The organism is Thalassotalea sp. Sam97 (assembly GCF_041379765.1).
GTDB classification, from domain to species: Bacteria; Pseudomonadota; Gammaproteobacteria; order Enterobacterales; family Alteromonadaceae; genus Thalassotalea_A; species Thalassotalea_A maritima.
In genome coordinates, this window is record NZ_CP166919.1 from 864,323 (window position 1) to 921,993 (window position 57,671).

Genomic DNA, 57,671 nt, shown 5'->3' on the forward strand with positions numbered 1-57,671 from the left:
GATCTGAGAGCTTACCAACCAAAAGCTCTTTTTTTAACTCAAGCCCGACTACAAAAAAGAAAATCGCCATAATACCGTCATTTATCCACAGCAATAACGGTTTGTTGATACTAAAGGCTTCTGCTCTGATTTCTATCTCAGCAAAAAGCAGAGCATTATAGGCTTCTGCTCCTCCCGTATTTTTAATGAGCATGGCAAGCACAGCCATTATTAATAGCAATATGCCAGACAAGCTTTCAATCGTAAAAAACTTACGGGTTGAGTTCAGGGTTCTCATGATTACTCCACTAGTCAATGTGTCGAACTTGCTTTTGCCTGCATAGTTTTAAAATCACATTATTTATTAAATAAGATGTTACGATATAAGTGTTTATTTATTCAACACATTTGTGGTATGTAACCTTCCCATAAAATCAGAATTGCCTTTATTGGGTTTATTGTTTGCTACTCGATATAGGCTTGTCACTCGGTATCTTGATCTTATTGCCACATTTATCACAGGTTATTGAATGTGTTTTTTGTGCTTTGCAGTCTTGAATAAGTAGCTCCACTTCTTTGCCTGATATGCCGAGTGATTCTGATAACTCATCAATGGCCTGTTGCTCTGAATAGCTGATTACGCCATCTTTTAGGGCGGTGACAATTTCGCGTTCCAGGCTTTGTTTTCTTGATCGCAATTCATCACCAAACTTTGCTGCCATCATTGCCGCTGGCAGGGCAACAATGGCAACGCCCAGTAGCATAATAAATATTGATATAAATTTGCCTAAAAAGGTGACCGGGGTGACGTCGCCATATCCGACTGTGGTCATGGTAACGACCGACCACCAAATGGCGCTTGGAATGCTGTCGAATACCTCGGGTTGTGCGGTGTGCTCAACGCTATACATCACGCCAGCAGCGAGAATAACAAGCACCGCCATAATGATAATTGCCGCGCCAACGCTTGGTAGCTCTTTTATCATCACATCAATAAACAATCGTAACCCTTTAAAGTAATGGGTGAGCTTAAGTAGCCGTAACATGCGCAGCATGCGTAAGTAGCGTAAATCGACGGTAAATAGGAAAGATAAATAAAATGGTGCTATGGCGATAAAATCGATTAATGATACTGGCGTTAGCATATAGCGAATTCTAGATTTGAGTGGAGCGTTTGCGTTTAAGTGCTCTGATTCAAGGCACACCCAAATTCTTGCGAGGTATTCGATAGTAAAAACAGCGACTGAGAATAGGTTAAATAAATAGAATTGTTGCTGGTATTTATCGCCGATAGGTTTGTAGGACTCAATAATAACCGCTAATACGTTGACAATTATCAGCACCACAATAAAGCTACTGAGCAATTTGCTGGCTTTTGAGCCATCAAAGCCGTGTTCTAAAACGTCATAGGCTTTTTGTCTGCTGCTTTGTTTTTCTTGGCGACAAATTCATTAAAAACTTTGATAATTAATACGCGCCAGTCAAATAATGACGTTTTATGGTAAAACGTGAAAAGGTAATAGGGCTCAAGCTAGTCAGAATGACTTTTTAAAGCACTGATTGTTAGAACTGGGTTGAGTGAGTATTTTGACTTAACGGCACAAGCAATCACTGCACAACAAGAGAGTTCATGTTGGATCACTCGGGTAACACGGGACAACTATAGATTTTCTGTAAAGAGAGAGGATTCAGCTACTACATATAATCTAACCGGCTATCAGAGTCAGTGGGTGAGTGATAAAGCGAGGTTGTTAACTGTGAATGTGCAAAGTTATGACAACAGCCAATTGACAAAATGGATTCGTTCAACAGAGGAGGCTAATTCAACTTTGTGTATTCCGTTAGCGTTGTGAAAGGTAACGGTATTTTTGTTTATAACAACATTTGAAATTGGTGAGTTTCGGTATTCATTACCCGAAGCACTTGTTAATAAAGACATATTTATCCTGATAAAATTTAATTAATTGGTTCTCCCAATAATGGTTAAGAGATAATAAGCCAAGCTTATACTTGGCTTAACACTATATCGTCAGCTTAGATAACAGTAACGTTAGCTGCTTGAGGACCTTTTGGACCTTGCTCAACGATAAACTCAACTTCTTGACCTTCAGTTAGGCTTCTGAAACCTTCTGAAGCGATTGCACGGTAATGAACGAAAACGTCCTTGCCACCGTCAGCTTGAGCAATAAAACCGAAACCTTTAGTTTCGTTAAACCATTTTACAGTACCTGTAGATTTAGACATAACTGTCTCCTAAATAAAATTTATTGATGTTGCATTGCAACGAGTATTGCTAAAGAGGAACTAACATAAGCGAATAGCTTGTAACAATTATTCAGGACAGAAACTAAAAGTGACGAACGAAGAACTAGTGCGTTGAAGCGATGATCGATATAGGGTAGAACAAATTTAACTCCGCTATAGTAACACGTTAATTTGGAAATGCCTAAACATTATTCAAATTATATTTTGGACGCCGATTAAAGCTTCTGCATTTGGCTTTGTTCCCTCTTTACAGTGGGGCTTGCAGCCAGACTAACGGCTACATTTGTGACCATGTTAGTGTTTTGTTAGCTGGTGTTTTTCTATAAGTTTTGAGCGTTTACTTGTTAAAATATTGAGTTCATCGATATTGCCGTGGGTAACCTCAATGAGTCGCTTATCCATTACCTTAAACCAAAGCCAAGGGATGTAGGCGAGCAAAAACATACCAAAGTAACCATTCGGTAATGTCGGTAAATGTTCAAAGTGCCTTAACGATTGATAACTGCGTGATGCGTTGGCGTGGTGATCTGAGTGGCGTTGCAGATTAAACAGCGCCCAGTTGGAAAATATATGATTGCTGTTCCAGCTGTGATGCGGTTGCGGTCTCTCGTAACGCCCTGAAGCCAATGTTTTTCGTTTTAGCCCATAATGTTCAACATAATTAGCCGAAGTAAGGTGCCACATCGACCAAAATGCGGCGATCAACAAATAAGGAATTACTTCTAATCCGAGCCATAATCCCATTGCGATATAAACGCAAAGCGTCATTAATATGGTTTGGATAAATTCATTTTTGATGGTCCAAGGGGAAAGCCCTTTACGCATAAATCGTTGCTTTTCGAGTTGATAGGCTCGGACAAAGCCACCAGGTAGTTCACGTAATACAAAGCGATAAATACTCTCGCCCATTTTCGCAGAGGCTGGATCTTCTGGAGTGGCAACCTGGGCATGATGGCCACGATTATGCTCTATAAAAAAGTGTCCATAAGCGGCAATCGCTAATACTAATTTCGCCATCCACTTATCTAATTTATGGCGTTTATGACCTAGCTCGTGACCAATGTTTAAACCATGACCGCCAATGTAGCCGGCAAGCAATGCCGTCGCCAAATAACCCTGGGGCGATAAATCAAAGTGCGCGACAAACCAGCCAAGAAAAATAAACGAACATATAACCACGGGGACATGAATTAGGGCGATAAGACGATAGTATGTATCGGCTTCTAATTGTGGAATAATCGATTCAGGTGGATTACTGGTATCTTCTCCTAAGATCACATCAAGTAATGGAAACAGACCATACCAAATAAGTAAAAAAGCCCATAAAAACAATTCATTGTTAAATTGGATGTACAGTAGCGGTCCTGTTATCGCAGTAACAGGAATAAGCAGTGACACAAGCCACATGTAGCGCTTGTTATCGGTATAGATGTCACCATTTGTAGCCACAAAGGTATTGCCAGTACTCATTGTTTGAGTCTCGAACTTTTTCGCTAGGTATCTACAAGTATAAGAAATTATTTACTTTTCTAAAGTTATGTAGCTAACTTTTTGCGACCCTCACAGCCAGTGCACACTATTTACATTTAGCTGTTTTTGTCTTACTCTCTGAGGGGCTTTTGACCTTTTCTGTATTTTTTTTGCAGTGGCTTAGTGAGCATTTATGCAAGGTTGCGCTTATGAATTGTGGTTATTCCACATGAGTAAGTAATAACGCGGCAAAAATGCTCATTAAACGCTGTCCAAAGGATTCGATTAAAAGTCATTTTATCATTGTTGCAGTTCGCTTATATGGAATAACCATACTTCTCTCACTGCGCCTCGATTAAATGCCTTTTAATTAGAACAAAATTAATACCACAAAGATCAACAGCCCCTAAGTTTTTCGCTATTGATAATACTATGTCTAAATCAATTACTACTTACATACTGCTGATGGTTACGATGATTGCCTTGATTGGGCAATCGTTTGCGTTCGCGACTACAAAGTGTGATATGGCGAGTCATGAGGCACACCATAAAGGCCATAGTAGCGAGCATAGTGCGACAAGCAAACGCAGCTCAGCAGAGCATGATTTTATGCCACATCGTGTAACACATAGCGCAACAGAACACAGCGAAATGAATCACCATGCGATGCACGAGCATATGCTAGGGGATAGTGACATAGCCAGTTATAGCGCAACCGTTGCCGAAAATTGCTGTGGCACCGAATGTACATGCCCTGATAACGCTTGTTCATCGACCAGTGCCGTCGCATCACACGCTTATTCCATAGCGTACCTGGTGAATTTACCTGCTCGCATCGTTACCGAGCAGCAGCATGCCATGCGCCTTTCTAGATCCTTATATCGCCCACCCATTTTTGCCTAATACGGGGTTAGTGCGCCTGTTTTTCGTTGAAAACACAGTGCTTGCACATATTCCGCGCGTTTTTTCATCTTTTCAACATTTTATTGTCACGATATAACCTGTTTACTTTGGGCATAATGAAACATTTTTTATTAATTTGGTCAGCGATGACGCTGTCAAAAGTCGATAACACCGGCACAATTAACGGCGCTAAAAAGAGCAATAAGGAGCTGCTTTAATGTCATTTTTTTCTAAGGCTAGATTTATTGCTGTACTCAGTTTGCTGTATTGCAGTGTAATGCATGGCACTATGGTGAATGCCGCAACCGAAAATAGCGATGCTATCACGCAATCGTTAACGCTTGAGCGGGCAGTAGCCATCGCACAACAAAACGATCCTTGGTTACGCAGCAGTAAATTACAACAACAATCACTTGAACAGCAAAGTATTGCCGCCGGCACATTACCGGATCCCACGGTATCGCTGAGTTTAATGAATATGCCAACCAATAGTTGGGATTTTTCGCAAGAAGGCATGACTCAATTAAAAGTTGGCGTAACGCAAAAGTTTGTTCGCGGCGATAGCCTTGCCATTAAACAGCAGCAACTGGCGATTGAAAGTAGTAAATATCCCTTACTCAGAGAAAATCGACAGGCTAAGGTACAGCGCACTGTTTCTGAGTTATGGTTAGATGCCTACTTAGCGCAACAAACCCTCGCCTTAATTGAGGCTGACCGTACTTTGTTTTTGCAAATGGCGGAGATAGCTACAGCGAACTATGCCAACGTGATTGGTAATACCAAGCAACAAGACGTTATTCGCGCTCAATTAGAGTTGATTCAACTTGATGATAGGATCACGGTTGAGCAACAAAAATTAGAAACGGCATTGGCGCGTTTGCATGAGTGGCTGTACGTATATGAAGCCAGCAATGCATCGTCAGCATATGACGTTAACAAACAACTAACGTCATTGACGGTCGATACTAATCTACCACCACTCGTGCTAAATAAGCCTTCGCTGTTAAAGTACGATGGTTACTCTCGTCATGCATTAGCAACGGAGCTTGCCGGTCACCCAGCGGTAATGGCGATTGATGTGCAGCAACAAGTAAAACAACAAGCCGTTAAACTGGCGAAACAACAATATAAGCCACAGTGGGCGGTCAATGCTAGCTATGGTTACCGTGCTGACACTCCAACAGGCGACGATAGAGCGGATTTGTTTTCGCTTGGGGTGAGTTTTGATGTGCCATTATTTACAGCCAATAAACAAGATAAAACTGTCGCCGCATCGGTGGCCGAAAGCGAAGCGGTAAAAACCGAAAAGTTATTGCTAATAAAGCAAATGGTCAGCGCCGTCGACGCCGAATTAAAACAACTTAACCGTTTAGCTGAACGCCAAGCGCTTTATCAGCAACAGCTATTAAAGCAAACGCATGATCACGCTGAAGCGGCGCTCACGGCTTACACCAATGATAATGGCAATTTTGCCGATGTGGTGCGGGCCAGAATTAGCGAATTAAATGCACGCATTTCTGCGCTACAAATCGATGTTAATGCCTTAAAAACCGTTGCTCGTATTAACTACTTTTTACCTCAATCTTCACATAGAAATATCAATATCGAGACGAAAACGGGTGAGCGCGTGTCGTCTGTATCTGCTCAAAACTCGGGAGAACAATAATGTCAACCAACAATAATACATCTGTGATGAAACTGCTTGTTGCGGTTGCTGTCGGTGCCGCCATTGGTGTAACTGGCTGGCAGCTTTTGTTCGCTGACAATACAGCAACAGATACCACTGCAGGTGAAGAAAAAGAGAAAAAGCCACTGTATTGGGTTGCACCAATGGATTCAAATTATCGCCGCGATAAACCAGGTAAATCGCCAATGGGTATGGATCTGATTCCGGTATATGAAGAAGACAACGCTGGTGATGATTTTGGTCCCGGTGCGGTAAAAATTGCCCCACATGTTATTAATAACTTGGGCGTGCGTACCGATAAGGTTGAGAAAAACTACATCGATAGAGAAATCACAACGGTTGGCTATGTAAAGTATGATCAAGACAGCATGATTCATGTCCATCCTCGTGTCGATGGCTGGATCGAAAAGCTCTATGTGAAAGCCGAAGGCGACCCGGTCAAAAAAGGTCAAGCCTTATATAGCTTATACTCACCGCAGTTGGTCAATGCCCAAGAAGAATTGCTGATCGCCATAAAACGTAACAACCGTACCTTAATTGAGGCCGCCAAAAGTCGTTTAGCAGCACTGCAATTATCGCCACAGTTTATTGAACGTTTACAGCGTTCTGGCAAAGCGCAGCAACATATCACCTTTTATGCACCACAAGCTGGTATCGTCGATGGTTTAAAGATCCGAGAAGGGTTTTATGTTACGCCAAGCAATACCCTGTTAAGTATCGCTAAGCTTGATCAAGTCTGGGTTGAAGCAGAAGTATTCGAACGTGACGCAGAGCTTATAGAGCCAGGGTTAAAAGTATCGATGACGCTTGATTATTTGCCTGGCAGGAGTTGGCAAGGGATGGTGGATTATATTTACCCCAGTTTAAACCGCGCCAATCGTACACTACGTTTACGATTAAAGTTTGCTAACCCGCAGTATTTATTAAAACCGAACATGTTTGCCCAAGTAACCATTGATGCCGGGTCAAACCGTGCCAGCTTGTTGGTGCCCAAGCAAGCGGTGATCCGCACAGGTAAACAAGACCGTGTCGTACTGGCGCTAGGCGATGGTCAATTTAAATCTGTTGCGGTAACCATTGGCCGCGTGAACTCTGAGCATATTGAAATTCTCGATGGCATCGAAGAAGGTGATGAAGTGGTTACCTCAGCGCAGTTTTTGATTGATTCTGAGTCCAGTAAAAACTCCGATTTTCAACGCATGAGTGTCACCGAGCAACCAGCATCGGTGTGGATGGCAGGTGAAGTGAATAATGTGATGGCCGATCACAATATGGTTAACATTACTCATGAAGCGGCAACAGAGTGGGATTGGCCTGAAATGACTATGGACTTTGCGGTGGCCGACAGTGTTGACATAGACAGCTTAAAAGCAGGGCAAACCTTACATTTTGAAGTAACCAAAAGCGGTGACGGCCAGTACCAAGTCACGGGCATTCACATTATGTCAGAGCCTTCTGACGAAGAAGAAACAGTATCAACGGCAACCGTAAAAGGGGTGATCAATGCTATTGATGGTCAATCTCGCGTGGTTAATATCAGTCGAGAGGCAATCGAAAAATGGGACCGACCAGCGGCGACCATGGACTTTGTTGTCAGCGACGCGATTGATTTAACGACATTTAAAGAAGGCGATGAAATCACCTTTACTTTTGAAGTGAGAGATGACTTTATCATTGTCGACATGAGCAACGTTGCAACGCAAGATGAGCATATGGACCATTCGGAACATATGGATCACAGCAAACATCACTAAAGCGAGAGACATAAATGATAGAACGTATTATTCATTGGTCGGTCTTTAACCGCTTTTTTGTGTTGTTATCGACAGCGATATTAGTCGGCGCTGGCGTTTTTGCGTTAAAGAACACCCCGGTTGATGCCATACCGGATTTATCGGATGTGCAGGTGATCATTAAAACCTCATACCCAGGGCAAGCACCACAGGTTGTTGAAGATCAAGTTACTTATCCATTGACCACCGCGATGTTGTCGGTGCCAGGCGCGCAAACCGTGCGTGGTTATTCATTTTTTGGCGACTCTTATGTGTATATCATTTTTGATGATGACACCGATTTGTACTGGGCACGTTCGCGCGTATTAGAGTACCTATCGCAAGTTGCGCCGCGTTTACCACAAACGGCTAAACCAGAGCTTGGTCCCGATGCCACTGGCGTTGGCTGGGTATACCTGTATGCCTTGGTTGATAAAACCGGTCAGCATGACATTAGCCAGTTACGAAGTATTCAAGATTGGTTTTTAAAGTATGAGCTGCAGACCGTCGACGGTGTATCTGAAGTAGCCGCGATTGGCGGTATGGTTAAGCAATATCAGGTGATGGTTAACCCTGAAAAACTACGCGCTTACGATATACCGCTTAGCCTTATTCAAACCGCCATCAAACAAGGTAACCAAGAAGTGGGGGCTTCGGTGGTGGAAATGGCCGAAGCCGAGTACATGGTCACCGCTTCAGGTTATATCCAATCAATAGCCGATTTAGAAGCCATCCCGTTAGGACTTAATGTTAATGGTACACCGCTGTTGCTGGGGGATGTTGCTGACATTAACCTTGGTCCGCAAATGCGTCGCGGTGTTGCTGAGCTTAATGGGGAAGGTGAAACGGTTGGCGGTGTGGTAGTCATGCGCTTTGGTGAAAATGCGCAGCAAACCATAGCTGGCGTTAAACAAAAGCTAGAAGAGCTTAAGCGCGGCTTACCTGACGGTGTTGAAATCGTCACGGTTTATGACCGATCAGGTTTAATTGAACGTGCGGTTGATAATCTTTGGTCAAAACTGCTCGAAGAGTTGGCGGTAGTCGCCCTTGTATGTGTGGTGTTCTTGTTCCACATCCGCTCATCGATCGTGGCCATTATCAGTTTGCCGCTCGGTATTCTAGTGGCGTTTATCATTATGTATTTTCAGGGCGTTAACGCCAACATCATGTCGTTAGGCGGTATTGCTATTGCCATAGGCGCTATGACTGATGGCGCCATAGTGATGATTGAAAATATGCATAAGCATATAGAAAAAACGCCATTAACAGAGCAAAACCGCTGGGAAATTGTCGCCAAGTCGGCATCGGAAGTAGGTCCTGCGCTGTTTTTTAGTTTGTTGATTATTACCGTCAGCTTTTTGCCGGTATTTATTTTAGAAGCGCAGGAAGGGCGCATGTTTGCGCCATTGGCGTACACCAAAACTTACGCGATGGCCGCCTCTGCGGGTTTAGCAATAACCTTAATTCCGGTACTGATGGGCTATTTTGTTCGTGGCAAAATTATTTCAGAGCATAGAAACCCAGTAAACCGTTTACTGATTGGCGGCTATAAACCGCTGTTAAAGCAAGTGCTAACGTACCCGAAAGCAACGATTATTGCAGCGGTTATCATCACTTGGTTTGGTTTTACGCCGCTTGATGATATTGGCAGTGAGTTTATCCCTGAGCTGGATGAAGGCGATTTGATGTATATGCCTACTACCTATCCAGGTATATCGATTGGTAAAGCGCGCGAGTTACTGCAACAAACTGATAAGCTAATCCGAACCGTACCAGAGGTTGAAAACGTGTTTGGTAAAGTCGGCCGCGCCGAAACCGCAACCGATCCAGCGCCGCTGACCATGATAGAAACCTTCATTCAGTTAAAGCCTCGTGAAGAGTGGCGTGAAGGCGTTACCACCGATAGCCTCAAGCAAGAGTTTGATAAGTTGGTTAAGTTTCCGGGCTTAACCAATGCCTGGGTTATGCCGATTAAAACCCGTATCGATATGTTAGCAACCGGTATTAAAACGCCTGTTGGTGTCAAGGTTGCTGGTGCAGACTTGGCGGTTATTCAAGATATCGGTCAACAAATTGAACAGGTACTAAAGGACTACCCGGGTACTGCCTCGGTTTATTCTGAACGGGTAGCTGGCGGTCGTTATATTAAGGTGGATATCGACCGGATTAAAGCTGCTCGCTATGGCTTAAACATCAGTGATGTGCAACAGGTAGTGGCAACCGCTATCGGTGGTATGAATGTTGCGCAAACGGTGGAAGGTCTCGAACGCTATCCGGTGAACCTGCGTTACCCGCAAGATTATCGTGACTCGCCTGAGCAGTTAAAAACGTTACCGATAGTAAGCGCCAACGGCCAACGTATTGCCTTAGCCGATGTCGCTAACGTGTATGTCGAAGATGGTCCGCCAGGCATTAAGAGTGAAAACGCACGAATCAACGGTTGGACCTTTATCGATATTGAAGGTGTTGATGTTGGTCGTTACGTCGAAGGCGCAAAAGCGAAAGTCGCCAGTGACATCGAGTTACCAGCGGGTTATTCCATTAGCTGGGCAGGGCAGTATGAATACATGCAACGTGCGCAGCAAAAGCTAAGTTATGTGGTGCCATTAACCTTAGCCATTATCGTTGTGTTGTTGTACCTCAACTTTCGAAGCGTCGCCGAAGTGGTCATCATTATGGCGACGCTACCGTTGGCGATGATCGGTGGTATTTGGCTGATGTATCTTGAGGGCTTTAACTTTTCAGTCGCTGTGGGGGTTGGCTTTATCGCGCTGGCTGGGGTGGCAGTAGAAATTGGCGTGATCATGTTGGTTTACCTAAACCAAGCGTATCAACAAGCCATCGAGCAGGCGAAAGCTGAACAACGCTCATTTACCCATAAGGACCTGATTGACGCGATTATGCAGGGTGCTGGCCTTCGTGTGCGTCCGGTGATGATGACGGTTGCAACGATTATTATTGGTTTATTGCCGATTTTATACGGTACCGGTACCGGCTCTGAGGTAATGAGTCGTATTGCTGCGCCTATGGTCGGTGGTATGGCGAGTGCGGTTATTCTCACCTTGTTGGTATTGCCTGCGGTGTATTTGTTGTGGAAAAGCAGATCCTTAGAGGACAATAATAAGCCACCTTTTAAATTGCTGCATAGCAGTCGCAAATACCATAAATGGTTAATGGCGTTTGTTGGCGCACAATTTATGATTTGGTCGGTTACCGGCGCCTATATGGTATTTTTTGATATTAACTATATTCATGGCAATACCTTAGTAGAAAACCACCAAACCAAAGTGAATCCAGAGCAAGTTCAGTTATCACTCAATGATTTACTTAGTCAATATGGGCAGGTACAAAACCTAAGTTTGGGCGTGTTGATTGATAAACCGGCATACCGTTTTCAACTTGGAGAAACAAAATACCTTGTTGATGCGACAACCGGCGAGCAGTTAGCGCCACTAGATAAACAACAAGCAATTGCTGTTGCACAACATGAATACACCGGTAGTGGTGCGGTATTATCGGTTGAGCTAATCGAAGACAATCCTCCGTTTGAATTAAGTGCGCGAAGATTACCAGCTTGGCGTGTTGATTTTGATGACTTTGGCGAACCGGCTATTTACGTATCGTCGTTAACTGGCGAGGTGGTGACGAAACGGCATGAGTGGTGGCGTTTATTTGACTGGATGTTCCGTTTCCATGTGATGGACTATCAAGACAGTGAAGTCGATAATAAGTTGCTATTCTGGAGTTCGGTGATTGCCATATTAGCGGCTATTGCTGGAACGATTTTAACCGTTCACTTATTTTTGGGGCGAAGGTTTAGACAAATGAGGGCGCGTTGAACTTTGTGGTATAAATTTTGTTTGCGTTAAAAGGTATTTAATCGAGGTGCAGCGAGAGAGGTATGGTTATTCCATACCAACGAACTGCAACAATGAGAAAATGACTTTTAAGCGAATCCTTTGGACAACGTTTAGTGAGCATTTTTACAGCGTTATTGCTTAATCATGTGGAATAACCACACATCATAAGCGCAGCCTTGTAAAAAAACTCACTAAACAGCTGCAAAAACATACAGCAAAGTTCAACATGCCCTCAACAAGCGATTTTGCAAAAAGTTGGTATTTAGGGCATGCTCAGATAAAGTAAGTTTTTGGGGTGGATGGAGAAGGAAAAACATCATGCAGTGGTTAAGGAAAGTTCATAAATGGGCGTCATTATTGGTTGGTGTTCAGCTACTGATTTGGTTGATATCGGGTATGTATTTTACCTTGATGGATCACCATAAAGCTGGTGGTCATCAATACCGCGCTCATGTTCAACAGCACCCGCCTGAAGTGAGTGATAACTTCATTGATATCAGCGAAATTATTGTTAAAACTAACCCCGTCACCTCAGTCAAATTAGTAGCGTTATTAGGGCAACCATACTATTTGCTCAACCACGAAAAAGGTTTGTATCCACATTTTACCAATCACTACAGTTTGTATCACGCCAAAACGGGTAACCGAACACACATAGACGCAGACTTTGCCCGTGAGCTGGCCTTGCAATCATACAATGGCCCGGGTGAGGTGACCTCGACTACCTTGCTCAAACACCATATTGAAGATATCCCCAAACAGCAAAACCCAAGTTGGCGAGTAAACTTTAGCGATGAGGTAAACACCAGTGTTTACATTGAAGCGGATACTGGCCGCATTGTAGGCCATAGCGATGATGATAAACGTTTTGCTGATATCTTTTTTATGCTGCACTTTATGGACTATAACCACCAAGGCAGCTTTAACAATTGGCAAATCATGTTTTTCGCGGTGTTGATGCTATGGTTGTCCATAACCGGTGTGATTTGGACCATTGATTTAGTGCGCCGTGGTCACTATAAACTTCCTTTGTGAATGTTATAGACATAAATATCAGCTCGACGTTTTTCTCTCTTGAAACTATTGCCGTTTGCCCATATAAAAAAATTAGCTCCACTTTTCAGGCTATTACGATGCTCGCCGCAATGCTTAGAGGTTATATCCAAGTATTGCTTAGTGCTTATTGACAATCGAATGTTGACGGTACAGTAACTAAGGAATAAATACTACTGAGAAACCACAAGGGGATGTTTATGTCAGGTAAATTGGATATCTTAAAACTTGTTCGCTTACTTATTTGGCTAGTCGCTGGAGTGTATTTAGTTAAACTTATTTTGCCGGTGGCCGAACGTTATTTTATCGCTAATGAACAGCAACCAAGGGCTGTGACCGCTCGTGGTGAGCTCGCGCCAAGTGAACAATCAACGATCGATATATTTCATCATGCCAGCCCTTCGGTTGTGTTTATCTCAACCAATAAAATCGTTCGCAGCTTTTGGACCCGTGATGTGCGCAAAGTCCCTCGTGGCACTGGATCTGGTTTTATTTGGGATGGCTATGGTCATATTGTTACCAATTATCATGTGATTGAAGGCGCTTCTGAAGCTTCTATTCGCTTGAATGACGGGCGCAGTTATCTAGCAAGTTTAGTTGGGGTAAGTCCTAATCACGATTTAGCCGTATTAAAAATTGATGTGCCCGTTGATTTGCCACCGGCGGTGCCTATTGGTACCAGTGGTGATTTGCAAGTAGGGCAATCGGTTTTCGCCATAGGTAACCCGTTTGGTTTGGATTACACCTTAACCAGCGGTATTGTCTCAGCGTTAAATCGAACCTTATCGGCGGACTCTGATTTAATCATTAATAATTTGATCCAAACTGATGCGGCAATAAACCCAGGAAACTCAGGTGGTCCACTGTTAGACAGTGCTGGACGGTTAATTGGTATCAATACCGCCATTTATAGCCCATCAGGCGCTTACGCCGGTATTGGTTTTGCGGTACCGGTTGATACCGTAAATCGTGTTATTCCACAACTCATTGCAACCGGGCGTTATACCCCGCCATCGTTAGGTATTGGCGTAGACGATGATATTAACCGACAAGTACGTCAGCAACTGGGCATTGACGGTGTGGTTATTTTAACTATTGAGTCTGGCTCGGCAGCAGAAAAAGCCTCGTTCCGTGCAGCTAAAGTGTCGCGCTATGGCATGGAACTCGGTGATGTGATTCAGTCGATAAATGGCCGTCGTATTGATGACGTTAAGGGGTTAATGTCTGAGTTAGACAAATATCAAGTCGGCGAAGAAGTGTTACTTGGCGTATTGCGAGATAACGAAACCATTGAGGTAAGTGCCACCTTGCAATAAGGAGTTAGCATAAATCAATATGCAGGGATATTTGCTTCACTCTGGTTGCGTTACTTTGTTTGAGAAACTTGTGGCGAAAAAATTGATCGCACCCTTGTTACGGGAAAATACGTTAGCAAGATTTTTAAAGCTTTAAAAAGCTTAAAATGTTGATATTATGTGGTTTTTATTTTGGCATGGATCGAATAATGTTGTTTCGTCATAGCTTTTTTATCATTACCTTATTTTTACTCAGTGCTTGTGGCGGCTCTGATCCAAATGACAGTAACGTCGTTATTGAACAATCAAATAGTTTGCCGATTTTAACGGGAACAGCCAGTGATGCCATTGCCGAGCAGCAATATTCCTATACACCCGTTATATCTGATGCCGATGACGATGCGGTTACTTTCTCGACTAATGAGATGCCGAGCTGGTTAGCAATTGATGGCGACAGTATTAGCGGTATACCAACAGAACAAGATGTTGGTTTGGTCAGTTTTTCTATTATTTTGTCCGATGGTAAAGGGGAAAACAGCTTTACGGTTTCATTTGAAGTAAAGCCTAAGCCTAACCAATTGCCTACTTTAATGACTGCGGTTGTCGAAGCTCGTGTGGACGAAGCCTTTGCTGTTACGTTACTGGCAAGTGATGCAGACGGTGATAGCGTCAGCTTTACTTTAGCCAACACCTCAGATTGGTTAACGCTTGATACGAGTACAGGGCAGCTGAGTGGCTTACCTCGCAAGGAACATCAAGGTACACAGCTGATTACTATTGAGCTAAGTGACGGTAAACAAACTCAGCAACAACAAATCGCGATCACGGTTGAACCGAGTTGGTTAGACGTCGCGATTAGCACTGGTAATGCCTTAGTCGTTAAAGCATCAGAAACGATTTTAGATGCAGCAATTCATGAAGTTGAGCAAATTGATGAGCGACATAAGGATATCAAGCGTCAGCTCTTTAAGTTTGATAGCGATGATGCATTAACCAGCATTGACTGGCAGCCAACGCATGATGCCGCTATGTATGGCTCAGATTTCCTATTCAATGACGCCGTGCTATATACCAATAACAACGAAACCAAACGTGCTATTGCCATTGCCGGCAGTAAACAAGAAAACATAGGGCGTTATTTGGTGCTAGGCGGTAACCCATTTCGTAATGACATCAATGAGCAAATGCAACAGTTTCTCGTTAATGCCTTTGACTGGTTGTCGCAAAAAAACACTAAATCGTTAGCTCAGTTTGATGTTGTGTTAGCTCAGCTTGATGAAAGCTATTATTTTAAAGACAGAAGCAAAACACGAGCGTGGCTCGATTCGAATTACGACAATGTTAATTACAATGATGTTGGCAGTTGTGATGGCCAGGCTCTAGCTGGCTGTATCGCTGAAAAACCTGATGTTATTATCGTCTCTCGCAAGCTCTATACAGATAATCACTCTAGCGATGTCATTGCGGCCATTGAGCAAGCACTAGCAGATGATATCCCAGTTGTTTATATACAACTCGATGGTGGTATAGGTGAGCACGGTCGAGCGTTATTGAATGTATTTAACGTTAAGCATGCGCACGATAATTACTGGTCGCGAGACTCGTTACAAGGTTTTAATCCTAATACCTTTAATAGCGAAGAGTTGATAAAACTAAGCGCACTAGCTAACCTCAAACGGTTATTGAATAACTTTGCAAATCACAGTTTTGATGTCGATTTAAGCGGGTGTGAAACGCGCAGTTGTCCGCAGCAATCCAATACCCAACTGCAATTTTTTGCCGCTGCCAATGTTGTTAAAACCCTATTTAATGATTTTGATAAACGCAAGCTCAATATTTTTACAACAGATACATATCGTCTACCCAAGTTGTTGATCTTATTAGCCGATCATTACCGTCAGTCGGTATCTTACCCAATGGATAAAATCACCTCTGATACGGTGATGTTTTTTAAATCATTGTACGCCGATTACGCCGTTTACAATGTTCGTTCAGTAAACCCTATACAACCCGATATGGGCAATTTTAGTCGCTCTGATTTCAGTCATGTCAGCCCTGAAACTAAAACAGTGACATTAATATCAAAGCCATCTTTTAAATCAGCTGGTGTTTACGCAATTCCAGGGCAAACCTTTAAAGTGACTCGCAACGATAGCGAGTCGGTAGCTACCTCGATTTTCATAAACACCTTACGTACCGGTGCGACACACATCTTTAATAACAATGGTTATAATCGCCCTTATCATTTGTGGTCACAGCAGGTTAGGGTAGAGCCAGGCGAAACGATTGAATTTACCTCAAGTTATGGCGGCCCGATACAAGTAGCCTTTGACGTAAAAGATATTGAGGTTAGCTTAACCTTTGAATATATTGGCCGTCACCCTCATTGGCGCTCGCCTGCAGACGATGCCGATTTTGCCGAGCGTATGCAGCGTGGTGATTACGATTGGGCTGAAATTGCCACGGCTGGTTTTGAAGTGCATTCAAAACATAGCAAAATGCAAGCCTCTTTGGATGCTAGCAAAGAGCTTTGGCCCAATGCCTCTGATTTTGCTAATGCCACTTCGCGTTATACACATAACATGGTTCACATGTTAGCTGGCTTTCAAGGTCCAGGTATTGATCAAGTCGCTGAAATTCATGACTTTGCAAAACAGCGCGGTTTGCTGATTGATACAATAGATATTGTTAAGCATATGAATGCCGATCAACCCACGTGTGGTTGGGGCTGCTCTGGTAACCCTTATGATGCAGGCTGGAATTTTTCGCCAACAGGGCATGGTGATTTACATGAGTTGGGTCATGGCATTGAGCGCAGCAGTATGCGCTTTGAAGGCTATGGCTTTCATTCAAATACCAATTTTTATTCTTACTTTGCTAAGTCGGTTTACGAGGATGACACTGGGCAAAATGCAAGTTGCCAAGCGTTACCATTTGAAGCGACCTTTAATGTGTTAAAGCAAAGTAAGTTACAAGCAGATCCTATCGCTTATGTGCAACAAAACCTCAGCAAAAGTTGGTCTGAACACCACGCGATATATGTGCAATTGATGATGGCAGCGCAAGCCAACAATAAAGTGAGCAATGGTTGGTACATTTATCCTCGTTTACATATTTGGGAGCGAGAATTTTATCGAGCAGATGATTCAGAGCAAAGCTGGCTAGAAAAAAGAGAAGCACTCGGGTTCGGTCTTTATAGCTACGATGAACTCACTGCGATAACCCGTAATGAATGGCTGTATATCTCGCTGTCTGAAATCATGCAAATGGACTTAGTGGATTGGTTTGCGATGTATGGCTTTGTTGTTAGCGATAAAGCGAAAGCTCAAGTTCAGTCGAAAGGTTATCAAAGATTAGCGCAAGTATTTTATGCCGCAAATGGCGCCGATTTTTGCTCATCATTAGAGCAACCAGCAGTGTTGGTTGATGGCGAGTCGACTTGGCCAGATAGCCCCTAAAATTGCTTTGCTGTGATAATAAGCGCGATATAGGTCGCGCTTATTAGTTTTACGTTAGGTACGTTAATTTACTGCGAGGTGTTATACCCCATAAGGTTATGCGAGCTCTTGGCTACCGCCACCTGATATCGTCAATATTTGCCCGCTGACCCAACGTGAAGCCGGTGCGCATAAGAACAATGCCGCATTTGCCATATCTTCGGTTTCCCCAAGCCGTTTTATTGGCGTTTCTCTTAGCATTTCTTTTTCGATTTCTGGGGTTAATACACTGTTTAAGGCATCGGTCTTGGTCGCCCCCGGAGCGATGGCGTTAACGCGAATATTTTTATCACCCAAATCAAAAGCGATATTGCGGGTAAGGTGATTGGCAGCAGCCTTTGAGGAAGCATAAGATGCCATGCGTTTATTTTTATTTTCACCCGCCATTGAGGTAATGGTCAGGATTGCGCCACCACCGGCTTTTTCCATATGCGGGGCGACTAACTGACATAAACGAAATACAGAAAACACATTAAGCTCAAACGCCCAATGCATGTCTTTCATTGGCATATCAAATGGTTTGGGTCCGCCACCGCCGGCGTTGTTTACCAAGGTTGTAAGCTCACCAAATGCGGCTATGGTATCTTGAACCACCTTCTCTAAATCATCGGCGTTGGTGATGTCGCACTTTAATGCAATGGCATCGCCGCCGTTATCGTTTATAGCTTGCGCTACATTTTCGGCATTTTCTTTATGTAAATCTGACACTGCAACTTTAGCACCAGCAGCGGCAAATGTTTCTGCTATCGCTCGGCCAATCCCAGCGCCTGCGCCGGTGATCAGGGCAACCGCGCCGTACATTTTAAAGTTGTCAGGATTATACATTGTAGCCTCAAACGGTGAACAGAAGTGTTCATTAAAATTTAGTTGTCAGAGGCTTGATTGACAAGCCGCTATCGTAAAACAACCTTGTCGCTGATAGCAATGATGAAAATAGTGTCGAATGGTGAGATAAAATTTCGATGCAGGGCACATAGCGGGTATTACTGGCCAAGCTCGTTGCGACGCATTGGCATGGTATTGATCAGCGCGGTTACCTCTTCAAGATTAAATTGGCTCAGCGCATAGGTGGCTTTTAAGGTGCCATCGAGGCCTATTAGCCAAACTCTTTCAGCTTGAGGGTACATATCAGTGACATGCCATTGTTCATCATTTGATAGTGGCTGTAATGTATGTTTATCGCTGATACGATAAGCATGAGCCTTGTTAATGACGATTATATCGAGGCGATACTCTTGTACAATTGCCGAGTCGATTTTAGGAATATGATTGATATGCTCACTGTTAAAGATAAGCAAACGTTTTTGCCAGCGCAGGGCGGATAATGGATCTGAACGTTGCTGACGTGCTTGCTCACTGATACCAAGCTGTTGTTGCTGAGCGTCGACATGGCTTATGACGCTAAAGCTAAAAATAAACAACAGGGCAATCGTCAGAGCTGGTATCAAGGTAGCGATCAGCCAAGGCAATGAAACTGAGATAAACATAGGCATCAAAAAGCCAGTCATGAACTTCCTCCTGCTGTATACGATGATACGTGCCTATCCTGTGATCAGATTATGTATGAGGAGATTAACGCTTTAATCACCTACAGCAAATACGTTAGCGTACCCGCATCAATTTAAAAAACTGCATGGGTGCGCTAATTGTTCGATGTTTAATTATGGCGCTTTTTTGATAATACTGGCGATAAGATTTTTAAAGGTATCGACCTCTTGAGCACCTGACAATGCATGGCTGTTATTAAATACAAATAAAGGCACGGCGTTAATGCCTTGATGGTGCCAGTTCTTTTCTATTTCACGCACTTGTGCAGATAGGGTTTGCTCTTCCAGTAGTTGTCGAGCTTCATTCGCTGCTAAGTCAGCCTCATTGGCAATTTTTACTAAGCTTGCTAGCTCAAACGTACCTTGGTCGCTAAAATAATGGCGAAAGAGCGCTTCGGCAAGCTCGGTTTGTAAGTCAGAACTTTCAGTGCACAGTAACAATTGATGACAATCATGGGTGTTGAAGATCCTCATCTCATCAAAAAAATTAAACTGAAAGCCAATTTTTTTACCTTCTTCGGTTAACATAGCCCGGGCGCGAATACTGTCCTCTTTGCTGGTGCCGTATTTTTTTGCTAAATGTTCGCGTAAATTCTCCCCATAGTCGGGCATATTTGGATTTAATTCGAATGGGTGCCATTGAATGTTCACATTGAGATCGTCACCAAAGTCCGTTAAAGCGCGCTTTAAACGACCATAACCTATGACACACCACGGACAAACAACATCCGAAATTATGTCGATTTTCAATGCTTTTGAGCTCATGCCTGGACTCTCCTAGTTAGCGAAACATCGGGTGAGGTAACATTGGTTAACCGCGAATGACCATGTTGTCGTTATCATAAACGGTGCATACCACGTATGGGGTAGTTGTTTTTTGGGTTTCGTATCCAAGCAAGACCTCGTACTAAGGCGCCTAGTTCCGGTCTAACAAAAGGGTTGTTTGAAATATCAACAACTTGGATGTTACCTTGGTCATTGACAACAAAAAGTCCTGGCTCGGCAAAGGGGTGATCAGTCTCTTGTGGTGAGCGGGGATCAGAAATATATAAGCCGAGTTGATTCATCTCGTTTGTCGTCAAGCCATAACCTAACGGGAAATCGACCTCAAGCTGCTCAATATGACTTTCCAGTTGTGCTTTGCTGTCCCCTGACGCGGCAACGATATCAACACCAATATCTAATAGAGCTTGCTTGTAGGTTTGTAGCTGATTTAAGTACTTTGTACATAACGGGCAATGACGTCCCCGATAAATTAATACCAATTGCCAGTCACAATTGTTTTTGGGTTGACCTAGAGTTACCTGTTCTTCATTGAGTAACGTGGTGGTGATACTAGGAAAGGAAACGCCTGGATGCAGCTTAATGGTGTAGTCTGAACTCATCTTGACCTCTATGTCATATTACTATTATAGGGATAGTGCTGGCTTGAAAGAAAGCGCTTAGGTGAGATGATAAGTTTGATGTTATTAGAGGTTTATCGGCTACAACGAACCAAGAGCCGTTGAGCTGTTTGTCGAGCGCTTTTTAATCAACACCTCAGTAAATAATAGTTGTTTAACAGCGGATTGGGTAATGGGATGATATAAATAGTCTTATTTAATAACAGGCAAAAAATGGAGATCTTAAGTTAAGATCTCCATAGGAGTTTTTATTATCCGTTATAACGTTGTCGCAAACATTATTGATCGTTCATAAATGGATAATCGGTGTAACCTTGCGCGCCGCCCATGTAGAAGGTGTTAGGATCGGCTTCGTTCAACTCAGCGTTAGCGGCTAAGCGTTCAACCAAATCAGGGTTAGCAATAAATGGTACACCGAAGGCAACAGCGTCCATTTGCTGGTTGATGATTGCTTGCTCGGCTTCGTCTGCGCTGTATCCCATGTTACCAACCAAATTACCTTGATAAATTTCTCGCGCTGGCGTCATTACATCACCTGTTTGCTGCTGTAAAAAATCAGCGCGCATTAAGTGCCAATAAGCAAGGTTATAGTCATTTAATCGCTCAGCAATGTAGCGGGTTAAGCCAACAGGGTCGCTATCGCTCATGCTGTTAAAACCGTTTAATGGTGATGTACGAATACCCACACGGCCAGCCCCCCATACCTCTACCACAGCGTCAAGTACTTCAAATAACAAGCGAGCACGATTTTCCATACTACCGCCGTACTCATCGTTGCGTTGGTTACTGCCATCACGTAAAAAGTTATCGAGTAGGTAACCGTTTGCTGCGTGAACCTCGACCCCATCGAAACCGGCTTGCTTGGCGTAAATGGCCGCTTGTTTGAAACCATCGATGATTGCTGGTAGCTCATCAAGCTCTAACGCTCGTGGCACTGTGTAGGCTTTTTTACCTTCAGGTGTGTGTACTTCATCATTGGTGATGGCTAACGGACTGGCGGCGACTGGGGTAATACCGTTATTTAAGTCAGGATGACAGGCGCGACCACCATGCCAGATTTGCAAAAAGATTTTTCCGCCTTTGTTATGTACAGCGTCAGTGACTTTTTTCCAGCCGTCGACATGAGCTTGTGAGTAAATGCCTGGGCCATTAAAGAATGCAACACCATTTTCTGTTACCGCGGTCGCTTCCGCAATCAGTAATCCTGCGCTGGCACGCTGAGCATAGTGTTCAGCCATTAATTCATTAGGAATGTCACCGCTTGCACGAGTGCGAGTTAATGGTGCCATAAGGACACGGTTGCTTAAGGTAATATCACCAAGCTGTATTTCATTAAGCAAGTGTGGAAAATGAGACATAAATTACTCCGAAAGTGAAAGAAACCTAGCAATAGGTTATTGATAGAGCTTGATATGGAGGTGAAAACTAAAGATACAACACTTGGTTAAAAATATTTTTGCGATCTGTTTTCTGATTTATCACCATTTGAATTGGCGACAAGTGATTAATATTGCTCGCTAAAATTCTGAAGATTTTTTAGTATAAGGTCGCTTTGGGTTTAAAATGAGAATAATAATGACAACCACGCGTTTTTCTGGTGCGATTCGTGCCATTTTTCCCGTATTTCTATTACTGTTGGTTGCTTGGTTTAGCATCACATCACAAAAACCAGCAGAGGATGCTTATGCATCGAATAAAGATAGTGAGTTTTCAACTGAACGAGCATTTGTGCATCTGCAACAGATAGCTCAAAAACCGCACTTTGTCGGTACCGATGAACACACTAAAGTGAGAGATTACTTACTGCTGGAGTTACGCAAACTTGGCTTGCAAGCCGAAGTTTTTAGCCATGTTGGTGGGCATTTTCGCCATAGTTACATGGCTGCCAATACGCATAATATTATTGCTAAGATCCCTGGTAAACAATCAGAACATGCTTTGGCGTTGGTGAGCCATTATGATTCTTCATTGCACTCATCACCCGGCGCTAGTGATGCCGGTAGTGGCGTGGTCACGATATTAGAAGGTATTCGGACGTTTTTAGCGAAACAGCAGCAACCAGATAATGACATTATTATCATCATTACCGATGCGGAAGAGCGTGGCTTACTTGGTGCTAAGGCGGTTGTTAATCACCACCCTTGGGCGAAAAACATTAAAGTTGCGCTTAATTTTGAAGCCAGAGGCTCAGGCGGCCCGAGCTATACCTTATTGGAAACCAATGCAGGTAATAAAAAGCTGGTAGAAGCCTTTGCTGCTGCGGATATTCAATACCCACTGGCTAATTCATTGATGTATAGCGTTTATAAAATGTTACCCAATGATACGGATTTAACCATATTTCGTGAAGATGGTGATATTCAAGGGTATAACTTCGCGTTTATCGATGATCATTTTGACTATCACACCGTTAATGATTCTATTGATAATTTAGATAAATCGAGTCTCAATCATCAAGCCGATTACTTACAAGCACTAGTTGCTTACTTTGCGGTCGCTGACTTAAGCGATTTTGCCTCAGAGCAGGATTTGGTGTTTTTTAACGTATTTAATTGGACGCTGATCAGCTATCCGTTTAGCTGGGTTGTGCCTATGTTATTGTTAGCTTGCGGACTATGGTTATGGTCTACCTTTGTTGCCGTAAGGCGAGGTAAGCTTTATATAGCTGATGTTGCCTTTGGCTTTACGGCATTGTTACTTAGTATCATCAGTGTTGCAGGCTTAGCTTTTGTCAGTTTATCGCTACTTCCTACGCTTTGGCCGGCTTACGCGGAAAGTCCCCATAATTTCACCTATAACGGACACTACATAATAGGGCTGTTTTTCAGTGTGAGCGTTATCTTGGTTATATCGATTTATCGCCTTTTTATTAACAAAGTGTCATTGGTCGCTCTGTTAATGGCATCTATTTTTGTTTGGCTTATCGTCAATGGGGCTCTGGCGCTTTATTTACCAGGGGCCGGCTTTTTAGTCATACCGGTGTTGTTTATGTTGCTACTGTATTTGGGCTTAGTGCATTGGCAACATACCCTTACCCAGTCGCAGATAGCCAGTATCGCTGTTGTATTAGCGCTACCATCGGTCGCCTTATTGTGGCCACTAATAACATCATTGGTGGTTGGTTTAGGCTTAAAATCTCTGGTGATTGCCTGTCTCTTGCTGGCTCTTATGATGAGCTTAGTACTGCCGGGCTTAATCATGGCCAAAAGCTTGGCACTGCTGCAATGGTTAATGGTCAGTGTAGCAGCTGTGACAGCGTCGATGGCAATACAGGCTGCAGACTATAATGTTAGGCAAACAAAGCCTTCAAGCATAAATTATTTGATCAATAGCGATTCTAATAAAGCTTATTGGTTTAGCAGCAGTAAACGACTAGATAGTTTTACTGAGCAGTTTTTTACCCAAGGCAGTCAACAAGACTGGCCTGAGCCTTTGTACCCTAGTTATCGTCGTACTAAAGTGACGTTTTTTGCTGAGGCTAAGCCCATAAACGTAGAGCCAGCCAAGGTCACTGTGTCACACGCTGAGCAAACATCAAGTACAATCACATACGATGTTCAAATTGAACCTCAGCGTGATACCAATATGTTCCAGCTTGCGAGTCTTAGTGCTATTGATATCGTATCGGTAACCATCAATGGTCAAGCAATAACTACCGGTGGTAATACTATTGCTAAAGCGCAGTTTATGAGTAAGCCTGCCGCGATGGGGATGATTATGCATTATACCTTGTCTGAACCTCGTGAGTCGGTGCAGTTGCAATTAACTATTGCCAAAGGTGGTGCAGGTGCAATGCCGGTTATGCCACAACTGGTCTTATTTTCAACCAGCTATGATCTTTATCAGCAATTTCCTTGGGTTAAGCCAAGAGGTGTTGGTTTGATGCCAGAGCCATTCCATGTCAATGATGCCGTTATCATTCGTCAAACGCTTGATGTGGCTCATCATTGATATGAAATGATTTAATGAGATGTGATTGCCATACTGATATATATGTAATTGAGCAGGGGGCCATTGTAACCCAGCTCAATATCTTGTTAGTGCGTACGAAACCGTTTATTTATAGATGTTTTTTATGCGTAGCATGGGGAGTGGATTGAGCGGGTTTCGAGTTAATTGTTTTAACGAAAAACGTAATAACGTTTTATGAAACCCTGCATTCGGTATTGTTTGTTTTACTTGCGTTACAAAGCTGGCGTCAACGCCGTTTTTGATCACCCCTAATGAAAAGTCGACGAGGTCGGCTTTGCGAAATAACTCAGCTAAGCGTTGATGTGGACCTTGATACTCTGTCAATAAATGGTGCATATCAATGATGATTTGCATCGCTGATATCCAGTCGTTTAATCCATGCTTTTCTAGGTAGCTTGTGCATTCTTGATATGAGGGAACAAGGTAGTCGACTCTGTCGTGTGTCCATAAGGCAATATCATGAAACGCCGCAGCAATTTGTAATTTTTTACTGTCTTCATCGCTGATATCGGCAGCTAAAAAGTGGCAAAAATTAAGCATGCGGGTAACGTGATTACGATACCCGTCAAAATCATCAGCAATTACCGATTTATCGTCGGCGAGAATTTTTTCTACCCACGGGTAGCTGGTTGTTACTTGCATTAATACTTCTAATGATAACTATATATGTTGTTGTAACGCTGCGGATAACTCTGCCGCGTCTTTACCGAGCATCAAGTGCAATACGTTATCGTTGATGGTGGCAATGCGCCTTACATTTAAGTTAGTTGCATCCAGCTCTTGTTGTGGTAATGATTTTACAATCAGTCGGACACGATTACCGGCGCATTGCTCGGCTTTACTGATGTTATTTTTACCGCCAAGTGCTTCAATGATTTTTTTCGCTTGTGCGTTGGTAAACTCGGAAACAGTTACCCTAGTATCACCAGTGTTTTCAGCGCTGTTTGCCGAGCTGTCATCGATATCGACAGTCGTATGAATATGTGCACCGCCGGCGGCGATAACCGCTTCCATTTCAGTGCGCAGACTTTCTGCTGCGGTGCCCATAATCGCTTGCACACCATTGCCCATAATCACAACGCCAGATGCGCCAAGTTGTTTGAGACGGTCTTTGTTTACTTTACTCACATCGTGAACTTGAATTCGTAATCGGGTAATGCAGCTATCAAGAACTTTTATATTGCCTGCACCACCATACGCAAGAATGATCTCTTTCGCTTTTTCTGAACCTTTATCGGCAAGGCTTTCGGTTTCGATCATGGCGTCTTCGCGCCCAGGCGTTTTCAGATCTAAGGCGACGATGACGACTCTAAAGACAATGTAATAAATAATGGCGTAGGCTGCGCCGAGAATAAAGAACATATAAATTTTGTCGGCATTGGCGGATAAAACGATAAAATCGATTAAGCCATGTGAAAACGAAGTACCATGGACTAAGCCTAAGGTATTACTTAAAAAGTATGCAGTAGCAGCTAAGCAAGCATGGATAACATATAAAAGTGGGGCTACAAATAAAAACGCAAATTCAATAGGCTCGGTAATGCCGGTTAAAAATGACGTTAAAGCGGCAGAAACCATAATGCCACCAATTTTGGCTTTATTTTCAGGTTTGGCAGTGTGCCAAATGGCAATCGCTGCTGCCGGTAAACCGAACATTTTAAACATATAGCCGCCGGCTAATTGACCAAAGCCATTACCTGCTTCGCGCGATGCCGAATCGGCTTGTAAGTAACAGTTTAATACCCCTGTCACTTCCTTCCCTGCCGAATCGATACAGCTGCCTGCTTCAAAGAAAAACGGTACATTCCAAATATGATGCAAACCAAATGGGATCATAGCGCGTTCAATTAAGCCATAAATTGAAAAGGCTAATTCGGGGTTTTGATTGGCTGACCAATGTGAGAACGAACTGATTGCTGAACCGATTGGTGGCCAAATAAACGAAAGCACAAGACCCAATACAATGGTACCAAAACCGGTGGCAATAGGGACAAATCGTTTGCCAGCAAAAAAGCCAAGATAGTCTGGCAACTGAATTTTGTAATAACGATTAAACATAAAGGCGGCAACACCACCAGCTAAAATGCCGCCAGCGACACCTGTTTGATAGGTCTTTTTAATATTTTCAATATCAACTGCGCTAAGGGCGGTTCCTGCAGCAATTAATGAGTCGACTTCGGCTTGTGCCATGAGAGCGACGGTAGCGGTCATAATGCCAAAACCAACAATTGCCGCCAAGGCGGCAACACCATCGTTATTGGTAAAACCAAGCGCCACACCAACGGCGAATAATAGCGCCATATTATCGAATACGGAGCCACCGGCCACTCGCATGATAGATGAAACAATCTCGGGGATAAAAGCAAAATCTGCAGAGCCAACCCCCAATAAAATACCTGCAATCGGTAGTACCGATACCGGTAACATTAGGGCTTTACCAATTTTTTGTAGCGATGCAAATAATGAATGCGCGATATTCATTAATGATTCCTCAATTATTTATCTAAACATCAAGCAGATTTGATTGTTGTATTAAGTGTTTTACCTGCTCTGGACCGTCACACAATAAGGCTTGCTCTGCCAGTTGCCGACAAACGTTACTGTCGAATGTGCGTACTCGATATTTGGTTTCGGCAATCGAAGATATACTCACCGATAGCTCATTAACACCAAGGCCAACCAAAATAGGCTGCGCACTGACTTGTTCAGCCATGCCACCACATACACCAACCCAGCGACCATACTTTTGTGCGCCTTTGACGGTGTGATCGATCATTCTTAACACCGCAGGGTGTAAATTGTCAGCCAGACTAGCAAGCCGTGCATTGCCACGATCAATGGCTAAGGTGTACTGAGTTAAATCGTTGGTTCCAATCGAAAAAAAGTCTGCTTCTTGGGCGAGTACATCGGCCATTAATGCCGCCGATGGCACTTCAATCATCACGCCTAGCTCGACGGCCTGAATGCCCAATTTATCGGCTTCTTCATGAAGTACTTGTTTGGCAATGGTCAATTCACGTAATGACGAGATCATGGGTAACATAATGCGTAATTTATAACCTGGAGAGGCACGTAACAGAGCACGGAATTGGGTTCGCAGTAAGTGTGGTCTATCAAGGCAAATACGAATACCACGTTCGCCAAGAAAAGGGTTTTCTTCAAAGGGGATTTTCACGTAAGGAAGTGGTTTATCACCACCAACATCTAAGGTCCGCACAATTGCTGAGCGCTCCCGACCAATCCCGTTAAGTAATGTGCTATACGCTTGAACTTGTTCGTCCTCGCTCGGTGCTGTTACTCGGTCTAAGAACAGAAACTCCGATCTGAGTAAGCCTATGCCTTCTGCGCCTTGCTCGGCGGCGGTTTGCGCCTTAGTAACATCACCAAGATTGGCAGCAACCTCTATATTTACACCATCAAGGGTAGTGGTTAACTCCATTGCGGACTGTTGAGCTTTGGCTTGTAATGCTTCGGCAGCTAATTTCTTTGCATTTAATTGAGCGACCTGGTCATCACTTGGCTCTAATAGTACGAAGTCTTCGTCTGCATTGACTAATAAATCGGTACCATTTACTGTGTTCATGATTGAGTCGTCTACTGCGGCGAGCATCGGAATGCTGCGAGAGCGAGCAATAATAGCAACATGAGAGGAAGCACTGCCGGTTACCGTTAATACGCCACTGACTAAATTCGCGTCAATTTTAGCTATTTGCGAAGGGGTCATCTCCTCGGTAGCTAATATACAGCCTGGAGGTAACTTACTTAAATCGGCTTCATCAATTCCTAATAATTGTCGCAACACTCTAAATCCGACATCGCGTAAATCTGCAGCCCGTTGTTGCATCAAAGGGTTGTTGAGTCCTTCAAGAATGGTTACTTGACTGTCTATAGCATTTTGCCATGCGGCCGGCGCGGAAAGTTTTTGTTCTATTTGGTTTAGGGTGTCGGTGGCAAGCGCAGGGTCGTCGAGCAACTCCATATGGGCCGCTAATATTTCAGCTTGCTCGTTATGCTCTTCAGCTTGTTGCTCTTGCAGCGCTTGTTGCAGCAGTTGTTTTGCATTCTTAAGAGCCATTTCAAACAGATTTGCTTCACTTTCAATATCTGAGCCATATTTCGGGTAGTCATAGGTCATTTTTTCTAATTTAAATAATGGACCATGGGCAAACCCTGGTGAAGCACAGATCCCAGTGAGTTCATTGGCATTGTCATTGTGGCTAAATAATAATGAAGGCTCTTGTTCAATGCTATCTTGCTGCTCTGTGTCTACGGCTTGGACATCTTCGCCTAAGCCAGAAATGACGGCTTGTTCCAATTGGCCAAGTATTTGTTCGGCATCAGCGCCTGATGTTTGAAACTGTATTTCATCGGCAAAGCCAATATTTAATCCCATGATGGCAACGACACTTTTCGCATTCGCTGAGCGTTGACCAGCAAGTAACGTAATGTTGGTAGGGTGTTGTTTGGCTATTTTTACTAAATAAGCTGCCGGTCGAGCGTGAATGCCGGTGGCATTAGCAACCGTTAACAATTTTGATTGAACAACGGGCCCAGCGTTATCGGCGGTGCTTTGACCTGTGTTTATATGAGCATCAAATAATGTATCGCCAGGCTCTAGCTGATTAGTCGCCTGAATGTCAAAGTGAGCGACTGCTTCTTGATCAGTGATAAGAATAGGGGTGATAAGGGAGGCTGCTTGTGACGCGACAGAATCGATATCAAAATCAATCAGTAAATCTCCGGCGCTAACCTGCTGGCCTTGTGCCACTTTTACATCAAAGCCTTCACCACGGATTTTTACCGTATCGATGCCTATGTGCATTAATACTTCGACACCCAATTGGGTTTTTAATGAAAGTGCGTGCTTTGCAGGGTGAATCATCACGACTTCACCATCACAAGGGGCAAATAATTTGCCTTCAACAGGATCGATGGCGACGCCGTCACCGACCATCTTTTCAGCAAATGCCGGATCGGGCACCGACTCCAATGGGATAAAATCACCTTTCATTGGTGCTGTTAAAGTTAATCTCGAAGCTGAGCTCATAACCTAAGTATCCTTTGCCTGTGTGCTATTTTTGAGCAAGAGTAATAACATTAAATAGTAGTCGTTTTTCAGATATTTAATAAATCAAATGACGTTTAAAGTGTGCAATCGAGCCTACGCTGCGAAAGGCATCCTTAAAGTTGTCGAATTCAATAGACATTCAGTTACAGGTAGAATGTATCTTGGACTCGTTCGATACGAAACAAAGGTGGTAGGGTTGAGCAAATAGCTGATCGCAATATCGTAGTACAGCGTACGATGTTGATAGTGAATTTAATTCAATTAATGATCTAGAGCAGGAAGATTTGAGCGATTTATGATTGATTTTTTCGCTAGCTAAACTGAAAAGCTCATTCATGTTTAAATGAAGAGCAAACAAAGCGCACTCTACGATATCTGTAACTATGACTTTAAAGGAGGACACAATGACTCAGCAATTGACCATATTTTATGATGGCCATTGTCCTCTTTGTGTTAAAGAAATGCGCTCATTAGCCGCGAGAGATGATCAACAACAACTGTTGCTTGTCGATATTCATCAGCCCGACTTCGAGCAACGTTATCCGCAAATAAGCAAGCAACAAGCAAGTCGAATTTTGCATGCGATAGATGCATCGGATGACATTATTTTGGGCTTAGATGTGACATATCAAGCTTGGGCGCTACTAGGACGCGGGCACTGGTTTGTTTGGTTACGTTGGCGCTGGCTAAAACCTGTCACCGATCTAGGGTACCGGGTATTTGCCCGCTATCGCTATCCTCTATCGTTAATGTTAACCGGAAAAAGTCGTTGCGACAGTAAACAATGTAACTTATCTGCGGGTGATAAAGATTAACGATGCTGCAGACTCCAATATAAAAAAGCTAGGTTGCATGTCGACATGATTATGCCTAGTGTATAGCTATAGTTTTTATCATTCACCCTTTGCGATTACCGTAACAAGCATGACACCTTGTTTGGAGCCTTATGTTTAAACGTTTTGAATCTTGGATTGATCCACTCGCCGAGCAAAAAGTCACTCGTCCTCCGTCCGGTTTGCTGGCATTTTGCCTGCACTACACTCGTGACTTTAAGTGGCCATTGCTGTTGATGTCACTGCTCACAGCGGCTTTGGCGGTGCTTGAAGTGTCTTTATTTGGTGTGATGGGGGAGCTCGTTGACACGTTGTCAAAACACACCCCTGAAACGCTTTGGCAAGAAGAAGGACATCGGCTTGTCAGCTACGCCGTTATCGTTTTGGTGGTGATCCCAGTTTTGGTGTTATTGCATGCATTAATCATCTATCAGGGATTGCTTGGTAACTACCCTATGGCCATACGCTGGTCGGCCCATCGCTATTTGCTAAATCAAAGCGTCGCTTTTTATCAAAATGATTTTGCCGGGCGAGTCGCAACGAAAGTTATGCAAACTGCGCTTGCAGTGCGAGAAACGGTAACCAAATTACTCGATGTACTGGTTTATATTGCCGTCTACGTGATAACTATGGTGGTAATGATTGCAGATGCCGATAGCCGCTTGTTGTGGCCAATGTTGGTTTGGATTATCGCTTATATCGGGCTACAAACTTACTTTTTGCCGAGATTAAAGCGTGTATCAACCGAACAGGCCGATGCTCGCTCATTAATGACTGGACGAATTGTTGATAGTTACACCAATATCACCACCGTAAAATTATTTGCCCATACCGAACAAGAGGCGCAATACGCCAAGCGTAGTATGCAAGGTTTCTTAGATACCGTTTATCGACAAATGCGTCTGGTTACAGGGATCAACTTCTCTGTTCAGCTGATTAATTATTTATTAATTTTCTCGATTACCGCTATCGCCATCTTCTTATGGATGGAGCAGGCTATTACTGCCGGCTCAATTGCTGTTGCCATTGCGTTGGTGTTGCGTTTATCAAGCATGAGTCAATGGATCATGTGGGAAGTGAGCAGTCTATTTGAAAACATTGGTACCGTGGCCGATGGTATGTCTACCCTTGCTAAGCCTGTTTTGGTTGAAGACAGGCACGATGCCGCCGATATTAAGGTTAGCCAAGGTGCAATAGACTTTGACAAAGTGAGTTTTCATTACGGTGAAAATATTGGTGTTATCAGTGATCTGAGCCTGCATATTAAGGCCGGCGAGAAGGTCGGTTTGGTAGGGCGTTCGGGCGCTGGTAAATCAACCTTAGTCAATTTATTAATGCGATTTTATGATGTTGAAAGCGGTCGAATCTGTATCGACCAGCAGGATATTAGTCGCGTTAAACAAGACTCGTTAAGAGCTCATATTGGTATGGTTACCCAAGATACCTCGTTATTGCATCGCTCAATTAGGGAAAACATTTTATATGGCAAACCGGATGCGAGCGAAGCCGACTTGATGGCGGCAATAGAACAGGCCCAGGCGTCTGATTTTATTCATCAACTGACCGACCCAGAAGGTAACGTCGGCCTAGATGCACAAGTTGGCGAGCGCGGTGTTAAACTCAGCGGCGGGCAACGTCAACGTATTGCGATTGCTCGTGTGTTATTAAAAAATGCACCGATTTTGTTACTCGATGAAGCAACCTCGGCACTTGACTCGGAAGTTGAAGCGGCGATTCAAGAAAGTTTATATCAATTGATGCAAGGTAAAACCGTTATTGCTATTGCTCATCGACTGTCAACCATCGCCGCTATGGACCGTCTCATTGTTCTTGATAAAGGTCGAATTGTCGAGCAGGGAAGTCATCAAGAATTAATTGCTCAAGGTGGCATTTATGCACAGCTATGGGCGCATCAAACCGGTGGTTTTCTTGGTATTGATTAACCTACTTATGACAGCGTTAGGGCTGTCTATGGTAGGTTAGCGCTACCGCTACCGCACTGGTTAAAGTACAAATGTCTATGTCGTTAAGGTATTCTATTAAAGGGAATGTTTTGCGCTAAAAATGCAAATATCGTTCTGAAAAATGGTTTGATAAGCTTGCGTTAACTAATACCAATTTACTTTAATTGGTAGCAATCAAGGAATATCAATTATGAAAATTATAGACATAACCAAAGCATCAGCGACTCAAGATGGCGCTGGCGTTAAAATTTCTCGAGTGGCTGATTTTAGCGGTAAAGGGTTAGATCCTTTTTTGATGATTGACGAGTTAAAATCTGACGATAAAAACGATTTTATCGGTGGTTTTCCAGCCCATCCGCATCGAGGTATAGAAACCTTTACTTATATGATCAAAGGTGGTTTTGAGCACCAAGATCAAATGGGTAACAAAAAGGCTATACTCGAAGGCGATGTGCAATGGATGAGCACCGGTTTTGGTGTGGTCCATTCAGAAATGCCGATAGCCAGCGACGACGGCATGCATGGTTTTCAAATTTGGGTCAATATGCCGGCTAAAGACAAGCTGCGCGACCCTATGTATAAGGATTCGGTAGCAACGCCATTACCCGTTATTCAACTTGGCCAAGGGAGCTATTTAAAAGCACTTGCTGGAACCTGGGCCATAGAGGATAGCGAGGTGCGCTCGCCATTGTCAGAGCTATCGGCAGATGCGGCGATTGCGGACTTACGTATTAAACAAGGACAAACGATACGCATTGACCGTAGCGCCTATGAACAGGCCTTTGTTTATATTCATAGTGGTGAGATTAATGACGTTAAGGCGGCACATTTGATTCGCGTTGATTCGAGTCAACCTTTGATTTTTACCGCCAAAGAGGATGCTGGCGCACTGATTTTTTCAGGTAATAAAATCCGTGAAAAAATCGCCCATATGGGACCGTTTGTCATGAATACACAAGCGGAGTTAAGACAAGCAGTCGAAGACTATCATGCCGGTCGAATGGGAACGATCGATTGATTTCCTGATTGACTTGAATTGTTTGCTGAGGTTCATTTAGTTATCTAGTTACTCACTTACCAGAGACGCCAAACAATCTTCGGTTGTTTGGCGTTTTTTCTATTGCAGATCATTAACTAAAGGGTTATCGGAAAAGAAACGATGAAAAGGCGGTATTCAAAGGTAGTAATAGAGGAGGCACAACAGTCTCTGTTTTAAGTATGTGCACTCTAGTCAGCGTATTTTTCCATAACAAAATTGTTTAATACCTGTCCACGTATCTCTACCTCCTGAGCTTTCACAACGTCAAAACCAAAGTGTTGATAAAACGGCTTGGCGGTAATACTCACTTGCGAGTAAAAACGTTTTAAACCGCGCACTTTTCCCGTTTCTAGAATATGCTTCATTAAAGCTTTACCGACACCTTGTCCTTGATATTCGTGGTGGCAAAAGAAGTGGTCGATGAGGCCATCAGTCTGCAGGTCGCTATAGCCAACAATAACTCCATCAATTTCAGCTATGAAAGGCGATAATCTTTGCATGCGAGTTTGCCAAAGTGAAAAATCTTTATTCTCTGGCGCCCAAGCTTCAACTTGAGCTTGAGAGTAATCACCAATGTTTATATGTTGAATGGTGTGAAAGTGGATATCCCATAATGCCTTCGCATCATGCTCAGCATACGGCCTAATTTTTATCATCGTATTTACTCCAATTAGTCGATAAATATCGCGCTAGCGATTTAGCGATCCTCGTTGCCAACGAATTTGTCTAATTTACGGGTAAAGCCAAGAAAGTCAAAGTAAATGCAAAGGCCGAAGCCTCTTATCAATAGAACGGGGTAATAGACTCTAATAGGTAATTCAAGTTTTCTTTTATACTCCCAGCAAAGATAAATTACCGCGATTATTGGTTGATATGGATCACTCAGCGTGCAGATTATGGTATAAAAGCCTCATCCAGATAGTCGACAAAGAATAGAGATAATTATGAGCCAAGTTAGACAATATGATATCGGTACACCAGGGCAAAAATGGCAAGATAATGAGCGTCAGCAATGGTTAGCAAGACAAATCATTAAACGCAGTTACCAACAAGACGTTGTCAGTCAAGTGCAAGCGCTGGCAGATAAATTTACGGTTGAGCAATATGGCGAGCTTAATTATCAGGCTGGAAATTATCCGTTGTTGGCATTAATTAGCCAAGACATCGACATTAACAAACCATGGGTATTGGTAACGGGTGGTGTGCATGGCTACGAAACCTCTGGTGTGCATGGTGCTTTGCGTTTTGCCCAGACTTCAGCTGAAGAATATCAAGCGTTCTTTAATTTTCTGATTTTGCCATGTATCAGTCCATGGGGATACGAAACCATTAATCGTTGGAATCAACACGCGATTGATCCAAATCGTTCATTTTACGCCGATTCACCAGCTACTGAGTCTGCGGCAGCGATGGCACTAGTTGATAAACTTGAGATAGAGTTTGTCATGCATATTGATTTACATGAAACAACTGATACAGATAACTCAGAGTTTCGCCCAGCGTTGGCGGCTCGCGATGGTATTTTCCAAACTAACTGGAATATACCAGACGGCTTTTATTTGGTTGGCGATAGCAGCAGTCCGCAAGCAGAATTTCAACAGGCTGTGATCACTGCCGTTAAGCAAGTAACACATATTGCCCCTGCCGATGATAACGGCCAGCTTATTGGTGTCGATTTGGCTCAACTTGGTGTTGTTAATTACGATGCCAGACCACTTGGCTTATGCATGGGAATGACCGACGCAACCTATAAAACGACAACTGAAGTTTATCCAGACAGTCCCAAAGTAGATGATGAAAACTGTATTGTGGCACAAGTGGCCGCCATTACCGGTGGTTTGGACTTTTTACTGCGCCGTTAATTAGTGGCTTTCTATGACGGTTATCGTGGTTGATAATCGTCTAATATCCTGCTTTGGCGAGCCACCTCTTCGCCACCAGTATGCGTTGTCCGGCGCTTATGTTATTGCTCGTAAATACATTACTAGGACCACACTATCAGGAATCGTCTGTGTCATCATTTACTCATTACCTCACATCACAACAAGCTGTTAAAGTAGAAGTTATTCAATCTCTTTGGAGTGGCTATGGTGAAATCGCTCGTTACCAAGTTGGCCATGATCGTTTTTTTGTCGCTAAGCAAATCTCCATTCCTGATTCGGTTTATCACCCTCGTGGCTGGCATAGTAATATTGCTCATCAACGCAAACTGACCTCGTACCAAGTTGAAGCGGATTTTTATCGCCAGTTAGCACCATTGCTCGATGACAATGCTCGGGTAGCTAAGTTACATGCCATTTTGGGAGCGGGTGCAGAGCAAGTAATTATTATGGAAGATCTCGCGGACAGTGGCTTTATGGTGTTGCCAGATGAGGTGACGGCTAAAGCGGCGGGGTTATGCGTGCGCTGGCTTGCCTATTTTCATGCCAATAGCCTTAAGGCAATTAAAGACGCGCCACAAATAGTCGATTCGTTATGGTCTACAGGCAGCTATTGGCATTTAGCTACACGCCCTGATGAATACCTGAGTATGGCTGATAGCCCGTTAAAACAGCAGGCGCAGCGGATTGACCAGAAGCTTAGTCGTGCGCGATATCAAACGGTAATCCATGGCGATGCGAAGCTTGCTAATTTTTGCTTTGATGTTGATGGCAAACAAGTGGCAGCGGTTGATTTTCAATACCCAGGACTTGGTGTCGGTATCAAAGATGTCATGTATTTGTTAACCAGTATTTTTGATAATGACCAATTACACCAGCATGCTAATGAGTATGTGGATCGTTATTTTGAGCATTTACGCCATGCATTTGCCTTGTATGGCATAACCGAAACGGTCGCAGATGTGGAACGCGAGTGGCGAGAGCTTTACGTCTATTGCTGGGCTGACTTTCATCGCTTTTTAGCTGGGTGGTGTGCTGATCACGTCAAAGTAAACGATTACATGCTGCAGCAAACCCGTCGTTGTTTGCTGCACCTTGATGAATGATAACTTAATCTTGCAGTGAATTGACTACTTGCTGCAGTTGATATTGTAAATCTTCGTCTTTTAAACAGTTGTTTTCAATATCAAAGTTATCGTAAAAGCTTGGGATAGACATGGTGCCTTGAACGTCACCATCAAAATATGGAGCTGAGTCTGTCGCTGTCGCTAATACACTAGCTGCACCGCCAGGGCCTGGTGAGGTCGATAACAATATCATAGGTTTGTTTTGATAAACCTTCATGTTGACTCGAGAAGTCCAATCAAATAAGTTTTTAAACGCTGCAGTGTAACTGCCATTGTGTTCAGCATAGGAAATCATAATGGCATCGCCACTCCCTAATTTATCGAAAAACTGCTGAGCTAATGCTGGCTTACCGAGTTCTACTTCTTTATCTTCACTAAATAAAGGCAGTTCATAATCGTTAATATCAACCACTTCAACATCTGCACCTGATACTAAGTTGGCGGCGTAAGTGACCAGAATTTTATTTATAGATTTTGAGCTTGAAGAGGCTGCAAAGGCGATAATTTTCACTATGTTTCTCCCTAAAATGACAGGTTTATATCGCGGTTAACTGTGTTGAATAGCGTAGCTGACACAGAGGTATTTGGCATTTCTGCATCGATATGCTGTATTGGTATAGTATGATGTATTAACATTTGTCGAATAAAAATGCTTTTATATCGATTCTTCTATTCGGTTAAAGCGAATTTTTGTTATTTGTCGTTTTATGGAATTTAAAAACAGCGTAAAGTGATCTTATCGCCTAGCTTTGCAGTTTAAGTAACATCTTATAAAAAATAATAACCTTATGATTAAAGAGATTTTTTCTACTCTCTCGCTTGCGGGATTGATGCTGACTAGCCAAGCCAGTTACGCCAACACAACAGGGCCATTATCGATAGATACTCAGGCGGGTAAACCGCTGTGGGAGCTAGGTGTGTTTTCTGCTGGATTTCGAGGTCCTATGTATCCTGCAGCGAAAGATTCTCAAAATAAATTTATTCCTGTGCCCTTGGTGATCTATCGTGGCAAAACAATACGCTTAGGTGATGATTCATTTGTAAAAGCCATTGCCGTTGAAAAAGAGCGTTTTAAATTGGATGTTAGTTTAAGCGGCGCATTTAATGCGGATTCAGAAGACTCGCGAGTACGCGAAGGGATGCCCGATTTAGATTTTATGTTTGAAATAGGCCCTGAAGCGAGCTTTTTATTGACTGATAACTTATTCCTAGAGCACAGTCACGAATTATGGTTGAAGCTGCCATTGCGCAGCGTATTTTCAACAGATTTTTCGGCTGTCGATCATCAAGGCTATGTATTCCAACCTGAACTGGCATTTACGGTAGATGATCTGTTTGCAGAACAATCTCGTTTTTTCGCCTCGGTTGCCCCCATTTTCACCACAGATAAGACTCAAGCGTATTTTTACGATGTAGAGTTGCCTTATGTCACTGCTGAGCGAGCTTTTTATCAGAGTAAAGGTGGTTATTTAGGCACAGAACTAAGCATCGCCAATAGCATTGAATTAAACAATGAATGGATGTTATTTACCGCCGCGCAAATAGGCTTTTGGCAGGGCGCTAAAAATGCGTCGAGCCCGTTGCATCAGCAAAATGTGACATACTCCATAGCACTCGGTGTTAAATGGACCTGGCTAGTTAGCGAAGAGCGTGTTCGCTAGTTAATGCTTTACTAACGCATTGTGTTTATTAGCGTTATTGTTCAATAAAATAGTTACAATAGCGCCTAATGCGATTAGACTCTCAGGTCAAACCAGTAGTAGTAAGGTTGAAATTATGCCTCAGCAGTCTTTGTATATTGACGTTGATAACGGACACCAACTTCATATACGCCATATTTACAGCGAACACGCGAACGACCAAACTAACGTCCCTATTTTGATGGTCCATGGGGCAATCGAAAATGGTCGTATTTTTTATTCCACATCAGGTAAAGGCTTGGGCCCATATTTAGCGGAAAATGGCTTTGATGTTTATGTTATGGATATGCGTGGTAGAGGTTTAAGTACGCCGAAAATCAACGCTGAATCTGATTTTGGTCAATATGAAACCATTAATATAGATCTGCCTGCTTGCATCGACTTTGTTTGGCAACGCTGTGGGCAACCAATGCAGCTTATTAGTCATTCTTGGGGCGGCGTATTGCTAGCAAGTTTACTTGCTCGTTACCCTAGTTACCTTGACCAAGTGCGTAGCAATATATGCTTTGGTACCAAACGCAGTATAACCCGACAAACGTTAGAAAAAGTATTGAAAGTAGACATTATGTGGAATCGCTTATTGCCGTTTGTTGCTAAGCAAGTTGGTTATTTTGATGCCAAAAAGTGGCGTGTTGGTGCCGATAGTGAAACACGTCAATCACTTGCTCACAGTGTCGCTTGGGTAAAGCGAGCACCATGGATAGATCCTCGAGATGGCTTTGATTACGGCCATGCAGCAGGTTTATTAAATTGGCCACCAACATGGCACTTAACCGGGGTTAATGATTCATTATTAGGTCATGCTCAAGACGTAAAGCACTTTATTGAAGAGAGTAATAACTTAACGGCGAAATTTAGTTTGCTAGGTACCACGCACGGTAATTTAGTGGATTATGATCATAACGATATTCTAACGCACCCAAAAGCACGAGCAGATCATTTCCCACAATTGGTAACTTGGCTAAAGCAACACTAATATGTATGCCAGTAGTATTGTTTATAGCGATGTGACGGTATTATGCTGTCGCATCGAGTCTCATAGCGAGCCAAAACTTAATTTATTGCCTTTACAGCCAGTTAACGGCTTTGGTATCAATGCAAAAATCCGTATAATAGCGGCTTTTGATATGCTCGCTCAGTGTATGGAGTAACTATGCGCTTTTTATCTCGACGTTTGGTGATGCCGAACGATTTAAACTATGCTCAATCGCTGTTTGGCGGTCGTGCATTGGAATGGATTGACGAAGAGGCTGCGATTTATGCCATCTGTCAATTGGAAACCAATTGCTTGGTTACTAAGCACATTGGCGAAATTAGCTTTCAATCACCGGCGATGCAAGGCGATATCGTTGAGTTTGGTTTGGCGACTAAAGCGGTAGGTCGTACGTCGATTACCGTTACATGTTTGGTGCGCAATAAGGTCACCAAGAAAACCATTTGTCTTGCCGATGATATTGTCTTTGTTCAAGTTGATCCACAAACACGTCAACCTATTGCACACGGTAAAACGGCAGAAGAGTTAATTGAGCAAACAGAAAAAGAGCTACGTGCACTTAATCTGCTCGATTCTAAGGCAAACAGCTAATTTAGATGGTTACTCTGAGTTGCTAATTTAGGTAATGTCGACACCAGTCGAGTTGTTGTTGCTTATTATGAAAGCTCCAAGCAATAAAGCGACTGGTTTTTTGTCCCTGGCGCATGGTGACTGTGCGCGTATCGACCACCTTAGCTTTTTTTAGTGCTAGCTTTAGCGGTCGTAAATGCTCTTTATTAGAAACAAGGCAGGTAAACCACAATACTTGCTTTGCATAATATTTGCTTTCCATAATCATTCGGCGTACAAATTTTAATTCCCCACCGTCACAAAACAATTCTGCTTTTTGGCCACCAAAATTTAACTTGCTAGACACAAGGTCTGGCATCGATTGCTTGTTGTGGTTGGCACGGTTTGAATTTTTTGCCAAATTTTGTCGCTTTGCTTGATTCGCTTTCAGGGCTGTGGCTAGGCTGTCATGGAATGGTGGGTTGCACAGAGTGACATCAAAACGATCGTTATCGCCGATGATATTAGCAAAACATTTACTCTCATCACTTTGTAATTGAACGCTTATCGCCCTGCTGAGATTATTGTCGTTAATAACCTTATTGCTATTGGCCACGGATAGTGGGTCGATATCTGCACCCGTCGCTCGCCACTTGTAAACTTGATGTGCTAACAGCGGGTAAATAAGACTCGCACCACAACCAATATCCAGTAGCTGGGTTTGCTCAGGCTTCGTCGGTACTCGGTTACCATTGCTGTGAGTTAGCAGGTCCGCTAGATAGTGGATATAGTCAACGCGACCAGGAATGGGGGGGCATAAAAAACCATCAGGAATAGACCAATGTTTAATACCATAGTCTAGCGCTAAAATGGCTTTATTTAGACAAATCACCGCTTGGGGATTGCTAAAGTCTATGGTTTTTTGCTGCTCTGGTCTGGTTATTAAAAACGCGTTAAGTTCAGGTACTGCCTGGCATAGCTTTTTTAAATCGTAACGACTTTTATGGCGGTTTCTTGGATGCATCAGAGAATAATCACTTAAGGTTTTATGCCGAGGCGATAGCTGCCATCCGGGAAAAACTGAATAGCTTGCTGGCGTTTTTTTGCAATGAGTATTGGTCCATCGTCCATCATTAAAAAATTCTTCCAGCAACGAGTAAATACGCCAAAAGTGGTCTCAATAACTTGCTTTCGAGAATTGCAAAAATAAACCGTGGTATTGTCTTGCCAGTCAAGGTGCTCTAATAGTGCATCAGGTAATGCCTGGTCATCACTTTCCCATGCTTGTTGCCAGATACCGGTTTCGCTCCATGTACTGTCTTTACCTGGCCAATCGGCTTCACTGATAAAGTCGGGGTGATCGGCGTGAGTGGCAATCGATTGCGCCCATAATGTAGCGCTGCGAGAAGGCGACATAGGCTTTATTTGTGCTAAATCAGCATCGCTAATAGGTAATTGTTTAAAGCGAAAAACCCAAGCATATTTCAGGTCATCGATGGCGATATAATTCATGATTTATCCATTTTTTCAAAGTGCGCAGATTATAGCAATCTCAGCAAGGGTTTGCATACCCGCTACGGCTATGGGGACCGGATGTTTTGGTAAATAGTCGTGTTGTTAATACTGACTTAGATCTTACAAATACGGATCACCATGATGCTCGCATTCGAGTAAATAAACGCGTAAATCGAATTCGACTTGGTGGTAGTCACTCATCATATGCTGACAAAGCTGATAAAACGCTTTGTTATGCTCTTTCTCTTTTAGGTGAGCGAGTTCATGGACGGCGATCATTTGTAAAAACGGCTCAGGTGTTGCTTTAAATAAGCTGGCTATTTTGATGTCGTTTTTCGCTTTAATTTTATTGCCATGCACTTTGCTTCGATAGGTATGTAATCCTAATGCGTTATTGATAACGTGAATTTTGTTATCAAAGCAAATTTGACTTAACGGTGCTGATTTTTTTAAGAAACGGTTTTTTATGTCCAACACATACTCGCGCAATAAATCGTTGTTATTGATTTGATGTACATTGGGGTATTTATTGGTGAGGTAATTCGCTAACCGTCGCTCATTGAGGAGGGTCGACACTTTGTCTTGCACGGCTTGCGGATAGCTGTTGAGGTAATTTAATGGCTTCATATATCTATGGTATCAAATACCAGCCAGATTCGCTTGTGCTTAATCGCATAGTTAATCGAGCTGTTGATCACTAGATAAAATCGAAAATACGCTCTAAGTTTCTATACTGATAGATAATATGGGGACTTTATTGGGGCATGTATGACGGAGATGCAGCCGATTATTTTGGTTGTCGATGATAATCCTGACAATATCGATGTTTTAGGCGGGATTTTACGACCTGACTATAAGGTTAAGGCGGCAGTCAATGGACCATTAGCATTAAAAATAGCGACTAACACGCCCAAACCAGACTTGATTTTACTGGATGTGATGATGCCAGATATGGACGGCCATGAAGTTTGCCGGCAACTAAAATCGAATCCGGTTACTTCCGATATTCCGGTGATTTTTGTGACCGCCAAATCCGATGTTGCCGATGAAATGGCCGGCTTTAAACTCGGCGCCGTTGATTACATAACTAAGCCCGTAAGCGCGCCTCTTGTGCAAGCAAGGGTGAAAACGCATATTGCGTTATATGATCAGCAACGTGAACTAGAGCGCAAGGTCATTGCTCGAACTCATGAACTAGAACAAACTCGGGTAGAAATTATTCGTCGCTTAGGTCGCGCAGCCGAGTACAAAGATAATGAAACCGGCATGCACGTTGTGCGCATGAGCTTTTATACAAAAATGCTCGCAGACAAAATCGGTGCTAACCCTGAATGGAGCGCGTTACTTTTCGATGCCGCACCCATGCATGACATTGGCAAAATAGGTATTGCCGATGCAATATTACAAAAGCCTGGGCGATTAGACAGTGATGAGCGCCAAGAAATGCAACAACATGTCGAATATGGCGCCGATATTTTGGGTAATAACGATTCCCCTTTGTTGTCCTTAGCTCGTGAGGTTTGCTTGTACCATCATGAGAAATTTGATGGCAGTGGTTATCCACACGGTGCCAAGGGGCAGGATATCCCATTGAGTGCACGCATTGTTACCATTGCTGACGTATTTGATGCGTTAACATCAAAGCGCCCTTATAAAGAGGCATGGAGCTTCGAGCAAGCGATGCAATATTTACATGAGCAATCAGGGCAAATATTTGACCCTGATTTAGTCACTGCTTTTGCTACCTGTGAGCAACATATTCGCCAAGTTATGTTGCAATACAAAGACGAATGCGAGCAAGATGTCTATGGCACTCGGCTAACTGAACCACAATGTCGCTAACAAGGTTTAGTGTTATGCCGTGATTATTACGCTTCAATCGAGTAGCCGGTGGTTTGCTAAAGCGGATTGGTGATATCACTTTATTATCAATGTGTTGCGGTGCTCTTTGATGCATTTTAACGCCGCGTGAAGCCGTGATGTTTGCTGCACAAATCACAATACCCTTACTTTTTTTAATTTTTTTTCATTTTTTCCATTGAAAAATAAATTGTCGTCCCCCACTTAACAATTTAACTAATGATGTAACTAATTTTTTATTTCGGAGATCCTCAAGATGGGCAAAATCATCGGTATTGACCTAGGGACCACTAACTCTTGTGTGGCTGTACTAGACGGCGACAAAGTTCGTGTAATTGAAAACGCAGAAGGCGATCGTACTACGCCATCAATCATTGCATACACTGCTGAAGGTGAAACGCTTGTTGGTCAACCAGCGAAGCGTCAAGCGGTAACCAACCCTGAAAATACACTGTTTGCTATCAAGCGTCTTATCGGTCGTCGTTTTGAAGACAAAGAAGTTCAACGCGATATCGAAATCATGCCATTTGCTATCAAAAAAGCAGACAATGGTGATGCATGGGTTGAAGCTAAAGGCCAGTTAATGGCACCACCACAAGTATCAGCTGAAGTACTGAAAAAAATGAAGAAAACAGCTGAAGACTTCTTAGGTGAAGAAGTAACTGAAGCGGTTATCACAGTACCTGCATACTTTAACGATTCACAACGTCAAGCAACCAAAGATGCTGGTCGTATCGCGGGTCTAGACGTTAAGCGTATTATCAACGAGCCAACTGCCGCAGCACTTGCATACGGTATGGACAAGCAAAAAGGTGACCGTGTTGTTGCGGTTTATGACCTTGGTGGTGGTACATTCGATATCTCAATCATCGAAATCGACGAAGTTGAAGGCGAGCACACTTTTGAAGTACTAGCGACTAACGGTGATACGCACTTAGGTGGTGAAGACTTTGATAACCGTCTAATCAACTACCTAGTTGAAGAATTCAAGAAAGACCAAGCTATTGACTTAACTAAAGATCCATTAGCAATGCAGCGTTTAAAAGAAGCTGCAGAAAAAGCAAAATGTGAGCTTTCATCAGCACAACAAACTGATGTAAACCTTCCTTACATCACAGCTGATGCAACAGGTCCTAAGCACATGAACATCAAAGTAACTCGCGCTAAGCTTGAGTCTTTGGTCGAAGATATGGTTAAAGCAACCCTTGAGCCTTTAAAAACAGCTCTAGCAGATGCTGATTTATCTACATCTGACGTAACTGACGTTATCTTAGTTGGTGGTCAAACACGTATGCCACTAGTACAAAAAACGGTTACTGACTTCTTTGGTAAAGAGCCTCGTAAAGACGTTAACCCTGACGAAGCAGTAGCTTCAGGTGCAGCGGTACAGGCGGGTGTTCTTGCTGGTGACGTAACTGACGTACTACTTCTAGACGTTACACCACTATCTCTTGGTATCGAAACCATGGGTGGCGTAATGACTAAAGTTATCGAGAAAAACACTACGATTCCTACTAAGCAATCACAGGTGTTCTCAACAGCTGAAGATAACCAAGCAGCAGTAACGGTTCACGTTGTACAAGGTGAACGTAAACAAGCATCACTTAACAAATCGCTTGGTCAGTTCAACCTTGAAGGTATCGATGCTGCACCTCGCGGTGTACCACAAATCGAAGTAACCTTTGACATCGATGCCGATGGTATCTTGCACGTAACAGCAAAAGATAAAAATACTGGCAAAGAGCAAAACATCACCATTAAAGCATCTTCTGGTTTATCAGATGACGAAGTAGAGCAAATGGTACGTGACGCAGAAGCAAATGCTGATGCAGATGCGAAGTTCGAAGAACTTGTTGGTGCTCGTAACCAAGCAGACGCAATGGCGCACGCTACTCGCACACAAATCACTGAAGCAGGTGATGACTTGCCAGCGGAAGACAAAGAGAAAATCGAAGCAGCATTAGCGGAACTTGACGTGGCTATCAAAGGCGATGACAAAGACGCAATTGAAGCAAAATCTCAAGCAGTAATGGAAGCATCAGCTAAGTTAATGGAAATTGCTCAAGCTAAAGCCCAGGCTCAAGCCGGTGCAGCTGGTGGCGCAGAACAAGCTGAACCACAAGCAAAACCTGCTGATGATGTTGTTGACGCTGAGTTTGAAGAAGTTAAAGACGACAAAAAATAATCAATCGTTGATTGATTAAAACGAAAGCGCTGCTGTCATTTGTTGATATCAGCGCTTTATTGTTTCAATACAGCTGCAACCAAATGGTTGCCTTTGAGCAAGTAAAGAAGATATGTCAAAAAGCGATTATTATGAAGTGCTAGGTGTTGATAAGTCAGCGACTGAGCGCGAGATTAAAAAAGCCTATAAACGTTTGGCGATGAAGTACCATCCTGACCGTACCAAAGGCGACAAAGAAAAAGAAGAGCACTTTAAGGTCATTAAAGAAGCCCACGAAGTGTTAACTGACAGTCAAAAGCGTGCCGCGTATGATCAATATGGCCATGCAGCCTTTGAACAAGGTGGCTTTGGTGGTGGCGGCTTTGGTGGCGGCGGTGCTGACTTTGGCGATATCTTTGGTGATGTGTTTGGTGATATTTTCGGTGGTGGCCGCGGTCGTGGCGGTCAAAGCCGAGCGCGTCGTGGTTCCGACTTACGTTATAACCTAGATATGACGCTAGAAGAAGCGGTTAAGGGTAAAACGGTAGAGCTAAAAGTACCGACTTACGTACACTGTGAGCCTTGTGATGGTTCTGGCGCGAAAAAAGGCAGTTCGGCGACGACTTGTCAAACGTGTCATGGTCACGGCCAAGTGCAAATGCGTCAAGGTTTATTTGCGGTACAGCAAACCTGTCCTACCTGTTCTGGTAGTGGTAAAGTGATTAAAGACCCGTGCAATTCATGTCATGGTCAAGGTCGCATCAAGAAAACCAAAACCTTATCAGCCAAAATCCCAGCTGGCGTGGATACAGGAGACCGTATTCGCTTATCTGGTGAAGGTGAAGCCGGTGAAATGGGCGCACCAGCGGGTGATTTATATGTTGAAGTACATGTGCGCGATCATGAAATTTTTGTTCGTGATGGCAATAACTTGTATTGCGAAGTACCAATCAGCTTCACATCAGCAGCGTTAGGCGGTGAAATTGAAGTACCAACCTTAGATGGTAAAGTGAAACTGAAGATCCCTGCTGAAGCGCAAACCGGTAAAATGTTCCGTATGCGTGGCAAAGGTGTAAAATCGGTACGTAGTGCGGTAACCGGTGATTTGCTATGTAAGGTTGTAGTGGAAACACCTGTTAATTTAAATGCTGAGCAAAGAGCCTTACTTGAACAACTTCAAGCAAGTATGGGTGAAGGCAAAGAAGCCGCGAAATACCGTCCAAAAGAGCAGGGCTTTTTTGACGGGGTAAAGAAATTCTTTGATTCTTTATAGTGATAAAAAAGGCTGCCTTGCAGCCTTTTTTAATACATTAACTTAGCGTGATTTTATGGCTAGATTAAAACAGCAATATCCTGCCGATGGCTTTTTTGGCATTGGTATTTATAACAATAAAGAGCAAAGTAATATTGGTACTTTGTGGCGAAGTGCATACATTATGGGTGCTTCATTTATTTTTACCGTTGATAGCAAATATAAAAAGCATACCTCTGATGTGGTTAATGCTTGGCAAAAAATTCCTCTGTATCATTATCAAGATATGGACGACCTAATTGCTCACTTACCTTATGATACTCGCTTAGTTGGTGTTGAATTAGATGACCGAGCAGAGCAAATCATTGACTATGCACACCCACACCGTTGTGTATATTTACTCGGTAATGAGCAGTCAGGATTACCCAAAATTGCTGTTGAACGATGTCATCAACTGTTGCAGTTGCCAGGTGAATACAGTCTCAATGTATCGGTTGCAGGTTCTATCGTGATGTATGACCGAATTGCAAAACAGTAAATTTTTCAATAACGTACTAAACTATAGAAGTGAAGTGACTATAAAACAGGTAGGCATTGGGGGTAGTTATCAATGATGCAGAAAACAAATAGAAAAATCATCGCCATAGTGTTGGCATCAATGCTCAGCACGCCGGTTTTAGCGGATGTAAACCAAGCAGTTGAAATGATTAATCGTGGTGATTTTATTGGTGCGGTTGAAGAGTTAAAGCCAATGGTTGACTTAGGTTATCCGCAAGCGCTTTACCATCAAGCGACATTATACGAGGCAGGTAAAGGGGTAAGTAAAGACTTACTGCAAGCGTTTGCATTGTATCAGCGCGCTGCTAACCGAGGTATTCCTGAAGCGCAATTTGCTTTAGCCCAAATGTACTTGGAAGGACGCGGAACGCCGAAAAATAACCGTCAAGGTTTTGAGTATACTCGCCGAGCGGCAGAGCGAGGTTTAGCTGCCGCGCAATATAATTTGGCAGTAATGTATCAAAATGGTGATGTCGTTGCTCAAAACTACGTTAAGGCAGCAACCTGGTACGAAGATGCGGCCATGCAAAATTATGCATTAGCTCAGTTTAATTTAGCCTTACTTTACTTTGACGGTAAAGGTGTATCAAAAAGTATTGAACAGTCCTATATTTGGAATCGTATCGCTGCTTACAACGGTTATTCGCCTGCCGAGCAAAGTATGGAAATGGATGCGACGCATTTATCGCGCGACCAAATTAAGCGTAGCCGTGAACAAGCGGATCGTTTGTATTTAAAAATTGCTCCAGATGTTGACAGTGTAAAGCCCTACAGCTGGAGTAATTAAGCGTATACAAGGTCCCCTTGATTATAAAACATGAAAATAGGAGGGGATACCTCCTATTTTTTACTAAGTAGTGTACGCTAATTCAAATCAGAATCTTTCCAAAACTTAGTGCCTTTAACAGTCGCTTGTAAGGCAAGGCCTGCTTCGGTAAAGGTATATACGGTTACATCGCCATAATACGCCTCTCCTTCCACCGAACCGCCTTTATCTCCTGCTTTGGCTGCAGCATCGGCATTACCGCCGAAGGTCCAACCCGACTCGATAAATTGATTTAACGCTTGCTCCGAATGGAATACCATAACGATGCGATAGTCTTTTGCACCAAACCCTAAACCAACACCACCCTCTGCCATGTTCATATACGTATATTTGCCAGTCTTCATGTTTTTCGCAACACCATAGCCACCACCGGCGGCAACAAAAATGATGTTCACGTTTGCATTGGAAAACACCGCATAGCCAGCGGCAGCATTAATTTGACTGCGTACATCGGGTTTATCTTTATAAAGTTGCGTTAAGGTCTCGTCTTTCATGTTAAGAACGGCTTGGCGTTTCTCTTGTTTACTCATACTTTGTGATGTGGTCACACAACCAGACAGTACAAAGATAAAAACAAACGGTAGCAGTTTTAGGAAATGATGCATGGTGGCCTCTTATTTCATTGGTTTTATTGTGTTTTTTATCAGCATAGTTGAGATCCGAATAAACACAAAAACAATCAGTGGTGGAGGCAATCGCATTAAAAGGTGCGGATAAGGACAGATGTATCGTTGAAGCCGTGTTGTATGGCATAAAACGGGAACTTGAGTTCCCGTTTTATGTTGTTTTAAAACCTATTGCTGATACTTACTTTGATAAGTTTTCGCACGCAAGGTAGGTGTTTTCAATTAAGCTTGCTACCGTCATCGGCCCTACGCCACCAGGCACAGGGGTAATGAATGCGGCTTTTTCTTTAGCAACACTATATTCGATGTCACCAACCAATTTACCGCTATCTAAACGATTGATACCTACATCAATAACGATAGCACCTTCTTTGATCCATTCTCCCGGAATGAACTCTGGTTTGCCGACAGCCACAACAAGTAGATCAGCACCACGCACTTTCGCTTCTAAATCTTTGGTAAAGCGGTGAGTTGTCGTGGTAGTACAACCAGCAAGTAATAACTCAAGTGTCATCGGGCGGCCAACGATATTGGATGCGCCAACGATAACGGCTTCTAAACCGTGAGGATCAACACCGGTAGATTCGATCAACGTCATGATGCCTTTTGGCGTACATGGGCGTAAACCCGGTTGACGTAACGCCAGCTTACCGACGTTCGCTGGGTGGAATCCGTCAACATCTTTGTCTGGGTGAATGTGCTCGATAATAAGGTTAGCATCTAACCCTTCTGGTAATGGTAGTTGTACCAAGATACCATCGATCTGATCATCGTTGTTTAACTGATCAATTAGCTCAAATAGTTGCTGCTGAGTAGTGGTTGCTGGCAAGTCAAAAGATTTTGAGACAAAGCCAACTTCCTCACATGCACGACGCTTACTACCAACGTATACTTGTGAAGCAGGATCTTCACCGACCAAGACAACGGCAAGGCCAGGAGCTCGTTTTCCCTCTGCTAAACGTTTAGCGACTTTCTCTTTGATATCCGTTCTAATTTGTTGGGCGATGGCTTTACCATCTATAATTTTTGCAGACATAAGTGGTTTTTATAATGTTAGCTGAAATGCAGCGCTATTTTAGTATAAAATTGGCTGGTGTTATAGTATTTACAAGCGTTAATGAGCAATTTGCTATGCGCTTTATTCATAAGCTCAAATTGATGATCCTGTCGCGATAAAAATGCGTTAATAATAATAGTAAAAAGTGTCGTGGTTTGGTGGCTTTTATAGCAAAGTGCGCTAAAAGTGAACGAACAATAACAAAACCAAAAAAAATTATAAAAAAACATTTGACGGCTACACGGTGGCTAGGTAATATGCGCCCCGTTGAGACGCAATAGCGGTTCAATAGTTAGAATTAGTCGGTGATTAGCGCAGCTTGGTAGCGCACTTGGTTTGGGTCCAAGGGGTCGCAAGTTCGAATCTTGCATCACCGACCACTTTCTAAAAATGCAGTATTAACTTTTTCTCACAATAAAGTTAATATACCTGTAAGGTGTTATGCGCCCTTAGCTCAGCTGGATAGAGCAACGGCCTTCTAAGCCGTGGGTCGCAGGTTCGACTCCTGCAGGGCGTGCCATAGTGGTGGCTGTAGCTCAGTTGGTAGAGCCCCGGATTGTGATTCCGGTTGTCGTGGGTTCAAGTCCCATCAGCCACCCCACTTTGGAACATATGTCGGTGATTAGCGCAGCTTGGTAGCGCACTTGGTTTGGGTCCAAGGGGTCGCAAGTTCGAATCTTGCATCACCGACCACTTCCTGAAGTTTCTTTATTCATATGAGTTGGCAAATAGCAACATTGATCTTAATGTTAAACTGTCGATTTACTTTGAAACAATATCGGTGATTAGCGCAGCTTGGTAGCGCACTTGGTTTGGGTCCAAGGGGTCGCAAGTTCGAATCTTGCATCACCGACCACCTCTTTTATCTTGTTATTCTGTTCCATTTCATACGTTTTCGTATTTATAATTAATCTCTCGCTTGTGTTTAGCAACGTCATATTTGTCTTTTTCCGCTATGTTTTTTTGGTTAGGTCACGGTTATCTAATACCAATCACATTAAGTTATTGCCACTCAGTGAGAATTTAAAGGCTTTTAAGCAAGGCTTTGATTGCAGAGAATGGTTACTCCATTGTCAAAATCAGTTACGTAGCATAAAAGCCTTTAAAACTCACCCGTAGGGAGTTTACCAGAGGCCCATTTACGGTCCTATATTTCATTAATACAGAATGACTATATCGATGAAATCTATGTTGTAACTGAACCTCTGATTGGTATAAACAGTGATTTTACTGATACTATCGTTTGCCTAACTTGTTGTAGAATCAGAACGAAATTTAGCTTTATAGTCAACGTTCGAGTAATTAGAGGAAACAGTTAGCGCCCCTATTTTAGCGTGCTTTACGGGCAAGGTATCACCGTCCTCGTTATCATTAAGACATATCGGTTGTCTATCTTTTGTACGCTTTTTGGTGGTGATGTATTCGTTAGCCACAAGAGTCGTTATTTTTTTAAGTCAACACGAACAAACCGTTAATAAACTTTACCTGCAGAATTGTTGAGCAACAGGTGTTTACACAGGCTTATAGCATCGCTATAATTCCGCGTCACATTTAAATTGAGCTCATGTTTTATGGGCGGACGTCATCTTTACGTTAAGGTTGTCATTACGACCTTAGGTCGCTCATTAACTAGGTGAGTGATATGGCGGTAAGCAGATTGTTTACTGATAATTATAGAGATGCATTCAAGGCGATCATCGCCATAAATTGAGGTATAAAAATGCAAGTTTCAGTTGAGACTACTCAAGGTTTGGAGCGTAAGGTTTCTATTACTGTTCCTGCCGAAACAGTAGATGTAGAAGTTAAAAACCGTCTGCGTCAATTCGCAAAAACATATAAAGCGCCAGGTTTCCGTCCTGGTAAAGTTCCACCTGCAGTTATCCAGAAGCGTTTTGGTGCATCTGTACGTCAGGAAGTTGCTGGTGAACTAATGCAGCGTCACTTTGTTGAAGCTATCGTTGCTGAAAAATTAAACCCAGCTGGTCGTCCTGCATTTGTTGCAAAAAGCAACGAAGAAGGTAAAGAGTTAGCGTTCGAAGCAACTTTTGAAGTTTACCCAGAAGTTGAGATCTCAGGCATTGAAGAGATCAAAGTAGAAAAGCCAGTTGTTGAAGTAACTGAAGCTGATCTTGAAGAGATGTTCAAGACGCTACAAAATCAACACAAAACTTGGAAAGAAAACAAGCGTAAAACTAAGAAAGGCGACAAGCTAACTATCGATTTCAACGGTCGTGTAGACGGTGAAGAATTCGAAGGTGGCAAAGCTGAAGGTTTTGAATTAGAACTAGGTTCTGGTCGCATGATCCCAGGTTTTGAAAAAGAAATCACTGGTATGAAAGTTGGTGAAGAGAAAACTATCACAGTAACTTTCCCTGAAGATTACCATGCAGAAAACCTAAAAGGTAAAGATGCTGAGTTTGATATCGTAGTTCACAAAACTGAAGGTCCAGTATTACCAGAGCTTGACGATGAATTCGCAACGCTATTCGGTATCGAAGAAGGCGGTTTAGACGCTCTTCGCGCTGAAGTTAAGAAAAACATGGAGCGTGAACTGACTCAAGCTGTTAAAGGCAAAGTAAAAGAGCAAGTTCTAAACGGTCTTGTTGAAGCGAACGACATCGAGCTTCCAAAAGCACTAATCGATCAAGAAGTTGACGTACTACGTCAACAAGCGATGCAGCGTTTTGGTGGTCAAATCGACCCAGCTAACATGCCACAACTTCCAGCTGAAATGTTCACTGAGCAAGCTGAGCGTCGTGTAAAAGTTGGTCTATTACTAGGTGAAGTAATCAAGGTTAACGAACTTAAAGTTGACGAAGAGAAAGTTAAAGCACTAATCGAGTCAGCTGCATCGGCATACGAAGATCCACAAGAAGTTATTGATTACTACATGAATAACAAAGAACTTCATCAGCAAATGCAACATGTTGCTTTAGAAGAGCAAGCAGTTGAGTTCATCTTGGAAAAAGCGTCAGTATCTGAAAAAGAAACTGGTTTCCAAGACTTAATGAACCCACAAGCGTAATTCTAAGCGAATTCGTTAGGAATTAATGCTGATACAGCTGTTTTGCATTGACAAAACAAGCTTCAATCGTTTTAAATGGCTTATATGATCCCATATAAGCCATTTTTTATTTTTAAGGATATTTTCGTTGTTTCATTCAAATAATCATTCACCGATTGAAAACGCACTAGTACCTATGGTGGTTGAACAAACTTCCAAAGGTGAACGTTCATACGATATCTACTCTCGCTTGTTAAAAGAGCGCGTTATCTTTTTATGTGGTCAGGTCGAAGAGCATATGGCCAATTTGATCGTCGCGCAGATGTTGTTTCTTGAATCCGAAAACCCTGAAAAGGACATTTACTTATACATTAACTCGCCAGGTGGTAGCGTAACCGCAGGTATGGCGATTTATGATACCATGCAGTTCATCAAGCCGAACGTTAGCACGGTTTGTATGGGGCAGGCTGCAAGTATGGGCGCATTCTTATTATCGGCTGGTGAAAAGGGTAAACGTTTTTGTTTACCAAACGCTCGGGTGATGATTCACCAACCACTTGGTGGCTTCCAAGGGCAGGCTTCTGATTTTGAAATTCACGCCAAAGAAATCCTATCAATTAAAGAAAAATTAAATCGTTTGATGGCTGAGCACACCGGTAAAGACTACGAGCAAGTTGCTCGTGATACCGATCGTGATAACTTCTTAAGTGCACAAGAAGCGGTAGATTACGGGTTAGTTGATTCAATCTTAACTAAGCGTTAATCAGCTACGCTGTTATTTTAAGCGTATATCAAAGTTGAAATTGGAGCATAAAAGCTCCATTTCATTACCATCCCCGTATTAAGACTATAATTAGAGCACACATGTGTTGCTAATAGTTCTAAATTTGAAATTGAGGTATTAACCGTATGACCGACGACATAAAAGGTAGCGGTGATAACGAAAAGTTATTGTATTGCTCGTTTTGTGGTAAGAGCCAGCATGAAGTGCGCAAACTAATCGCAGGTCCATCTGTCTATGTATGTGACGAGTGCGTTGAATTGTGTAACGATATTATTCGTGAAGAAATAAAAGAAGTTTCACCTAAGTCGGAAACCGAATCACTACCTACACCAAAAGAAATACGTGCCCACTTAGATGACTATGTTATCGGTCAAGATCACGCTAAAAAAGTATTAAGTGTGGCGGTTTATAACCATTACAAACGTTTACGCAATGGTGATAAGCACAACGGTGTTGAACTTGGTAAGTCAAATATCTTGCTGATAGGCCCTACCGGCTCAGGTAAAACGTTACTAGCCGAAACACTTGCGCGTATGCTAGATGTGCCGTACACCATGGCTGATGCCACCACTTTAACCGAAGCGGGTTATGTCGGTGAAGATGTTGAAAACATCATTCAAAAGCTACTGCAAAAATGTGATTACGATGTCGACAAAGCGCAACGTGGTATCGTTTATATTGATGAAATTGACAAGATTTCACGTAAATCAGATAACCCGTCAATTACCCGCGATGTATCGGGTGAAGGTGTCCAACAAGCATTGTTGAAGCTGGTAGAAGGCACTATTGCCGCAGTACCTCCACAAGGTGGTCGTAAGCATCCGCAACAAGAGTTTTTGCAAGTTGATACGTCAAAGATATTATTTATCTGTGGTGGTGCGTTCGCTGGCCTTGATAAAGTTATCGAGCAACGTATGGCAACCGGTACTGGTATCGGTTTCGGTGCGGAAGTAAAAGGTAAAGAAACGGAAAAGTCACTAACAGAGCGTTTCCAAGAAGTGGAACCTGAAGATTTGGTTAAATACGGCCTGATCCCCGAGTTTATCGGTCGTTTACCTGTCGTTGCGACGTTAAGCGAACTTGATGAAGACGCATTGATTCAAATCCTTCAAGAGCCTAAAAACGCATTGACTAAACAGTTTACAGCACTGTTTGATATGGAAGGTGTTGAATTAGAGTTCCGTGAAGATGCTTTAAAAGCAATCGCTAATAAAGCGATGATCCGCAAAACCGGTGCTCGTGGTTTGCGCTCGATTGTTGAAGGTGTCTTGCTTGATACCATGTACGAATTACCATCTCTGACCGATGCAACCAAAGTGGTTATCGATGAAGCGGTCATTAATGGCGAGTCAAAACCTTTGGTGCTATTTGAAGCGCCAGATGAGAAGCAAGCAAACGAATAAACAACGCTTGTATCGTATCGCAAATAATAAAAAACCAGCATCCTTGCTGGTTTTTTATTTTTGCTGTTGAATCTGTAAGACGAATCCCCATATACTCGTTATAAGCCTCAGAATAAATTGTTCAAGCCAAGTGTCTATTGGTGATACGAACAGAGTTAAAAAGCTGAGAAACACATCACTTTCAAGAGAATTTTCCATGACAGTAGAGCATTCAGGACAGATTGAAACCCCAGTACTCGCCTTGCGTGATGTCGTCGTTTACCCACAAATGGTTATCCCTCTTTTCGTTGGTCGCGAAAAATCAATTCGTTGTTTAGATAAAGCAATGGACAGCGATAAAAGAGTCTTTTTAGTCGCACAAAAAGACGCAGGTGTCGATGATCCACAAACAAGTGATTTATTCGAGATCGGTACGGTCGCGACTATTTTGCAAATGTTGAAGTTACCGGATGGTACAGTAAAAGTCTTAGTTGAAGGTGTTCAACGAGCAAAAATCTCTGAGTTCATCGAAACGGAAGATTACTTTACCGCTAATATCGACTTTATCCAGTCGGATATGGAAGGTGATGAAAACCACGAAGTATTAGTTCGCAGTGCCGTTTCACAGTTTGAAGGCTACGTTAAGCTAAACAAAAAGATCCCACCTGAGGTATTAACATCGGTTTCTGCTATTGATAATGCCGAACAATTAGCTGATACCATGGCAGCACATATGCCACTGAAACTGCAAGACAAGCAACACGTATTAGAAATCAGCAATGTGACTGAGCGTGTTGAATATCTTATGGCTTTGATGGAAGGTGAGATTGATTTACTGCAGGTCGAGAAGAAAATTCGTGGCCGAGTTAAAAAGCAAATGGAAAAAAGCCAGCGCGAATACTATTTGAATGAGCAAATGAAAGCCATTCAAAAGGAATTAGGCGATATGGAAGATGTTCCTGACGAAGCTGAGCAATTAACGCAAAAAATCGAAGAAGCGAAGATGCCGGCCGAAGCGAAAGAGAAAACGCTTGCCGAGTTACAAAAGCTGAAAATGATGTCACCGATGTCCGCTGAAGCGACGGTTGTGCGCAGTTACATTGACTGGATGGTATCGGTACCATGGAAAAAACGCAGCAAATTAAAGCGCAACTTAAAGTTGGCTGAAGAAACGCTTGAACAAGATCACTACGGTTTAGAGAAAGTTAAAGAACGTATTATTGAGTATCTAGCGGTGCAACAACGTGTTACTCAATTACGTGGTCCAATCTTATGTTTGGTGGGGCCTCCAGGTGTTGGTAAAACGTCACTGGGCCAATCGATTGCCAAGGCAACGGGCCGTAAATATGTGCGCATGGCGTTAGGTGGTGTGCGTGATGAAGCAGAAATTCGTGGCCATCGCCGTACCTACATCGGCTCTATGCCGGGTAAGCTGATTCAGAAAATGGCGAAAGCGGAAGTTAAAAACCCGTTATTCTTGTTAGATGAAATCGACAAAATGTCATCTGATATGCGTGGTGATCCGGCGTCAGCATTACTTGAGGTACTTGATCCAGAGCAAAATAACGCGTTTAACGATCACTATTTAGAAGTCGATTACGATTTATCTGATGTGATGTTTGTGGCTACATCTAACAGCATGAACATTCCTGGACCATTACTTGACCGTATGGAAGTGATTCGCTTATCGGGTTACACCGAAGATGAAAAATTAAATATCGCCAAACGCCACTTAATGCCTAAGCAAATCAAGCGTAATGGCTTAAAAGACAAAGAAATTAATATCGAAGATAGCGCAATTATCGGCATTATTCGTTATTACACTCGTGAAGCTGGTGTGCGTAGCCTAGAGCGTGAAATCTCTAAACTGTGCCGTAAAGCCGTGAAACATATCCTGCTAAACGATGACGTTAAAGTGGTTGATATCAATCAAGCGAACCTTGAAGAATTCTTAGGTGTACAACGCTTTGATTACGGTAAAGCAGAAGATGAAAACCGCATTGGTCAAGTAACGGGCCTTGCTTGGACCGAAGTGGGTGGTGAGCTACTCACCATTGAAGCAGCCTCCGTGCCTGGTAAAGGTAAGTTAAGCTTTACTGGCTCATTAGGTGAGGTGATGCAAGAATCAATTCAAGCGGCGCTGACGGTTGTTCGCTCTCGTACCGATGCTTTGCGCATTAATGCTGACTTTAACGAGAAACGCGATATTCATGTGCATGTACCTGAAGGGGCAACGCCAAAAGATGGTCCTAGTGCAGGCATTGGCATGTGTACCGCATTGGTATCGAGTTTAACCGGTAACCCTGTTCGTGCTGATGTGGCGATGACCGGTGAGATCACTTTACGTGGTGAAGTGTTGGCTATCGGTGGTTTAAAAGAGAAGCTACTGGCGGCACACCGTGGTGGTATCAAAACCGTGGTTATCCCGAAAGATAATGAACGTGATTTAAAAGAAATACCAGATAACGTGAAGGCCGATCTTGCCATTCACCCTGTTAAATGGATTGACGAAGTGCTTGAGTTAGCGCTCGCAGAGTCACCGTCGAAGTGGTCTGTGGCTAGCTAAACTAGGCGAAGTAAGCCCTTTTTCGCTGTTTTTTTGCAAAAATATCGAAAAAATTGCAAAAAAATCGAAATAAAGGGCTTTTCAAAGGCAAAAACTGTGGTAGTCTGGATACTGAAACGCTTGCTGAACATCGCTACAGGCTAATGACCACAAGGGTTTGGCAGTTCAAAGATAAATTTTTATATTTTGCTGGTTCGGGGCTTGAAGTTGTCAGTAATGC

At 43.0% G+C, this 57,671-nt stretch carries 43 protein-coding genes, 5 tRNA genes and 1 pseudogene (1 of these 49 cut by a window edge); 30 read left to right on the forward strand and 19 right to left on the reverse strand.

What is annotated here, in order from left to right; translation table 11 throughout:
* The 4 genes from nhaA to ACAX20_RS03835 form a co-directional block, all read right to left on the reverse strand.
* A protein-coding gene (gene nhaA / locus ACAX20_RS03820) for a Na+/H+ antiporter NhaA (RefSeq protein ID WP_371188742.1) crosses the window boundary here: on the reverse strand, window positions 1–277 show its start. 926 nt of this gene lie to the left of the window's left edge; 277 of the gene's 1,203 nt are visible here — the first part of the coding sequence; it begins with the start codon at window positions 275–277; the stop codon falls past the left edge of the window.
* A gap of 157 nt (window positions 278–434) precedes the next feature.
* Window positions 435–1,343 (reverse strand): ion transporter, encoded by a 909-nt coding sequence (locus tag ACAX20_RS03825; protein WP_371188744.1) that lies wholly within the window; start codon window positions 1,341–1,343, stop codon window positions 435–437.
* 670 nt (window positions 1,344–2,013) lie between these two features.
* Window positions 2,014–2,223 carry a cold-shock protein gene (locus ACAX20_RS03830; RefSeq protein WP_371188746.1) on the reverse strand — a complete coding sequence of 70 codons (210 nt, stop codon included), beginning with the start codon at window positions 2,221–2,223 and terminating at the stop codon, window positions 2,014–2,016.
* A gap of 315 nt (window positions 2,224–2,538) precedes the next feature.
* Complete coding sequence (locus tag ACAX20_RS03835; RefSeq protein WP_371188747.1) at window positions 2,539–3,714, reverse strand: alkane 1-monooxygenase; 1,176 nt, start codon at window positions 3,712–3,714, stop codon at window positions 2,539–2,541.
* Window positions 3,715–4,146: 432 nt separating this feature from the next.
* On the opposite strand from ACAX20_RS03835, the gene ACAX20_RS03840 reads away from it, so the two are divergent.
* From ACAX20_RS03840 to ACAX20_RS03870, 7 genes and pseudogenes are all read left to right on the forward strand, one after another.
* Window positions 4,147–4,617, forward strand: a complete 471-nt coding sequence (locus ACAX20_RS03840; protein ID WP_371188749.1) for a hypothetical protein — start codon at window positions 4,147–4,149, stop codon at window positions 4,615–4,617.
* A 277-nt stretch (window positions 4,618–4,894) separates the two neighbouring features.
* A complete protein-coding gene (locus ACAX20_RS03845) occupies window positions 4,895–6,283 on the forward strand; it encodes a TolC family protein (protein WP_371189571.1) in 1,389 nt (462 codons plus the stop codon).
* A complete protein-coding gene (locus ACAX20_RS03850; RefSeq protein ID WP_371188751.1) occupies window positions 6,283–8,058 on the forward strand; it encodes an efflux RND transporter periplasmic adaptor subunit in 1,776 nt (591 codons plus the stop codon). The genes ACAX20_RS03845 and ACAX20_RS03850 overlap by 1 nt, the downstream gene beginning before the upstream one ends.
* A gap of 14 nt (window positions 8,059–8,072) precedes the next feature.
* Window positions 8,073–11,189, forward strand: a pseudogene (locus tag ACAX20_RS03855) (efflux RND transporter permease subunit); the annotation flags it as partial.
* Between the two features lie 1,065 nt (window positions 11,190–12,254).
* Window positions 12,255–12,971, forward strand: a complete 717-nt coding sequence (locus ACAX20_RS03860; protein WP_371188753.1) for a PepSY domain-containing protein — start codon at window positions 12,255–12,257, stop codon at window positions 12,969–12,971.
* 218 nt (window positions 12,972–13,189) lie between these two features.
* Entirely contained in the window at window positions 13,190–14,305 is a 1,116-nt protein-coding gene (locus ACAX20_RS03865; protein WP_371188755.1) for a S1C family serine protease, read from the forward strand.
* Between the two features lie 188 nt (window positions 14,306–14,493).
* Entirely contained in the window at window positions 14,494–17,742 is a 3,249-nt protein-coding gene (locus tag ACAX20_RS03870) for an ImpA family metalloprotease (protein ID WP_371188757.1), read from the forward strand.
* Between the two features lie 96 nt (window positions 17,743–17,838).
* On the opposite strand, the gene hdhA is transcribed toward ACAX20_RS03870, so the two are convergent.
* The 5 genes from hdhA to ACAX20_RS03895 form a co-directional block, all read right to left on the reverse strand.
* Entirely contained in the window at window positions 17,839–18,606 is a 768-nt protein-coding gene (gene hdhA / locus ACAX20_RS03875; protein WP_371188759.1) for a 7-alpha-hydroxysteroid dehydrogenase, read from the reverse strand.
* Window positions 18,607–18,764: 158 nt separating this feature from the next.
* Window positions 18,765–19,289 (reverse strand): hypothetical protein, encoded by a 525-nt coding sequence (locus tag ACAX20_RS03880; RefSeq protein ID WP_371188761.1) that lies wholly within the window; start codon window positions 19,287–19,289, stop codon window positions 18,765–18,767.
* Window positions 19,290–19,442: 153 nt separating this feature from the next.
* Complete coding sequence (locus ACAX20_RS03885; protein ID WP_371188763.1) at window positions 19,443–20,093, reverse strand: DsbA family oxidoreductase; 651 nt, start codon at window positions 20,091–20,093, stop codon at window positions 19,443–19,445.
* A gap of 74 nt (window positions 20,094–20,167) precedes the next feature.
* On the reverse strand, window positions 20,168–20,713 hold the full coding sequence (locus tag ACAX20_RS03890; RefSeq protein WP_371188765.1) for a redoxin domain-containing protein: 546 nt from the start codon (window positions 20,711–20,713) through the stop codon (window positions 20,168–20,170).
* Window positions 20,714–21,009: 296 nt separating this feature from the next.
* A complete protein-coding gene (locus ACAX20_RS03895) occupies window positions 21,010–22,089 on the reverse strand; it encodes an alkene reductase (protein ID WP_371188767.1) in 1,080 nt (359 codons plus the stop codon).
* A 217-nt stretch (window positions 22,090–22,306) separates the two neighbouring features.
* Here ACAX20_RS03895 and ACAX20_RS03900 point away from each other — a divergent pair, with 217 nt between their 5' ends.
* Window positions 22,307–24,682: a M20/M25/M40 family metallo-hydrolase gene (locus ACAX20_RS03900; RefSeq protein WP_371188768.1), complete on the forward strand. Its 2,376-nt coding sequence runs from the start codon at window positions 22,307–22,309 to the stop codon at window positions 24,680–24,682.
* 105 nt (window positions 24,683–24,787) lie between these two features.
* Here ACAX20_RS03900 and ACAX20_RS03905 read toward each other — a convergent pair whose 3' ends face one another.
* The 3 genes from ACAX20_RS03905 to ptsP are packed head-to-tail and all read right to left on the reverse strand — an operon-like array spanning window position 24,788 to window position 29,750.
* A complete protein-coding gene (locus ACAX20_RS03905; RefSeq protein ID WP_371188770.1) occupies window positions 24,788–25,345 on the reverse strand; it encodes an HD domain-containing protein in 558 nt (185 codons plus the stop codon).
* Window positions 25,346–25,363: 18 nt separating this feature from the next.
* Complete coding sequence (gene ptsG, locus ACAX20_RS03910; RefSeq protein WP_371188772.1) at window positions 25,364–27,184, reverse strand: PTS glucose transporter subunit IIBC; 1,821 nt, start codon at window positions 27,182–27,184, stop codon at window positions 25,364–25,366.
* A 22-nt stretch (window positions 27,185–27,206) separates the two neighbouring features.
* A complete protein-coding gene (gene ptsP, locus ACAX20_RS03915) occupies window positions 27,207–29,750 on the reverse strand; it encodes a phosphoenolpyruvate--protein phosphotransferase (protein WP_371188774.1) in 2,544 nt (847 codons plus the stop codon).
* Window positions 29,751–30,175: 425 nt separating this feature from the next.
* Here ptsP and ACAX20_RS03920 point away from each other — a divergent pair, with 425 nt between their 5' ends.
* The 3 genes from ACAX20_RS03920 (at window position 30,176) to ACAX20_RS03930 (ending at window position 33,586) form a co-directional block, all read left to right on the forward strand.
* Entirely contained in the window at window positions 30,176–30,586 is a 411-nt protein-coding gene (locus ACAX20_RS03920; protein WP_371188775.1) for a thiol-disulfide oxidoreductase DCC family protein, read from the forward strand.
* 131 nt (window positions 30,587–30,717) lie between these two features.
* Window positions 30,718–32,547, forward strand: coding sequence for an ABC transporter ATP-binding protein (locus tag ACAX20_RS03925; RefSeq protein ID WP_371188776.1), 1,830 nt, complete (start codon window positions 30,718–30,720; stop codon window positions 32,545–32,547).
* A gap of 211 nt (window positions 32,548–32,758) precedes the next feature.
* On the forward strand, window positions 32,759–33,586 hold the full coding sequence (locus ACAX20_RS03930) for a pirin family protein (RefSeq protein WP_371188777.1): 828 nt from the start codon (window positions 32,759–32,761) through the stop codon (window positions 33,584–33,586).
* A gap of 209 nt (window positions 33,587–33,795) precedes the next feature.
* Here the strand turns inward: ACAX20_RS03930 and ACAX20_RS03935 are convergent, their stop codons facing one another.
* Window positions 33,796–34,263, reverse strand: a complete 468-nt coding sequence (locus ACAX20_RS03935; protein WP_371188778.1) for a GNAT family N-acetyltransferase — start codon at window positions 34,261–34,263, stop codon at window positions 33,796–33,798.
* 288 nt (window positions 34,264–34,551) lie between these two features.
* On the opposite strand from ACAX20_RS03935, the gene ACAX20_RS03940 reads away from it, so the two are divergent.
* Window positions 34,552–35,469 carry a M14 family metallocarboxypeptidase gene (locus tag ACAX20_RS03940; protein ID WP_371188779.1) on the forward strand — a complete coding sequence of 306 codons (918 nt, stop codon included), beginning with the start codon at window positions 34,552–34,554 and terminating at the stop codon, window positions 35,467–35,469.
* 149 nt (window positions 35,470–35,618) lie between these two features.
* Window positions 35,619–36,593: a phosphotransferase gene (locus ACAX20_RS03945; protein WP_371188781.1), complete on the forward strand. Its 975-nt coding sequence runs from the start codon at window positions 35,619–35,621 to the stop codon at window positions 36,591–36,593.
* A 4-nt stretch (window positions 36,594–36,597) separates the two neighbouring features.
* On the opposite strand, the gene ACAX20_RS03950 is transcribed toward ACAX20_RS03945, so the two are convergent.
* Window positions 36,598–37,125, reverse strand: coding sequence for an NADPH-dependent FMN reductase (locus ACAX20_RS03950; RefSeq protein ID WP_371188782.1), 528 nt, complete (start codon window positions 37,123–37,125; stop codon window positions 36,598–36,600).
* 277 nt (window positions 37,126–37,402) lie between these two features.
* Here ACAX20_RS03950 and ACAX20_RS03955 point away from each other — a divergent pair, with 277 nt between their 5' ends.
* From ACAX20_RS03955 to ACAX20_RS03965, 3 genes are all read left to right on the forward strand, one after another.
* On the forward strand, window positions 37,403–38,275 hold the full coding sequence (locus ACAX20_RS03955; protein ID WP_371188783.1) for a MipA/OmpV family protein: 873 nt from the start codon (window positions 37,403–37,405) through the stop codon (window positions 38,273–38,275).
* Between the two features lie 115 nt (window positions 38,276–38,390).
* Window positions 38,391–39,290 (forward strand): alpha/beta fold hydrolase, encoded by a 900-nt coding sequence (locus ACAX20_RS03960; protein WP_371188784.1) that lies wholly within the window; start codon window positions 38,391–38,393, stop codon window positions 39,288–39,290.
* 177 nt (window positions 39,291–39,467) lie between these two features.
* Window positions 39,468–39,899 carry an acyl-CoA thioesterase gene (locus ACAX20_RS03965; RefSeq protein WP_371188785.1) on the forward strand — a complete coding sequence of 144 codons (432 nt, stop codon included), beginning with the start codon at window positions 39,468–39,470 and terminating at the stop codon, window positions 39,897–39,899.
* A gap of 22 nt (window positions 39,900–39,921) precedes the next feature.
* On the opposite strand, the gene rlmF is transcribed toward ACAX20_RS03965, so the two are convergent.
* The 3 genes from rlmF to ACAX20_RS03980 all read right to left on the reverse strand — a co-directional run bounded on the left by rlmF (window position 39,922) and on the right by ACAX20_RS03980 (window position 41,999).
* On the reverse strand, window positions 39,922–40,881 hold the full coding sequence (gene rlmF / locus ACAX20_RS03970; protein WP_371188786.1) for a 23S rRNA (adenine(1618)-N(6))-methyltransferase RlmF: 960 nt from the start codon (window positions 40,879–40,881) through the stop codon (window positions 39,922–39,924).
* 14 nt (window positions 40,882–40,895) lie between these two features.
* Window positions 40,896–41,369 carry a DUF2947 domain-containing protein gene (locus ACAX20_RS03975; protein WP_371188787.1) on the reverse strand — a complete coding sequence of 158 codons (474 nt, stop codon included), beginning with the start codon at window positions 41,367–41,369 and terminating at the stop codon, window positions 40,896–40,898.
* A 123-nt stretch (window positions 41,370–41,492) separates the two neighbouring features.
* Window positions 41,493–41,999, reverse strand: coding sequence for a YgjP-like metallopeptidase domain-containing protein (locus ACAX20_RS03980; RefSeq protein ID WP_371188788.1), 507 nt, complete (start codon window positions 41,997–41,999; stop codon window positions 41,493–41,495).
* 141 nt (window positions 42,000–42,140) lie between these two features.
* Here ACAX20_RS03980 and ACAX20_RS03985 point away from each other — a divergent pair, with 141 nt between their 5' ends.
* The 5 genes from ACAX20_RS03985 (at window position 42,141) to ACAX20_RS04005 (ending at window position 47,993) form a co-directional block, all read left to right on the forward strand.
* Window positions 42,141–43,214 (forward strand): HD domain-containing phosphohydrolase, encoded by a 1,074-nt coding sequence (locus ACAX20_RS03985; RefSeq protein WP_371188789.1) that lies wholly within the window; start codon window positions 42,141–42,143, stop codon window positions 43,212–43,214.
* 274 nt (window positions 43,215–43,488) lie between these two features.
* Entirely contained in the window at window positions 43,489–45,417 is a 1,929-nt protein-coding gene (gene dnaK, locus ACAX20_RS03990) for a molecular chaperone DnaK (protein WP_371188790.1), read from the forward strand.
* Between the two features lie 112 nt (window positions 45,418–45,529).
* Entirely contained in the window at window positions 45,530–46,669 is a 1,140-nt protein-coding gene (gene dnaJ, locus ACAX20_RS03995) for a molecular chaperone DnaJ (protein ID WP_371188791.1), read from the forward strand.
* A 55-nt stretch (window positions 46,670–46,724) separates the two neighbouring features.
* The gene (locus ACAX20_RS04000) at window positions 46,725–47,186 is read left to right on the forward strand and encodes an RNA methyltransferase (protein ID WP_371188792.1); all 462 of its coding nucleotides are present in this window, start codon (window positions 46,725–46,727) and stop codon (window positions 47,184–47,186) included.
* Window positions 47,187–47,258: 72 nt separating this feature from the next.
* Window positions 47,259–47,993 carry a tetratricopeptide repeat protein gene (locus ACAX20_RS04005; protein ID WP_371188793.1) on the forward strand — a complete coding sequence of 245 codons (735 nt, stop codon included), beginning with the start codon at window positions 47,259–47,261 and terminating at the stop codon, window positions 47,991–47,993.
* Between the two features lie 77 nt (window positions 47,994–48,070).
* Here ACAX20_RS04005 and ACAX20_RS04010 read toward each other — a convergent pair whose 3' ends face one another.
* Both ACAX20_RS04010 and folD read right to left on the reverse strand, forming a co-directional pair.
* Window positions 48,071–48,637: a YSC84-related protein gene (locus ACAX20_RS04010; RefSeq protein ID WP_371188794.1), complete on the reverse strand. Its 567-nt coding sequence runs from the start codon at window positions 48,635–48,637 to the stop codon at window positions 48,071–48,073.
* A gap of 202 nt (window positions 48,638–48,839) precedes the next feature.
* A complete protein-coding gene (gene folD / locus ACAX20_RS04015; protein WP_371188795.1) occupies window positions 48,840–49,694 on the reverse strand; it encodes a bifunctional methylenetetrahydrofolate dehydrogenase/methenyltetrahydrofolate cyclohydrolase FolD in 855 nt (284 codons plus the stop codon).
* 324 nt (window positions 49,695–50,018) lie between these two features.
* On the opposite strand from folD, the gene ACAX20_RS04020 reads away from it, so the two are divergent.
* The 9 genes from ACAX20_RS04020 (at window position 50,019) to lon (ending at window position 57,451) form a co-directional block, all read left to right on the forward strand.
* Window positions 50,019–50,095: transfer RNA gene (locus tag ACAX20_RS04020), tRNA-Pro, on the forward strand.
* A 63-nt stretch (window positions 50,096–50,158) separates the two neighbouring features.
* Window positions 50,159–50,235 (forward strand) — tRNA-Arg (locus tag ACAX20_RS04025).
* Between the two features lie 5 nt (window positions 50,236–50,240).
* Window positions 50,241–50,316, forward strand: a tRNA-His gene (locus ACAX20_RS04030).
* Between the two features lie 15 nt (window positions 50,317–50,331).
* Window positions 50,332–50,408 (forward strand) — tRNA-Pro (locus ACAX20_RS04035).
* Between the two features lie 86 nt (window positions 50,409–50,494).
* Window positions 50,495–50,571 (forward strand) — tRNA-Pro (locus ACAX20_RS04040).
* Between the two features lie 864 nt (window positions 50,572–51,435).
* Window positions 51,436–52,740, forward strand: coding sequence for a trigger factor (gene tig, locus ACAX20_RS04045; RefSeq protein WP_371188797.1), 1,305 nt, complete (start codon window positions 51,436–51,438; stop codon window positions 52,738–52,740).
* Window positions 52,741–52,894: 154 nt separating this feature from the next.
* The gene (clpP, locus tag ACAX20_RS04050) at window positions 52,895–53,482 is read left to right on the forward strand and encodes an ATP-dependent Clp endopeptidase proteolytic subunit ClpP (protein ID WP_371189572.1); all 588 of its coding nucleotides are present in this window, start codon (window positions 52,895–52,897) and stop codon (window positions 53,480–53,482) included.
* A gap of 146 nt (window positions 53,483–53,628) precedes the next feature.
* The gene (gene clpX / locus ACAX20_RS04055; protein WP_371188798.1) at window positions 53,629–54,906 is read left to right on the forward strand and encodes an ATP-dependent protease ATP-binding subunit ClpX; all 1,278 of its coding nucleotides are present in this window, start codon (window positions 53,629–53,631) and stop codon (window positions 54,904–54,906) included.
* 196 nt (window positions 54,907–55,102) lie between these two features.
* Complete coding sequence (gene lon, locus ACAX20_RS04060) at window positions 55,103–57,451, forward strand: endopeptidase La (protein ID WP_371188799.1); 2,349 nt, start codon at window positions 55,103–55,105, stop codon at window positions 57,449–57,451.
* The last annotated feature ends 220 nt before the right edge of the window (window positions 57,452–57,671 follow it).

Coding starts and splice junctions, on each gene's coding strand:
- ACAX20_RS03830 (WP_371188746.1), bottom strand. CDS start 2,223: ATGTCTAAATCTACAGGTACTGTAAAATGGTTTAACGAAACTAAAGGT.
- ACAX20_RS03835 (WP_371188747.1), bottom strand. CDS start 3,714: ATGAGTACTGGCAATACCTTTGTGGCTACAAATGGTGACATCTATACC.
- ACAX20_RS03840 (WP_371188749.1), top strand. CDS start 4,147: ATGTCTAAATCAATTACTACTTACATACTGCTGATGGTTACGATGATT.
- ACAX20_RS03845 (WP_371189571.1), top strand. CDS start 4,895: ATGCATGGCACTATGGTGAATGCCGCAACCGAAAATAGCGATGCTATC.
- ACAX20_RS03850 (WP_371188751.1), top strand. CDS start 6,283: ATGTCAACCAACAATAATACATCTGTGATGAAACTGCTTGTTGCGGTT.
- ACAX20_RS03860 (WP_371188753.1), top strand. CDS start 12,255: ATGCAGTGGTTAAGGAAAGTTCATAAATGGGCGTCATTATTGGTTGGT.
- ACAX20_RS03865 (WP_371188755.1), top strand. CDS start 13,190: ATGTCAGGTAAATTGGATATCTTAAAACTTGTTCGCTTACTTATTTGG.
- ACAX20_RS03870 (WP_371188757.1), top strand. CDS start 14,494: ATGTTGTTTCGTCATAGCTTTTTTATCATTACCTTATTTTTACTCAGT.
- hdhA (WP_371188759.1), bottom strand. CDS start 18,606: ATGTATAATCCTGACAACTTTAAAATGTACGGCGCGGTTGCCCTGATC.
- ACAX20_RS03880 (WP_371188761.1), bottom strand. CDS start 19,289: ATGACTGGCTTTTTGATGCCTATGTTTATCTCAGTTTCATTGCCTTGG.
- ACAX20_RS03885 (WP_371188763.1), bottom strand. CDS start 20,093: ATGAGCTCAAAAGCATTGAAAATCGACATAATTTCGGATGTTGTTTGT.
- ACAX20_RS03890 (WP_371188765.1), bottom strand. CDS start 20,713: ATGAGTTCAGACTACACCATTAAGCTGCATCCAGGCGTTTCCTTTCCT.
- ACAX20_RS03895 (WP_371188767.1), bottom strand. CDS start 22,089: ATGTCTCATTTTCCACACTTGCTTAATGAAATACAGCTTGGTGATATT.
- ACAX20_RS03900 (WP_371188768.1), top strand. CDS start 22,307: ATGACAACCACGCGTTTTTCTGGTGCGATTCGTGCCATTTTTCCCGTA.
- ACAX20_RS03905 (WP_371188770.1), bottom strand. CDS start 25,345: ATGCAAGTAACAACCAGCTACCCGTGGGTAGAAAAAATTCTCGCCGAC.
- ptsG (WP_371188772.1), bottom strand. CDS start 27,184: ATGAATATCGCGCATTCATTATTTGCATCGCTACAAAAAATTGGTAAA.
- ptsP (WP_371188774.1), bottom strand. CDS start 29,750: ATGAGCTCAGCTTCGAGATTAACTTTAACAGCACCAATGAAAGGTGAT.
- ACAX20_RS03920 (WP_371188775.1), top strand. CDS start 30,176: ATGACTCAGCAATTGACCATATTTTATGATGGCCATTGTCCTCTTTGT.
- ACAX20_RS03925 (WP_371188776.1), top strand. CDS start 30,718: ATGTTTAAACGTTTTGAATCTTGGATTGATCCACTCGCCGAGCAAAAA.
- ACAX20_RS03930 (WP_371188777.1), top strand. CDS start 32,759: ATGAAAATTATAGACATAACCAAAGCATCAGCGACTCAAGATGGCGCT.
- ACAX20_RS03935 (WP_371188778.1), bottom strand. CDS start 34,263: ATGATAAAAATTAGGCCGTATGCTGAGCATGATGCGAAGGCATTATGG.
- ACAX20_RS03940 (WP_371188779.1), top strand. CDS start 34,552: ATGAGCCAAGTTAGACAATATGATATCGGTACACCAGGGCAAAAATGG.
- ACAX20_RS03955 (WP_371188783.1), top strand. CDS start 37,403: ATGATTAAAGAGATTTTTTCTACTCTCTCGCTTGCGGGATTGATGCTG.
- ACAX20_RS03960 (WP_371188784.1), top strand. CDS start 38,391: ATGCCTCAGCAGTCTTTGTATATTGACGTTGATAACGGACACCAACTT.
- ACAX20_RS03965 (WP_371188785.1), top strand. CDS start 39,468: ATGCGCTTTTTATCTCGACGTTTGGTGATGCCGAACGATTTAAACTAT.
- rlmF (WP_371188786.1), bottom strand. CDS start 40,881: ATGCATCCAAGAAACCGCCATAAAAGTCGTTACGATTTAAAAAAGCTA.
- ACAX20_RS03975 (WP_371188787.1), bottom strand. CDS start 41,369: ATGAATTATATCGCCATCGATGACCTGAAATATGCTTGGGTTTTTCGC.
- ACAX20_RS03980 (WP_371188788.1), bottom strand. CDS start 41,999: ATGAAGCCATTAAATTACCTCAACAGCTATCCGCAAGCCGTGCAAGAC.
- ACAX20_RS03985 (WP_371188789.1), top strand. CDS start 42,141: ATGACGGAGATGCAGCCGATTATTTTGGTTGTCGATGATAATCCTGAC.
- dnaK (WP_371188790.1), top strand. CDS start 43,489: ATGGGCAAAATCATCGGTATTGACCTAGGGACCACTAACTCTTGTGTG.
- dnaJ (WP_371188791.1), top strand. CDS start 45,530: ATGTCAAAAAGCGATTATTATGAAGTGCTAGGTGTTGATAAGTCAGCG.
- ACAX20_RS04000 (WP_371188792.1), top strand. CDS start 46,725: ATGGCTAGATTAAAACAGCAATATCCTGCCGATGGCTTTTTTGGCATT.
- ACAX20_RS04005 (WP_371188793.1), top strand. CDS start 47,259: ATGATGCAGAAAACAAATAGAAAAATCATCGCCATAGTGTTGGCATCA.
- ACAX20_RS04010 (WP_371188794.1), bottom strand. CDS start 48,637: ATGCATCATTTCCTAAAACTGCTACCGTTTGTTTTTATCTTTGTACTG.
- folD (WP_371188795.1), bottom strand. CDS start 49,694: ATGTCTGCAAAAATTATAGATGGTAAAGCCATCGCCCAACAAATTAGA.
- tig (WP_371188797.1), top strand. CDS start 51,436: ATGCAAGTTTCAGTTGAGACTACTCAAGGTTTGGAGCGTAAGGTTTCT.
- clpX (WP_371188798.1), top strand. CDS start 53,629: ATGACCGACGACATAAAAGGTAGCGGTGATAACGAAAAGTTATTGTAT.
- lon (WP_371188799.1), top strand. CDS start 55,103: ATGACAGTAGAGCATTCAGGACAGATTGAAACCCCAGTACTCGCCTTG.